The 57,671-nt window shown below is 41.7% G+C and carries 42 protein-coding genes (2 of these 42 running past the window's edge); 25 read left to right on the top strand and 17 right to left on the bottom strand.

The genetic code is table 11. The features are described 5' to 3' along the window. The 5 genes in view from uxaC to D0907_RS19695 are tightly spaced (at most 52 nt apart) and all read left to right on the top strand, a layout consistent with a single transcriptional unit that may run on beyond the window. A protein-coding gene (uxaC, locus tag D0907_RS19715) for a glucuronate isomerase (RefSeq protein ID WP_118845226.1) crosses the window boundary here: on the top strand, nucleotides 1–745 show its 3' portion. Its footprint begins 698 nt before the window's first position; 745 of the gene's 1,443 nt are visible here — the last part of the coding sequence; the start codon falls outside the window, past its left edge; its stop codon occupies nucleotides 743–745. Nucleotides 746–797: 52 nt separating this feature from the next. Then, nucleotides 798–3,332, top strand: coding sequence for a DUF4861 family protein (locus tag D0907_RS19710; RefSeq protein WP_118845224.1), 2,535 nt, complete (start codon nucleotides 798–800; stop codon nucleotides 3,330–3,332). A gap of 2 nt (nucleotides 3,333–3,334) precedes the next feature. Next, a complete protein-coding gene (locus tag D0907_RS19705) occupies nucleotides 3,335–4,531 on the top strand; it encodes a glycoside hydrolase family 88/105 protein (RefSeq protein ID WP_118845222.1) in 1,197 nt (398 codons plus the stop codon). Nucleotides 4,532–4,540: 9 nt separating this feature from the next. Beyond that, nucleotides 4,541–6,199, top strand: a complete 1,659-nt coding sequence (locus tag D0907_RS19700) for a glycoside hydrolase family 43 protein (protein ID WP_074988728.1) — start codon at nucleotides 4,541–4,543, stop codon at nucleotides 6,197–6,199. Further along, complete coding sequence (locus D0907_RS19695; protein WP_083633605.1) at nucleotides 6,196–7,143, top strand: alpha/beta hydrolase; 948 nt, start codon at nucleotides 6,196–6,198, stop codon at nucleotides 7,141–7,143. The genes D0907_RS19700 and D0907_RS19695 overlap by 4 nt, the downstream gene beginning before the upstream one ends. On the opposite strand, the gene D0907_RS19690 is transcribed toward D0907_RS19695, so the two are convergent. From D0907_RS19690 to kduD, 6 genes are all read right to left on the bottom strand, one after another. Next, on the bottom strand, nucleotides 7,120–8,136 hold the full coding sequence (locus tag D0907_RS19690; RefSeq protein WP_036972278.1) for a LacI family DNA-binding transcriptional regulator: 1,017 nt from the start codon (nucleotides 8,134–8,136) through the stop codon (nucleotides 7,120–7,122). The two genes, D0907_RS19695 and D0907_RS19690, sit on opposite strands and share 24 nt — an antisense overlap. Nucleotides 8,137–8,254: 118 nt before the next feature. Continuing rightward, nucleotides 8,255–9,556 (bottom strand): TRAP transporter large permease, encoded by a 1,302-nt coding sequence (locus tag D0907_RS19685; RefSeq protein ID WP_118845219.1) that lies wholly within the window; start codon nucleotides 9,554–9,556, stop codon nucleotides 8,255–8,257. After that, nucleotides 9,556–10,041, bottom strand: a complete 486-nt coding sequence (locus D0907_RS19680) for a TRAP transporter small permease (protein WP_036972283.1) — start codon at nucleotides 10,039–10,041, stop codon at nucleotides 9,556–9,558. The genes D0907_RS19685 and D0907_RS19680 overlap by 1 nt, the downstream gene beginning before the upstream one ends. Then, on the bottom strand, nucleotides 10,038–11,027 hold the full coding sequence (locus D0907_RS19675) for a TRAP transporter substrate-binding protein (protein WP_074988727.1): 990 nt from the start codon (nucleotides 11,025–11,027) through the stop codon (nucleotides 10,038–10,040). Before D0907_RS19675 ends, D0907_RS19680 begins: the two co-directional genes overlap by 4 nt. A gap of 36 nt (nucleotides 11,028–11,063) precedes the next feature. Next, nucleotides 11,064–11,906 (bottom strand): 5-dehydro-4-deoxy-D-glucuronate isomerase, encoded by an 843-nt coding sequence (kduI, locus tag D0907_RS19670; protein WP_036972286.1) that lies wholly within the window; start codon nucleotides 11,904–11,906, stop codon nucleotides 11,064–11,066. 15 nt (nucleotides 11,907–11,921) lie between these two features. Beyond that, nucleotides 11,922–12,686 carry a 2-dehydro-3-deoxy-D-gluconate 5-dehydrogenase KduD gene (gene kduD, locus D0907_RS19665; RefSeq protein WP_118845217.1) on the bottom strand — a complete coding sequence of 255 codons (765 nt, stop codon included), beginning with the start codon at nucleotides 12,684–12,686 and terminating at the stop codon, nucleotides 11,922–11,924. Between the two features lie 241 nt (nucleotides 12,687–12,927). On the opposite strand from kduD, the gene D0907_RS19660 reads away from it, so the two are divergent. Genes D0907_RS19660 through D0907_RS19645 form a run of 4 tightly spaced genes read left to right on the top strand, consistent with a single transcriptional unit; the run spans nucleotide 12,928 to nucleotide 17,872 of the window. Further along, nucleotides 12,928–14,385, top strand: a complete 1,458-nt coding sequence (locus tag D0907_RS19660) for a tagaturonate reductase (RefSeq protein ID WP_118845215.1) — start codon at nucleotides 12,928–12,930, stop codon at nucleotides 14,383–14,385. 2 nt (nucleotides 14,386–14,387) lie between these two features. Then, nucleotides 14,388–15,875 carry a UxaA family hydrolase gene (locus D0907_RS19655; protein WP_118845213.1) on the top strand — a complete coding sequence of 496 codons (1,488 nt, stop codon included), beginning with the start codon at nucleotides 14,388–14,390 and terminating at the stop codon, nucleotides 15,873–15,875. Next, entirely contained in the window at nucleotides 15,875–16,816 is a 942-nt protein-coding gene (locus tag D0907_RS19650; RefSeq protein ID WP_118845211.1) for a sugar kinase, read from the top strand. The genes D0907_RS19655 and D0907_RS19650 overlap by 1 nt, the downstream gene beginning before the upstream one ends. A gap of 9 nt (nucleotides 16,817–16,825) precedes the next feature. Further along, nucleotides 16,826–17,872: a pectinesterase family protein gene (locus D0907_RS19645; RefSeq protein WP_118845209.1), complete on the top strand. Its 1,047-nt coding sequence runs from the start codon at nucleotides 16,826–16,828 to the stop codon at nucleotides 17,870–17,872. Nucleotides 17,873–18,017: 145 nt separating this feature from the next. On the opposite strand, the gene D0907_RS19640 is transcribed toward D0907_RS19645, so the two are convergent. After that, entirely contained in the window at nucleotides 18,018–19,994 is a 1,977-nt protein-coding gene (locus tag D0907_RS19640) for a ligand-gated channel protein (protein ID WP_074988724.1), read from the bottom strand. Nucleotides 19,995–20,113: 119 nt separating this feature from the next. Between D0907_RS19640 and D0907_RS19635 the strand changes: the two genes are divergently transcribed. After that, nucleotides 20,114–21,022 (top strand): LysR family transcriptional regulator, encoded by a 909-nt coding sequence (locus D0907_RS19635; protein ID WP_074988723.1) that lies wholly within the window; start codon nucleotides 20,114–20,116, stop codon nucleotides 21,020–21,022. Between the two features lie 45 nt (nucleotides 21,023–21,067). On the opposite strand, the gene D0907_RS19630 is transcribed toward D0907_RS19635, so the two are convergent. Then, entirely contained in the window at nucleotides 21,068–21,685 is a 618-nt protein-coding gene (locus D0907_RS19630) for a LysE family translocator (protein WP_074988722.1), read from the bottom strand. A gap of 838 nt (nucleotides 21,686–22,523) precedes the next feature. Here D0907_RS19630 and D0907_RS19625 point away from each other — a divergent pair. Beyond that, nucleotides 22,524–24,890 carry a TonB-dependent receptor gene (locus D0907_RS19625; RefSeq protein WP_118845207.1) on the top strand — a complete coding sequence of 789 codons (2,367 nt, stop codon included), beginning with the start codon at nucleotides 22,524–22,526 and terminating at the stop codon, nucleotides 24,888–24,890. Nucleotides 24,891–25,215: 325 nt separating this feature from the next. Here the strand turns inward: D0907_RS19625 and D0907_RS19620 are convergent, their stop codons facing one another. Continuing rightward, on the bottom strand, nucleotides 25,216–27,639 hold the full coding sequence (locus D0907_RS19620) for a S9 family peptidase (protein ID WP_417698906.1): 2,424 nt from the start codon (nucleotides 27,637–27,639) through the stop codon (nucleotides 25,216–25,218). 184 nt (nucleotides 27,640–27,823) lie between these two features. On the opposite strand from D0907_RS19620, the gene D0907_RS19615 reads away from it, so the two are divergent. From D0907_RS19615 to D0907_RS19595, 5 genes are all read left to right on the top strand, one after another. Continuing rightward, complete coding sequence (locus tag D0907_RS19615; protein WP_036972298.1) at nucleotides 27,824–28,831, top strand: LacI family DNA-binding transcriptional regulator; 1,008 nt, start codon at nucleotides 27,824–27,826, stop codon at nucleotides 28,829–28,831. After that, nucleotides 28,828–30,048 carry a glycosyltransferase gene (locus tag D0907_RS19610; RefSeq protein WP_118845202.1) on the top strand — a complete coding sequence of 407 codons (1,221 nt, stop codon included), beginning with the start codon at nucleotides 28,828–28,830 and terminating at the stop codon, nucleotides 30,046–30,048. The genes D0907_RS19615 and D0907_RS19610 overlap by 4 nt, the downstream gene beginning before the upstream one ends. A 149-nt stretch (nucleotides 30,049–30,197) precedes the next feature. Next, nucleotides 30,198–31,424 (top strand): threonine/serine exporter family protein, encoded by a 1,227-nt coding sequence (locus tag D0907_RS19605; RefSeq protein WP_036972924.1) that lies wholly within the window; start codon nucleotides 30,198–30,200, stop codon nucleotides 31,422–31,424. A 624-nt stretch (nucleotides 31,425–32,048) separates the two neighbouring features. Further along, entirely contained in the window at nucleotides 32,049–34,610 is a 2,562-nt protein-coding gene (locus D0907_RS19600; RefSeq protein WP_118845200.1) for a TonB-dependent receptor, read from the top strand. Nucleotides 34,611–34,835: 225 nt separating this feature from the next. Continuing rightward, the gene (locus tag D0907_RS19595; RefSeq protein WP_244223163.1) at nucleotides 34,836–36,197 is read left to right on the top strand and encodes a TonB family protein; all 1,362 of its coding nucleotides are present in this window, start codon (nucleotides 34,836–34,838) and stop codon (nucleotides 36,195–36,197) included. Here D0907_RS19595 and D0907_RS19590 read toward each other — a convergent pair. Further along, a complete protein-coding gene (locus tag D0907_RS19590) occupies nucleotides 36,190–38,310 on the bottom strand; it encodes a winged helix-turn-helix domain-containing protein (protein ID WP_162898077.1) in 2,121 nt (706 codons plus the stop codon). The genes D0907_RS19595 and D0907_RS19590 overlap by 8 nt on opposite strands. A 154-nt stretch (nucleotides 38,311–38,464) precedes the next feature. On the opposite strand from D0907_RS19590, the gene D0907_RS19585 reads away from it, so the two are divergent. The 3 genes from D0907_RS19585 (at nucleotide 38,465) to D0907_RS19575 (ending at nucleotide 45,581) form a co-directional block, all read left to right on the top strand. Further along, complete coding sequence (locus D0907_RS19585; RefSeq protein WP_244223162.1) at nucleotides 38,465–41,086, top strand: TonB-dependent receptor; 2,622 nt, start codon at nucleotides 38,465–38,467, stop codon at nucleotides 41,084–41,086. A 73-nt stretch (nucleotides 41,087–41,159) separates the two neighbouring features. After that, nucleotides 41,160–43,208 carry an alpha/beta hydrolase family protein gene (locus D0907_RS19580; RefSeq protein ID WP_118845195.1) on the top strand — a complete coding sequence of 683 codons (2,049 nt, stop codon included), beginning with the start codon at nucleotides 41,160–41,162 and terminating at the stop codon, nucleotides 43,206–43,208. 132 nt (nucleotides 43,209–43,340) lie between these two features. Next, on the top strand, nucleotides 43,341–45,581 hold the full coding sequence (locus D0907_RS19575) for a tetratricopeptide repeat protein (protein ID WP_118845193.1): 2,241 nt from the start codon (nucleotides 43,341–43,343) through the stop codon (nucleotides 45,579–45,581). A 55-nt stretch (nucleotides 45,582–45,636) separates the two neighbouring features. Here D0907_RS19575 and D0907_RS19570 read toward each other — a convergent pair whose 3' ends face one another. Then, the gene (locus D0907_RS19570; RefSeq protein WP_036972304.1) at nucleotides 45,637–47,133 is read right to left on the bottom strand and encodes an arylsulfatase; all 1,497 of its coding nucleotides are present in this window, start codon (nucleotides 47,131–47,133) and stop codon (nucleotides 45,637–45,639) included. A gap of 501 nt (nucleotides 47,134–47,634) precedes the next feature. Here D0907_RS19570 and D0907_RS19565 point away from each other — a divergent pair. From D0907_RS19565 to D0907_RS19555, 3 genes are all read left to right on the top strand, one after another. Beyond that, nucleotides 47,635–48,429 carry a hypothetical protein gene (locus D0907_RS19565; protein WP_051501878.1) on the top strand — a complete coding sequence of 265 codons (795 nt, stop codon included), beginning with the start codon at nucleotides 47,635–47,637 and terminating at the stop codon, nucleotides 48,427–48,429. Between the two features lie 56 nt (nucleotides 48,430–48,485). Further along, a complete protein-coding gene (locus D0907_RS19560) occupies nucleotides 48,486–49,655 on the top strand; it encodes a BamA/TamA family outer membrane protein (protein WP_244223161.1) in 1,170 nt (389 codons plus the stop codon). 127 nt (nucleotides 49,656–49,782) lie between these two features. Further along, complete coding sequence (locus D0907_RS19555) at nucleotides 49,783–50,244, top strand: hypothetical protein (RefSeq protein WP_036972305.1); 462 nt, start codon at nucleotides 49,783–49,785, stop codon at nucleotides 50,242–50,244. Here D0907_RS19555 and map read toward each other — a convergent pair. Further along, nucleotides 50,241–51,032: a type I methionyl aminopeptidase gene (gene map / locus D0907_RS19550; protein WP_118845190.1), complete on the bottom strand. Its 792-nt coding sequence runs from the start codon at nucleotides 51,030–51,032 to the stop codon at nucleotides 50,241–50,243. The two genes, D0907_RS19555 and map, sit on opposite strands and share 4 nt — an antisense overlap. Next, nucleotides 51,013–51,231 (bottom strand): ParD-like family protein, encoded by a 219-nt coding sequence (locus tag D0907_RS19545; protein WP_074988714.1) that lies wholly within the window; start codon nucleotides 51,229–51,231, stop codon nucleotides 51,013–51,015. The genes map and D0907_RS19545 overlap by 20 nt, the downstream gene beginning before the upstream one ends. A 236-nt stretch (nucleotides 51,232–51,467) precedes the next feature. On the opposite strand from D0907_RS19545, the gene D0907_RS19540 reads away from it, so the two are divergent. After that, complete coding sequence (locus D0907_RS19540) at nucleotides 51,468–51,941, top strand: tetratricopeptide repeat protein (RefSeq protein WP_036972309.1); 474 nt, start codon at nucleotides 51,468–51,470, stop codon at nucleotides 51,939–51,941. Nucleotides 51,942–52,387: 446 nt separating this feature from the next. Here the strand turns inward: D0907_RS19540 and D0907_RS19535 are convergent, their stop codons facing one another. Further along, nucleotides 52,388–52,873: a GNAT family N-acetyltransferase gene (locus D0907_RS19535; protein WP_074988713.1), complete on the bottom strand. Its 486-nt coding sequence runs from the start codon at nucleotides 52,871–52,873 to the stop codon at nucleotides 52,388–52,390. A 124-nt stretch (nucleotides 52,874–52,997) separates the two neighbouring features. Continuing rightward, nucleotides 52,998–54,518, bottom strand: coding sequence for an acetaldehyde dehydrogenase ExaC (exaC, locus tag D0907_RS19530; RefSeq protein WP_074988712.1), 1,521 nt, complete (start codon nucleotides 54,516–54,518; stop codon nucleotides 52,998–53,000). A gap of 162 nt (nucleotides 54,519–54,680) precedes the next feature. On the opposite strand from exaC, the gene D0907_RS19525 reads away from it, so the two are divergent. Continuing rightward, a complete protein-coding gene (locus tag D0907_RS19525; RefSeq protein ID WP_036972314.1) occupies nucleotides 54,681–55,589 on the top strand; it encodes an AraC family transcriptional regulator in 909 nt (302 codons plus the stop codon). 1 nt (nucleotide 55,590) lies between these two features. On the opposite strand, the gene D0907_RS19520 is transcribed toward D0907_RS19525, so the two are convergent. Beyond that, nucleotides 55,591–56,253: a YoaK family protein gene (locus D0907_RS19520; RefSeq protein ID WP_036972315.1), complete on the bottom strand. Its 663-nt coding sequence runs from the start codon at nucleotides 56,251–56,253 to the stop codon at nucleotides 55,591–55,593. 128 nt (nucleotides 56,254–56,381) lie between these two features. Here D0907_RS19520 and D0907_RS19515 point away from each other — a divergent pair, with 128 nt between their 5' ends. Beyond that, complete coding sequence (locus tag D0907_RS19515) at nucleotides 56,382–57,413, top strand: LacI family DNA-binding transcriptional regulator (RefSeq protein ID WP_036972316.1); 1,032 nt, start codon at nucleotides 56,382–56,384, stop codon at nucleotides 57,411–57,413. Here D0907_RS19515 and gtfA read toward each other — a convergent pair. After that, on the bottom strand, nucleotides 57,410–57,671 hold the final stretch of the coding sequence (gene gtfA / locus D0907_RS19510; RefSeq protein ID WP_074988711.1) for a sucrose phosphorylase. It continues 1,211 nt past the right edge of the window; only the last 262 of its 1,473 coding nucleotides appear in the window; its start codon lies beyond the right edge, outside the window — the gene reads right to left on this strand; its stop codon occupies nucleotides 57,410–57,412. The two genes, D0907_RS19515 and gtfA, sit on opposite strands and share 4 nt — an antisense overlap.

The following is a 57,671-nucleotide window of genomic DNA, read 5'->3' as shown; positions in this document are numbered from 1 at the left end:
AACATGGCAAGGGTATTTAGACGCTATACGTATTCGCCGTGAGTACTTTAAAAAAGAAGGTCGCGCAACAGCCACTGACCATGGGCACCCCAGTGCAATAACTGCCGACTTGTCACTGAGTGAATGTGAAGCATTGTTCGAAAAATGCCGAACTGGTCACGCAAATGAGCAAGAACAAGAACTGTTTCGTGGACAAATGCTGACCGAGCTTGCAGGCATGAGTATCGAGGATGGTTTAGTGATGCAAATCCACCCAGGTGCACACCGCAACCATAACCAACCGATTTTCAATCAATTCGGTCGTGATAAAGGGGCAGATATCCCAAGCCAAACAGAATATGTAAACGCGCTTAAACCACTATTGAGTAAATACGGTAATCATCCAAAGTTAAAAATCATCTTATTCACTCTCGATGAAACCACCTATAGCCGCGAGCTTGCGCCACTTGCAGGCCACTACCCTAGCCTAAAACTAGGGCCTGCATGGTGGTTCCATGATAGTCCGGCTGGTATGCTGCGTTTTCGTCAACAAACCACTGAAACAGCGGGCTTCTATAATACTGTTGGTTTTAATGATGATACGCGTGCATTTTTATCTATTCCGGCCCGCCACGATGTCGCGCGTCGTGTGGATTGCCGCTATTTAGCTGAACTTGTTGCTAATCACCAAATTAGTATTGAGTCAGCACATGAACTCGCTTATCAGTTAACCTATGGTTTAGTGAAAAAAGCATACAACTTATAATAAAAACACTTAGGCCAAAGCTTTGCTTTGGCCTTTTCAGGGGAGAACAACAATGAAACATTTACCCTCACGTCACCTGATACACACATCACTGATTACTTTCGCTGCTTTGTCTGTTACCGCTTGCCAACAAGCAGAACAACCCCAGCATCACAGCATAAAAGAAGCACAGACAGGTTCTGTTGCCACTGTTGATATTGCTAATCCCAGCCCGTTTAATCGCGAAGATGAAGCTATTTATTTAAGCTACTACGACTTAGGTGTAGCACCTGATACAACGCTTGCGGTAAATATCGGCGATAATCAAGTTGCCAATCAAGCGATTGATAAAGATTTGGATGGAAAGAACGATGGTATTTTGTTCGTTACTGATCTTTCTAAAGGTGAAAATATACACGCAGAGATAATCTCAACAACACGTCTCGCACCTTCCAAAAAGCGTGTACAAGCAGATTTAGCTCATAAAGTGGGTGGTGAATGGGTACCTCATACTCGCCCACCAAAACACCAACAAAATGCTGGAATGAAAGAATATGTCGGTGGCCAGTTTAAAAATGTTCAATCCATAACCCCTCCTGAATATTACACAGACCATTCAAACTGGATCCGCTATGAAGGACCGGGGATCGAATCAGATAAGGTCGGTTATCGCATTTACCTCGATTGGCGTAATGGTTTTGATATCTTCGGAAAACTGACTCCAGAACCCGTATTGCACAACGTTGGTTTAGATGGTTATAAGTCGTATCATTCGCTGCAAGATTGGGGAATGGACTTATTAAAAGTAGGAGGATCGCTAGGTGCAGGTGGTTTTGCCTATACCAATGAGAAAGGTAAGCTTGAACATGTCAGCAAAGTAGATACTCGTTCTGCAAGCATCACTGCGAATGGCGATCTATTCGCCCAAATTCAACTTGATTACCATGGCTGGCAAAACAGCGAACAGCAACAAGACCTCAGTGCATTTATCAGTATGCAAGCGGGTTCTCCACTGGCAGAAGTCACCTTAAAACTCGACAAACCACTTGATAACATCACCGCAGGCCTTGTAAAACATCCCGATACAACCTTTTTAAAAGCCGATTTACAAAGCATGAGCAATTATGGCTATGGGTATATTGCTAGTTGGGGCAAACAAAGTCTCGACGGTAAGGCGCTAGGCATGGTGGTTTTTTTCAAAAAAGGGGATGTAAAAACAGTACGCCAAGATGATAAAAACTACTTAGTAGAATTAACGCCAAAAGGCCAGCAAGGCAGTCAGCAAGTTCACTATTATTTTGCATCTTTATGGCAAGCACAAAGCGGTATTAATACCGTAGAACAATTTGAGCATTATATTAAACAACAAGCGCAAAAGCTGACCATTAAGCCTCGAATTCAGCTCAAAACATCGTTGACAAAGAATGCAATGCAAGCGTCTATCTCCGCAGAGTCTGCACTTAAGTGGACACAAGCATTCGCAGATTCTGAACTGGCGCGTAAAACGCTAGGCTACCACTACAATGGATGGGATGTTAACCGTAAGCGCTCTCCAAAGTTTGAATATGACATTATTGGTATTCAACCGTATGCTTATTACACACTTGGTGAACTCACAGATAATGCGGAATATAAACAAGTCATTGAAAAAGTGACCGGAAGCTTTATTTCTGAAGATGGCCTTATTTCAGCCTATAAACAAAGCAATTTTAATATTGATAATATTCCGCCTGGTCGCAATTTAATTACGCTATACCAGCAAACAAATGAACAAAAGTATCTAAAAGCAATTCATGCGTTAAGAGAGCAATTACATAAACACCCTCGCACGTCGACAGGGGCTTTTTGGCATAAGAAAAAATACCAAGGCCAAGTATGGCTTGATGGTGTGTATATGGGTATGCCTTTTTTAGCTGAGTACGCAGCCTTATTTGAATCGGGTCACCAACAACAAGAAACCTTTGCCGAAGTGGTGAACGAATTTAATTTAACCCGCGAGTTTTTAAAAGATACACAAACAGGGCTTTACTATCACGGCTGGGATGAGCTTAAACAACAGGCGTGGGCTAATAAATCAACGGGGCTTTCACACGAGGTATGGGCTCGCGGAATGGGCTGGCTTGCGATGGCCGTTGTCGATGTACTTGATTATATTCCTGAACAAAATAGTCAGCAACGAAAACACTTACTTACCATGGTGGAAGAAATTGCCGACAGTCTAGAAAAAACGCAAGACCCAGCAACCGGCACTTGGTGGCAGGTAATGGATAAACCCAATGCGATAGGTAATTATAGAGAGTCATCAGCAACGGCGATGTTTACCTACTTCTATGCAAAAGCAATAAATAAGGGCTACTTAAGCACCGATTACCTTGCGACTGCATATAAGGCCTACCAGGGATTATTAAACGAATTTACCTTATTGCACCAAGATGGCACTGTGTCTATGACTAACCAATGTTACGTAGCGGGGCTTGGCTATGGCCGTGATGGGAGTTATGACTACTACATGAGTGAACCTGTTGTTGCAAACGACCCTAAAGGCAACGCGGCGTATATTTTAGCTGGCACAGAAATGGTAAAATTGCTTCGTCAGAAAAGTAAATAATCATGCTAACATTTCGCTATTTATCGATTTTATTAACCTGTATTTTAAGCGTTTTTTGGTCAGTAAACAGCATTGCAAGCAATGTTAAAAAACCCCCTATTATGTGGTCGATATGGATGGCTGAATCAGAAATGCAACGTCATCCGCATGCCTATTTGATTGACTGGCGCACTGCTGCTCGCTGGGACTATACCCATGGCTTAGAACTTATGGCATTTGCTAAGCTTTATCAAAAAACAGGCGATACACGCTATTTCAATTACATAAAAGAGTATGTTGATAGCCTCGTTATGGACGATGGCACGATTAAGACTTATCAACAGAGTAAATACAACATCGATATGCTCAATGCTGGTAAGTTATTGTTTTTCATGTATGACGAAACAGGCAACAAAAAATATCGACTCGCCATCGACACACTAGTAAAGCAATTAGAAAAGCATCCCCGCACTACAGAAGGGGGATTTTGGCATAAAAAACGCTACACCTCACAAATGTGGCTCGACGGTTTATACATGGGCGCACCATTCTACGCTGAGTACATTCGTCGTTATGGTCAAAAAGAGCAATTTAGCGATGTTATCAAGCAATTCCAACTTATTGAAAAGCATTTATACCGACCTGATACCCAACTCCCTGTTCACGGCTGGGATGAGTCAAAGAGTCAAAAATGGGCTGACCCAATCACAGGACAATCAGCAAATCACTGGTCACGTTCAATAGGTTGGTATGCCATGGCGATGGTTGATGTGTTAGCGCAATTGCCAGATGATTATCCTGAAAAAGCATGGTTATCTCGCCGCTTTAAACACTTAATCGATCGCTTATTACATTATCAAAATGACACTGGAACTTGGTATCAAGTCACAGATAAAGGCGATGAAGCCGGTAATTATCCTGAATCCTCTGGAAGCAGCATGTTTACCTACGCAATCATCAAAGGAATATTAGATAACGCCTTACCTGCCTACTACTTAGTCTACGCAGAACAAAGTTATGCTGGATTAATCGATGAATTCATCGCTGTCGACAAAAAAACAAAACGTATTTCAATCACATCAGCCTGTGAAGTCGCAGGGCTTGGCGGCAAGCCATATCGTGATGGTAGCTATGATTATTACTTAAGCGAAAATATCCGAGATAATGACCCTAAAGCAGTTGGGCCTTTTATTTTAGCGAGTCTTTTATTAGGCAGATAAGGAAATCAAGTGAAAGCGATTTATGTCTTAATAAATACCCTTTTTTTTGTCAGTGTTACTTTACCGGCTATTGAACTGATAGAGTTCCCCACTGAAAAAAATAACATGCCGCTCATTTGGCAGGCAGATTTAGAAAATGGGTATTACCAAAACCCTATCATTCATGCTGACTTTTCAGATCCTGATATCGTTGCCCTGGGTGATGATTATTACATGACGGCATCAAGTTTTAACTCTGCGCCGGGGTTGCCTATTTTACATTCAAACGACTTAGTTAACTGGCAACTCATAAATTACGCACTCCCTATTCAACAACCGCGTGAGCACTACAACACGCCACAACATGGTAATGGCGTTTGGGCACCCAATATTCGTTATCATAATGGCTTATTTTGGATTTTTTATCCTGACCCAGATTTTGGGATCTATGTTATTACAGCCAAAGACCCCGCTAAAGCATGGTCAACACCCACATTAATTCTAAAAGGGAAAGGAATTATCGACCCTACACCCTTATGGGACGATGATGGCAAAGCTTACTTGCTCCATGCGTGGGCAAAAAGCAGGGCCGGATTTAACAATGTTCTCTCAATTCGTGAAATGAGTGCTGACGCCAGTTGGGTAAGTGACGAATACCAGCATATCGTCGATGGCAATACCCTGCCCTCATATCGTACCTTAGAAGGTCCTAAGTTTTACAAGCGTAATGGCTTTTATTACATTTTTGCTCCTGCTGGCGGAGTCGATTTAGGTTGGCAGTCAGTTTTTAGAAGTAAACACATACTAGGCCCGTATGAAGACAAAATTGTAATGGCACAAGGAAACTCGCTAACCAACGGCCCACACCAAGGAAGTTGGATCAACACGCCATATGGCCAAGATTGGTTTGTTCATTTTCAATCTAAAAATGCCTACGGCCGTATCGTGCATTTACAACCGCTTCAATGGCTTAATGATTGGCCCGTGATTGGCCGAGATCCCGATAAAGATGGCATCGGCGAGCCGGTTTTAAAGTATCGAAAACCCAAAGCTAAACGGTTCTTAAGCACTCAAATACCCAACAGCGATGAATTTAATGCTGAGCAACTTGGTTTACAATGGCAATGGAACGCAAATCCACAGCCACACTGGTTTTCTTTAACTGACAGTGCTGGCTATTTAACACTATCCCAACAGCAAGAAGTAGCAGACAGTTTGTGGCTTACTCCTTCGCTGTTATTGCAAAAACTACCGGCAGAGCGCTTTTTCGTTGAAACAAAATTAGTCTTTAATCCAGAAACTTACCAGGGCGACAGCGGTCTTTTATTGTTTGGCGAAGACTATGCGTGGATCGGTATATCGCGTTCAGATGAAGGCGCACTCCACCTTGTTTATAGCCAATGCAAAGGAGCACGAAAAGGATGTACAGAACATAAAACAATCATTACAGAGGTCACCACTGAGACAATGTATTTAAGATTACTGGTGCAACCTGGCGCTCATGCGGTATTTAGTTATAAAACGTCAGAAGCCTCACAATATCGGGCCATCGGAGAGCATTTTAGTGCCAAAAAAGGCCGTTGGGTTGGTGCCAAAGTGGGCTTATTCAATGTCAATAAGTTGGTCAGTCGCAATTCTCACTCTGTACATTACGATTATATTCGCTTTTCTAAGGTAGCTGATAAATGAAACACACACTCCCCCTTATCGCTTTTCTATTAAGTGGAATATCAAACCACGTTCATAGTGCGTCTTATACTCTTGAAAACACCTATAAAAAGTTAAAACCACGCTACAGCGAGTTGCATCTACCAGATGACAGCCCAATCAGTAATTTAAACGTCGAACAACATACGTACCCAGGTAAATTGCGCTCCCAGTCAATCACTATTATTCGACCTAATAACAACACCGTATTACCACTGATTGTATTGGTGCATGGTGGTGGATGGGGCTCGGGTTCACCGGCCATTTTACAAACCCTCGCAGCAAAACTTGCCGCTAAGGGCTTTGTTGTGGCAACCCCTGCTTATACACTTTCGGATGAGGCGCAATATCCTGCATCGATTCATGATATTGCACTAGCAACACAGTGGTTAAAAAGTAACGCTTCACGCTTTCACTTAAACGCTGAAAAACTGACCCTTGCAGGCAGTTCAGCAGGCGGGCAAATAGCTGCCCTACTGGCTTATAGTCATGGCAAGTTATCAAATCAAAGTGCCTCATTGGCAGTGAATGCGCGCGTGTTAATCAACATTGATGGCCTGTCTGATTTCACTACCCCTTTGGCACTGCGCTACGAGAATGATAAAAATAAGGCGGTTACATCTGCCAGTAAGTGGTTAGGAGGTCGTTATGAAGAAGTCCCTGCAATTTGGCAACATGCATCCCCAATTAATTACATCTCAAACACAAGCCCTGCGACTTTATTTATCAACGGTGGCTTTGCGCGATTTTATGCAGGAAAAAAAGCAGTTCAAGAACAATTAACTGAGCGTGGCATTACAAACAAGGAGCATGTGTTTAAAGAGGCTCCCCATTGCTTTTGGCTATTTCACCCTTGGCAAAATAACACGGTTGAATTAATCAGTGAGTTTATTAATAAACAGTTAGCCGTTGACTCTTCCCGTTGACTCGCGTGTAACGAGGTTAGGTGTCACTGTTTTTTGTAAGGCTAACTTTTCCTGATTATTACGGGATTTATTGATCAGCTTTTGGACTGCCAAACACGCCATATTAAACACAGGGCGTCGGATAGTTGTTAATGAGGGAATAATACGTGATGCCAAAATATTATCGTCGAATCCAGCCACTGAGAGCTCATCAGGCACTCTAATATTTAAGTTGTTTGCAACCCGAAGAACCGCTGCTGCCATTTCATCGTTATTTGCAACGATTGCAGTGGGTCTTGGCAAAGTATTAAGTAATTGCTCAGCACACGCCAAACCACTGTCATAATTGTTTTTACCTTCAACTATGCGGTCTGTTGGTAGCTTAACGTTATATACCTGCAACTCAGCCAAAAAGCCTGCTAAACGTTCAATCGACGAGCGGTAATGTTGAGGGCCCGAAATAAACCCAATATCTGTATGACCTAACTCGACTAAATGTGTCGCCATATCACGCATGGCAGCACGCTCATCAGACACAACAATATTGTCTGCATCATCTAAATCAACTGACGCAAGACGAACATAAGGACAATTAATTTCTCGAAGCGCTGCTGCCAATGCTTTATTTTCAGAGACAGGAGGTAAAATAATCACGCCATCTAGTTTTGAGCGCGAAATAAAACTAAGGCAATCACTAATGAAGTCATCGCGTTTTGATGATCCAGGGTGCACAACAAGCTCATAGCCAAGCTCAGCACAAACACTCAATGCGCCACGTTGCACTTCATCAATATACAGTGCATCGGGGTTATCATAGATTAAGCCCAGTAAGTAAGAACGACTCGACGCCAAACCGCGCGCTTGCTTATCTGGCGAGAACCCTGTTTCTTTAATAATTTCTAACACCCGCTCACGGGTTGCTTTACCGACCGCCGGTGAGCAGTTTATCACTCTCGAAACAGTGCGTTTAGAGACCCCTGATAAACGAGCAATATCGTTGATTGTTACAGACATATAAAATTCCAGAGTCAACTACTTAGCGACAGTAGTGTTCAGCTTTTAATTATTAAAAGTACACAAATTCGTTACATTATAAATGACAAAAGAGGCGACATGCACCTCTTTGGTGATTTTAATCTAATAAACCGAATAAGCGTGGTAAAAATTCACTAATTGCAGGTACATACGTAACCAACATTAGTACCAGAAACATCACTAAATAGAGTGGCATCATGGGTTTTATTATTTTATGTATCGCTGTTTTTGCAACTGCACAACTTACAAATAATACACTCCCCACTGGCGGAGACACTAATCCTATCGATAAATTGAGAACAATCATGATACCAAACTGAACAGGAGACATACCAAATTGCATTGCCACCGGTAAAAATATCGGTGTGAATATCAGTACAGCTGGCGTCATATCAACGAATGCGCCCACAAGTATCAAAATTAAATTAATTAATAACAAAATAATTATTGGGTTATCACTTAATGTTAAAAAGAATTCACTGACCATTTGTGGAATATGCGTATAGGACAAAAGCCACGACATTGCCGAAGATGCCGCAATAATCAGCATCACAATGGCGGTTGTTTCGCAGGCCTTAAGTAATAACTGAGGCATTTCATTTAAACGAATTTCTTTATACACAAACACAGCAAGGACGAGAGCATAAATCACGGCAACGGCCCCGGCTTCTGTCGCCGTAAAAACACCACCAATAATGCCCCCAATCACAATAAAAACAAGTAATAAACTGGGCAATGCTGCGATTATCTTTTCGAACATGACCGAAAAAGGCAGTCGCGCTGTCACAGGGTAATTGTTCTTAATAGAATAAATTGCACACACCATCATCAGTGCTAAACCGAGTAAAATACCCGGCAAATAACCCGCAATAAATAAGGCTGCAATCGATACTCCCCCACTCGCAATAGCGTAAATAATAAGAATATTACTCGGGGGTATTAGCATACCTGTTGTTGCCGCACTTGCTGTGACTGCTGCTGCAAAGTTTTCGCTGTAACCGTGCTTTTTCATTTCTGGCACCATAAAACTACCGATAGCCGACGTAGCAGCAACAGCAGAACCCGAAATAGCACCAAACATCATGCACGACATTACATTCACAAGCGCTAAACCACCGGGTAAGAAGCCAATCATTGCCATAGCACACTCAATTAAACGCTTGGCTATGCCTCCTTGGCCCATAATTAAACCAGACAAAATAAAGAATGGGATGGCTAACAAGGCAAAGCTATCCAGACCACCCATCATCTGTTGGGAAATCGTAATACTTGCTGGCGTAAAATCCATATGTAACGTAAGCGCAATCAGTGTCGATAATGCGATACAAATAGAAATAGGGACATTAATAAACAGTAAGATGAAAAAACACACAATTAGAATTATGGCTGTCATTTCCATTATGATTCCTCCATCACATTCATTAAGCAATTAACAATATTTTCAACGCAGTTAAATACAATTAATAGGCCACTTAACGGCAATACAGCATAAACAAAGCCCATATTAATACCCAGAGCTGCCGAGCTTTGTTCAAGCTCAAAACTCAGCATCATTAACAAACTGCCTCCATACACTAAAATGCAAGATGCGGTTATCAATACCGATAATTCAATAATAAAGGTGCATTTTCTGCGTAGTGTCGGAACCATTTTTTGATAGAACAGATCAAGTCCTAAATGGGCGCGAGTTCTGTATGCGTACGATGCGCCTAAAACCCCAATCCACATTAATAAAAAACGTGCTAACTCTTCTGTGTATGAACTTGGCGAACGCAAAATAAAACGCGAAAACACCTGCCAAGTCACGACAGCCACGATGGCGATCATCGCTACTATCAAAATCCGTTCTATCAATGAGTTAAGATGTGAATTTAGCTTTGTCATTTTGCCTCCCCCATCGCTTTGATAGCCTTGATATGTTGCTCAACAGGCGTACCTGCAAATGATGCATGAAAATCGGCGACTTTATCCTGAAACGCTTTTTTGTCGGGGTAGGTAACTTCAACGCCGGCCTCAATAACCGCTTTAAGCGCTTCATCCGATGCTGATTGCCAGAGTGAACGTTGGTATTCAACAGAATCAGCCATGGCTTTAGTTAGCCATGTTTGCTGTTGTTCACTCAAGGACTCCCACACTTCTTGGCTGGCCAAAATAACATCAGGCACAAAGGTATGTTCATCTAACGAGTAGTACTTCGCAATTTCATAGTGGCGAGATAAGTAATAACTGGGTGGGTTATTTTCAGCGCCGTCAACAACCCCTTGCTGCAGAGCCGAATACAGCTCAGCCCACGCAATAGGTGCTGCAGCACCGCCAAGAGCTTGTACCGTCGCAACGGCCGTGGGGCTATTTAATACACGAATTTTCTGACCAATTAAATCGTCAGGCGTGTGAATGGGTTTTTGGGTCGTATAAAAGCTTCGGCTGCCTGCATCGTAATAACCTAACCCTTTGAGTCTTGCAGAAGATACTTTATCAAGCATGTCTTGGCCTAACTGACTGTTTAATACGCGCCAAAAATGCGCACTGTCATTAAACAGATAAGGAATACCAAACACCTTCATTTCTGGCACAAAGCCCTCAAGTGGACTCGCAGACACTTTGGTAATAGCAAGACTACCTATTTGTAGCAACTCGATAAGCTCTCGTTCTGACCCTAATTGACCACCGGGATAGATCACTATTTCCATACTTCCGTTGGAATAGTAATCTAAACGTTTTGCCATATACTCCATCGCTTGATGCACCACATGCCGGGTATCCAGCGTGTGGGCAAGCGTCAAGCGTGTGGTTTTGTTGTCATTGCTGCAGCTGGTTATAAAACCAAGCGTAAAAACCACGAAAACGCTGTAAAGAAGATTTCTATTCATTATTATTTCTTCATTGTGTGTTCTGTTAAATGTGGACTATCTCAATTGTTGCGGTTGATACTTGTCCATGTCGTCATAATCTAAGTTTTCACCAGCCATCCCCCAGATAAAGCTGTAATTCTGTGTCCCTGCACCAGAATGGATTGACCACGGTGGCGAGACCACAGCTTGCTCATTATGAATCCATAAATGCCGCGTTTCTGTTGGCTCACCCATAAAGTGGCAGACCGCTTGCTCTTGAGGTATTTCGAAATAAAAATACACTTCGTTACGACGATCATGTTGATGAGCTGGCATGGTATTCCACACACTACCGGGCTTAAGTTCAGTTAAGCCCATTTGCAATTGACACGTTTGTACCACTGTATTGATAAGCATTTGGTTGATATTACGCTCATTCGATGTCTCTAAACTTCCTAAATGAAGTACATTAGCATCTTGTTTAGTAACGTGTTTATTTGGGTAACTGTGATGCGCAGGTGCTGAATTTAAGTAAAATTTAGCTGGGTTTTTAGCATCATCACTGCGAAAAGACACTGATTTGTTACCCCGACCTAAGTAAAGTGCATCTTTATAGTCTAATGAGTAAGTTTCACCATCCGCTGTAATACTACCTTTGCCCCCAACATTGATAATGCCCAATTCGCGACCATCAAGAAAATGGGCCGCTTTTAAGTTATCTAATGTTTCAAGCGTTAATGCGTTATTTAAAGGTACTGCACTGCCAACCATAAAACGTTCATAGTGGGTATAAAGCCAATACACTTTGTCTGCTTGCATTAATTTGTCGACTAAAAACTCGTTTCTCAATTGCTCAGTGTCAAACCCCTTTACTTCATTTGGGCCTACTGCGTAACGTGATTCAATTTCTGTGTTCATTGTTTTATTTTCCTACTAACGTGCTAACCATCCGCCATCAACTGCCAAAATATGTCCATTGACATAATCACTGGCTCGTGATGATAAAAAGATTGCGGTACCAATTAAATCTTCAGCTTCTCCCCAGCGCCCTGCTGGGATACGTTTTTCTATTTCGCTATTACGCCCAGGATCATCCTGAAGCGCTTGCGTGTTATCTGTTCTAAAATACCCAGGTGCTATCGCGTTAACCTGAATGTTATATTGTGCCCATTCATTTGCTAAGGCTTTGGTAACGCCTGCAATAGCATGTTTACTTGCTGTGTAAGCGGGCACAGTCATTCCGCCACTGTATGACAGCATGGATGCAATATTGATAATTTTACCTTGACCCTTTTCGATCATTTTCGGTGCAAATGCCTGAGCAAGTAAAAAGCTGGCATCAAGGTTAACCTTTATCACCTTTTGCCATTCATCGTAGGGGTAATCGATAGCGGGACTTCTAAAAATGGTGCCACCCACATTGACCAGAATATCGATGCCATCATTAACCGACAACGCCTGTTCTGCTAATGCTGACACGCTTTTGGCATCGCTCAAATCAGCGGCAATATCCCATGTTTTCGATGCGCTTTTAGCTATTTCGCTGCAAGTTTCTTCGCAACCATGCTCACGACTACTGCTACAGATCACATCAGCCCCAGCAGCGGCTAATCCCATTGCAATTTGCTTTCCTAAGCCACGGCTCGCGCCTGTTACTAAAGCCGTTTTCCCCTTTAAATCGAATAGCTGTGTTGTCATAAAATTAACCTTTTTATCTGTTAACTCTCTGTATCAGCCTCTTCAAATAAGATGATACAAAAGTTTGAATGCCTGTTTTAACACCACTTTAATAAACAAGTTGTAAAAACATTCACAAAGTTGTTAATAGCCATTCTTCGCTACCGGTGGCAATTTGTCAAATTTTATTTGCCACCGGTGGCAAATATGTCTAAGATGTAAAAATCAACACGCCAATTAAGGTTAAAAATGGGTCAAATGTATGTACACACTAAATAGAAAAAACGTCAATAAAAACAAATACCCGACGACTATAATGCAATTCGGTGAGGGGAATTTCTTACGCGCTTTTGTGGATTGGCAAATCGACAAATTAAATGAACAAACAGGTTTAAACGCGGGTGTCGCCATTATTAGACCAATTGATTACGACACATTACCGCTACTTAATACTCAAGATGGTCTCTATACCAGTATTATTCGAGGCATTAATGAGCAAGGTGAATCGGTATCTAATGAACGCATTATTAGCTGTGTAAACGAAGAAATTCCTATTTATAAAGAATTCGATAAATATTTACAGCTCGCAGAAAGTGAAGATCTAAAGTTAATTTTTTCTAATACAACCGAAGCAGGCATCGAGTACATTAGCGAAGACTCACTCACTGATAAGCCAGCAAAAGCCTTCCCTGCGAAATTAACTCAATGGTTATTTCACCGCTTTAATCACTTTAACGGTGCAAGTGATCGCGGCATGATCATCATTCCTTGTGAACTAATTGATTATAATGGTGAAAAATTAAAAGAAATTGTGCTCAAGTACTGCCAACTATGGGATTTACCCAGCGAGTTTGTTAGCTGGCTTAACGAGCATAATCATTTTTGCTCATCGTTGGTTGACCGCATCGTGACGGGCTTCCCACGTGATGAACATCAACACTTGCAAGAACAATTTGGCTACTACGACAACTTCATGGTCACAGCTGAATATTTTCATTTATTTGTTATTCAAGGGCCGCAACATTTAGCTGACGTATTATGTTTAGAAGGCAGTGATGTCAATATTAAAATTGTTGACGATATAGCCCCTTACAAACAACGTAAAGTCGCTATTTTAAACGGTGCACATACTGCGATGGTGCCTTTGGCCTATATGGCAAATATCGACTCTGTGGGCGAAGCGCTCGCCTCACCATTAATCGAGAAATATGTAAGTAAACTGATTTTTGAGGAGATTATTCCCACACTATCTTTACCTAAAGATGAATTGCAGGTATTTGCCAATGATGTGCTTAATCGCTTCAGAAATCCGTATATTTGTCATTTACTTATGTCGATATCACTGAATAGTATGACCAAATTTAAAACGCGATTACTGCCGCAGTTAGAGCAGTATATTGTCGATAATAAAACCGTTCCAGCACTTATTGCGACAGCAATTGCGGGGCAAGTTTTGTTTTACCGCGGCGAGCGGAATGGTCAACCCATTGAGCTTTCAGATAGTCCTGAGTGGATCACTTTATTCAAATCCATTTGGCAACAGCACCAAGATGGTGCGATAACATTGAAAGAGCTTGTCAGCAGTGTGCTTGGCGCTGAGTGGCATTGGGAGAAAGATCTCAATGAACTGACTGGATTGACTGATCTAGTAACAGAACAGCTTAACAGCATGCTTACGACCTCTGTTGAAGAGACACTATCAAAACAAGTGGAATTATAATCATGGCACAGTTATTAAGACTTCATAATACTGATGATGTTGCTATTGCCCTGAGCCCAATTAGTGCGGGTGAACACATTGAGTTTGAAGACTTCTCGTTCACCGCATTAGACGACATCGAAAAAGGACATAAAATTGCGTTAAAGCCAATTTCAAAAGATGACCGTGTTATAAAATATGGCGCTCCAATTGGCTTTGCTCTTGAAGATATAAAGCAAGGTGCTTGGGTTCATACCCACAGCATTAAAACGACCCTGCATGATGAGTTAGAGTATCAATATCAGCCTGAATTTGTCAGTCAAGCTCCTGCTGAGCCCTCCCCCCCCGTGAATATATACCGAAGAGCGAATGGCGAAATTGGTATACGTAACGAAATTTGGTTGATTCCAACAGTTGGCTGCGTCAACGGTATGATCAAACAAATGAAAGATGAGTTTCTACGAAATCACCCCGATCTTGGCATTGACGGGGTTCATATATTTCCTCATCAATTTGGGTGTTCACAGTTAGGTGACGATTTAGAAACCACGAGAATTTTACTGCAAGATATGGCATTACACCCTAATGCCGGTGGTGCATTAGTTGTCGGTTTAGGATGCGAGAATAATCAGCTTGCCGCCTTTAAAGCGGGGTTAGGTGATATTGATGAGAATCGAATAAAATTTTTAATATCTCAACATTCCGATGACGAAGTAGAAGATGGTGTCGCGCTGCTAGAACAAATTTACGATGTAATTAAACATGATAAACGTGAACCCGGTCTGCTGAGTGAAGTAAAGTTTGGTCTTGAGTGTGGTGGCAGTGATGGTTTATCGGGTATCACAGCAAACCCAATGCTAGGTTATTTTTCTGATTACTTAATTGCTCAAGGTGGAACGACCGTACTGACCGAAGTACCCGAAATGTTTGGTGCAGAAACCTTACTAATGTCTCGCTGTAAAGATGAAGACACCTTTAACCAGCTTGTCAGCATGGTAAATAATTTTAAAGGTTACTATAAAGCGCATAACCAACCCATTTATGAAAACCCGTCTCCGGGTAACAAAAAAGGCGGCATAACTACATTAGAAGACAAATCGTTGGGCTGTACTCAAAAAGCAGGTACCAGCAAAGTACAGGCCGTGCTTGATTATGGTGAACGATTAAGTACTCCAGGACTCAATTTACTCAACGCCCCCGGCAATGACCCCATTGCCACCAGCGCACTTGCAGCTGCGGGCTGTCATATTGTGCTCTTTACCACCGGGCGAGGTACGCCTTACGGTGGTTTTGTGCCTACCTTAAAAATAGCCACTAATTCAGAGCTTGCGAAAAAGAAAACCCGCTGGATCGACTTCGATGCTGGTGTGCTGGTGAATGGCAAAACCATGCCTGAAGTTCATCAAGAATTTGTCGATTTGTTGGTGGATGTAGTGAATGGTAAACCGACCTGTAATGAAGTGAATGATATTCGCGAAGTAGCCATCTGGAAAAAAGGAGTAACCCTCTAATGTCAAAAAAGAAAATTGCCATTATTGGGGAATGTATGGTGGAGTTGTCAGGGGCTATTTTTGGCGAAATGCAACAAAACTTTGGTGGCGATACCATGAATACAGCCATTTACATGAAAAAATTGGCAAGCGAACGCATTGATGTCAATTACGTCACTGTGATGGGTGAGGATGCGTTAAGCCAAGCAATGATTACTCGCTGGCAAGACTACCAGGTTAACTGTGACACAGTATTAACTGACAGTAACAAGCATGCTGGTTTATACATGATCCAAACTGACGCCCTTGGCGAACGCACTTTTCAATATTGGCGCAATGATTCTGCGGCAAAATACCTCGTTCGCCATGCTAAATTTGCTGATATTGTTAGCCAGTTAAAAGCAGTCGATGCAGTTTATTTGTCGGGTATTTCACTCGCAATTTTGCCCATCGATGATTGTAATATTTTACTTAATGTATTGGCTGATCTAAAAGTTCATGGTGTTAAAATTATCTACGATAGTAACCACCGGCCAACGCTTTGGGCATCTCAATCTCATTGCCAACAGAGCAACAACCGTATGTATCAGCTTGCTGATTTAGCCTTGGTGACATTTGAAGATGAAGCCCAAATTTGGGGCTTTAACAACCTCACAGAATGTCGTGAGCACTTGCATCAACAAGGTGTAAGGCAGCTGGTCATTAAAACCGGTGAAAAGGGCTGTCAATACAGTGAAAATAGTCACAGTATTGTCAATCAGTATGATGCCAGACTGGTAGATAATGTTGTTGATACCACTGCAGCAGGTGATTCATTTAATGCGGGGTTTTTAAGTTATTGGTTGCTAGACCATGACATTGCAAGCTGTGCAGAGGCTGGAAATCTCGTTGCAGGACAGGTTATTCAACAACGAGGGGCCATCGTCCCAATAGATAACTCAATACTAAACAGCACACTTTAGGAGACAAGTATGCGTTTATTTTTATTATTGCTCGTGGTGTTATCTATTGCGCAGAGTGTTTTTGCTGCGACGCCTGCAATTGGCACCGAGCCTGTCACATTTATGCATGTAGAAAAAAATAATAAGCATGCCTATAACAGCATTCAAGCTGCAATTAATGCGAGTAGCCCCTATAAAGAGGTGGTGATCACTGTTGCAGCTGGTGAGTACAACGAAAAACTGTTTATCACCCGCAGTAACCTCAGTATTGTCGGTGAATCCGCCGCTAATACTATCATTCGTTACGCGCAGTTGAGGAATAGTTGGCGAGAACACAATGACAGTGACTGGGGAGCTGCCGTGGTTAACATCACTGGCAGTGACATAACACTCGCCAATATCTCCGTTATCAATGATTACGGAAAAATTCATAACACACTTGAACATCAGTTTGCGATCCGCGGCTTTGAAAACGCATCAAGAATCATCTTTCATCAATGTGACGTACAGGCCTATGGTGCTGATACAGTGAGTCTTTGGAACAAAAAAGAGGGTCTTTATTACCACTCTTACTGCTCTTTCACTGGGGCTACAGATATGGTTTGCCCAAGAGGTACCGCCCTCATTGAGCATTCTCAATTTTACAACTTAAAACAAACCGCGACTCTTTGGCATGATGGCGAATTGAGTAGCGAACAAAAGTTTGTTGTTGCTAATAGTGAATTTAATGGCGTAGAAGGCTTTTGGCTTGGCAGACATCATTATGATGCCCAGTTTTATTTATTAGGAAATCAGTTTTCTGATAACTTGGCAGATAAACCTATCTTTAAAAAAACCTATGCGGATAAGCAAAGAGACCAACCAAATCGTTGGGGATCCCGTTATTTCTTCGCCAATAACAAAGCCCCGTATGCTTGGTTAGATGATAACTTCCAACCGAAACAGCTCAATATAGAAGAAAACAACCTTGTTGACTGGGTTTTCAAAGGCGAATGGCAGCCCAAACAACAATTGCAGATGCTGAAACAACAGCTGGCTACTCAAAATTTTAAAACTGATGCATTTCAGTTGAAATAAGTTGCGTTAACTTTAGAGTGCATGCTTTGGGTTTCAATGTCACTGTAAGTTATATCGTTACTCACCTCTCACAGGTATGCACTCAACCTCGTTCGATAAATATGAGTGTGGCATAATTACGCCACACTCATATTACTCATCACATTTAGAAGTTAACACCCACTGACAACCAGTAGCGACGACCATCTTCTACATAACCATACTCTGCCTCTGATATTTCTTTATCGAATAGGTTATACACACCAAAGCCAAGTGTAATTCGTCGGCTTAAATCATAGTTACCCCCCATGTCTGCCAAAGTGTAGTCTGGCGCAATTAAGCTACTTTGCGATGGACCTGTCGTAGGTTGGCTTTCTTCACCGCGATAATGCACACGCAGCCACGTTCCTAGTTTATCTACCGGGCGCCAATTAAGTGAGGTTTGTAAAATGTGTTTAGGTAATTGATTAAGTGGACTGCCTTTGTATTCACCGGTTTTTTGCTCAGAATCGGTGTAGGTGTAATTAGCACTCACATCAAGCTCGCTGGTAATTTCGTAAGAAACCGACAGCTCAAACCCTTGTGTTACTGCTTCATCAACATTGATATAAGTTGTAGGCAGAGAACCAAACTGATTCGGACCATCTGTACATTGCGTTAATGGGCAAGAAATACGCGTAATTTTATCTTTAAACTCGTTGTAGAACACCGTACTTGAGAGCGATAAATCGCGACTGATATCATAATAAATCCCCATTTCGTAGTTTACGGACTTTTCAGGGATTAAGTCTGGGTTACCATAAATATTACCACCACGGCTTACCTGTCCCCACGCTGGAGTAGATTGGCGAATATTCGGTGCTCTAAAGCCTGTTGAAATCCCCCCTTTCACAGTCAGCGACTTAGTGGCATTGTATACACCATATAAACGCGGACTAAAGTGACCCGCAAAGTTACCATCATGATCATAACGAAGCCCAGTGGTCAGTTTAAATTGCTTTGATGCAGACCATTCATCTTCTGCAAACACCGACCATTGCTCGTTTTCCACATGCGTTAAATCACTGATGCTATTACTCGTATAATCATCCAGTTCTTCTTTTAAATACGCCGCACCAACGCTTGCATTATGATTGGTAAATGGCAGTGTCCAGCTTGTTTGCGCGTCGGTATTTTCGACATACATTTCACGCGAGGTGTTATCAAACTTATCGTATTTTAGATAGCTGCGCGATGAGCCAAAATCGTAGAAGCCATTATGGCTAAGCGAATAAGTTTCTTGGTCGTACTCTGTGGTTGACGACTCAGGACACCCCCGTCGGCCACAGCTTTCGCCTTGCGCTAAAGGCGCGACAGTTTTACCTAAAGTTTCATCCAGTTTTTGTTTTGCCGAGCCCACCTCAAACATAATTTCGTGGTTATCTGATGGCGTTAAAATAAACTTCGCTTTGATATTGCTTTGCTCTTTACCTCGAAAGCCAGCAACAAAGTCATCTTCATCACGCTCAGAGAACTGCCCAGAAAGCTGAACTCCTAGCAACTCTGGAATTAAGCCACCCGCGGTAAAAAAACTACCTTGATTAATGTTGCCAGATTCGCTTGATTCTTGAATGGTGCTGTCTAAACGCAGTTCGCCATACCACTTTTCGGGTGTTTTACGGGTTATAATATTGATAACCCCACCAATGGCATCAGAGCCATACAGTGATGACATAGGGCCACGAATAACTTCGATTCGGTCAATGGCTGAAATAGGGGGTGTCCATGCCCCTTCAACACCTGGGCCATCACTGTTTGGACGAGTTTCGCGAGAGGTTTGACGTTGGCCATCAATTAAAATCAAAGTGTACTGGCTTGCCATACCACGCAAACTGATATCTTTTCTATCACCACCACCGGTCACAACCACACCGGGTACGTCGGTCATGGCATCTGTTAAGTCACGGTAAAAACGCTTTTCTAGCTGCTCACGATCAATCACGCTAATACTTGCAGGTGCCTCTTTTAGCATTTGCTCATACCCAGATGCAGAAACAACAATCACTTCCATGTCTTGTTTTTTATCATCAGCGTATGCAAAATGAGATAGGCCTGCTAAGACAGCAGCGGTGAGAGGTAAAACAGAAGGAACAACCCTCGTCATAATAATACTCCGTGACTTTTTGTTTATAAATGATAATAATTAGCGTTTGCAATATTAATGAGAAGTCCCCGTTTTAACAATTTACGATTTCTTAAAACTGAATTAAGAAGGCCTGAACAATGAATTCCAAGCTAATCAAAACACTACGCGTATTTTCTCGTACTGTTGAAACAGGCAATATGAGCAGTGCTGCTGCTGAGTTATCAATGACGACATCGGCTGTAAGCCAACATATAAAACAATTAGAACAGGAAATCGGGTTAAGTTTATTTAATCGCAGCCCGCGAGAGTTGACGCTGACCGAAGCCGGTCATTTGTATTATCAAAGCTGTTTAAAGATGCTGGCACTTGCAGATCAAGCCAGCACGCAATTACAACACTTACAAAGTAAACCCAGTGGCGAATTAAAGTTAGTGGCCCCCGTCGGTTTTGGTGGAGGGCTTTTAAGTGAACCGCTCGAGCGCCTAATAAACGAGTTTGATGATTTACGTATTCAGTTAATTTTAACTGATGAGCCAATCGATATGATAAAAAGTGGCGCAGATTTAGCCATTGCAATAGGCCCATTAACAAACTCAAATCTGATTGCACGAAAGCTCGCAACCTGGCCGTTAAAGCTCTGCGCCCACAGAGATCATCCTATCGCTAAGTTTAAAAAAGTCAGTTGGGATGATTTACATCAGTTCGCCCGTATTTCACATACATACGCCGACAGCAATGCATTTAATCCACTAACGCTTGAAAGTAAACCGCTGCCCAAGGCAAAAATAAACGTCAATAACATGCAAAGTTTAATTGCGCTGGTCTGTGATGGGGTCGGTTATGGCGTGTTGCCAGAGCCTGAAGTGAGGCACTTATTAAGAAAAAAAGAACTCATCGAAATCGCCCCCGAATGGGCCATGCCAAACTACACCGTGTATGCAGTTACCCCAGCAAGAGACAGCTTAGCTGCAAAAACCAAAACAGCGATAGAAACCATAAAACACTGTTTTAATGATGTATCGAAACAGGTTGAATTTGTTGATTAAGGCCAGTATGGATAATACCAATTCGCTAAAATAAGCGCGTGGGTATTATCCAAGTGCGAGCCAAACACCTACACACATCATAAGCGCACCGGCAATACGATTTAGCCATTTTAAATTGTCGCCTTTATCTAAAAATAACCTCAAGCTTTTACCACCCGTGGCATAAATTAACATACAGATAAACTCGCTCAGCATAATAATGCTTACTAATACAGCAAGCTGCGGGGCAACGGCTAATTCTACATTTATAAAAGGGGGCAAGAGTGAAATCATAAACGCCCACCCTTTTGGGTTTGCGATGGCAGTGATATAACCTTGTGAAAACAGTTGTCCGCGCCCTATTTGCTGCTCGGTTTCATTTTCGGGCTTAAAACTGGTTTTTGCGCGCCACATATTGACTCCAAGATAAATAAGGTACGCACCGCCAACATATTTTAGTACCGCAAACAACGCAGGATAATTAAGCATAATACTGGCAACCCCCACAACAGCGGCAATTGCCACCGTTGCCACTCCAAGCACTTCACCCACCATCATCCACAATGTGCGCCTTACCCCCACACTCATACCCAGAGTCATCGCTAAAGTCATGCACATACCTGGTGTAATAGACACAAAAAAGAAGGTAGGAATAAAAACCGCAAGTACTGCTAAATCGAGCATAAACCAATCACATCATGAATACTGAAAAAATAGAAAAGCGATTTAAACACATTCAATTAAATAAGCAAACAAACACGCGATTACTCACATTTCAATGCGCTAAAGCTCATGAAAACTGGTAATGCAATATTAATATAGGGAGCTAGTTAGCCCACGATCTTCGTTACTAAAATATAAGCTACCAAAAAGCCTATACCATTAGCTTGGGCAACACATTCTATTGCAGCAAATAATCAAGCCAGATCATTATTACGTACAGCGCGACCACGAGTAGTCATTGTATCGGACTCCATTTCTTGTGATAGCGATGGCTATTGCACAAGCGCTTCATCTTCAGTCAACTAAACTCAGCTCTACTTTATAGCTTCGATAAGTACAGACACTATAACTAATTTTCCACGTGAAACTGAATTTAGTATTTTACCTAAACAGCAATGACCCCTGTGATCACTGCAAACTTGTTGCGCTGAGCTTTTACCTTCTCTGTAAAATACCTATGAGTGCTCTGTAGCTTTATCTGACGGGATAATTTAATTGAAGAAAGATTCGAATGTGCAGTTTGAGAGAACAATTAAAAAATTCATCACTCATCACCAAAAAAAGACCATTGCCTGATGAGCAATTCCGTAAGCACGACTAACGACTCACAAAAACAATATACACGTTGGTCAATCTCATTATTTAGCATGTAAAAATAAACAAAAAGACATAATTAATTCCAAAATAAAAAACAATCAGAAAAACAATTCCCCAAAAAAGGGTTAAATAGATTGAACAATACCAATATTTAAATTAACGTCGTTAATAGAATATCAACAAAAAAACACTGGGAACATCAATGAAAAACACTCTATTAACAAAACAAACTATTTTAACCACTGTGATTTTAGGTCATTTATATGCAGTTCCAGCAATAGCGATGGATACAGAAGATAAAATTGAAAAAGAGGAAAATCTAGAAGTAATAACGGTTACTTCGCGTAAAAAACTTGAAACAATCCTAGAAATACCTATGAGTATTTCAGCGGTATCTGCAGTTGAGATTGCCAATCGAAACTACCTTGATGCATCTGATATTTACCGTACTTTAGCTGGTGCTGCAGCACCTCGTGGTCAGTTAATTTTAAGAGGGTTAAGCGGAGGGAATAGCGCATCGCCAGATACAACAGCCATATTCACTGATGATATCCCGTATGAATTTACAAACCTCACAGATGTTGAGCGAGTTGAAGTATTACGCGGCCCACAAGGTACATTATACGGTTCGAATGCAATCGGTGGTACGGTTCGCGTTATCACTAAAAAACCACAATTAGATGAATTTGAGTTATTTGGTACGATTGAAGGCTCAAGTGAAAATAATGTAGATGGTTTTGACAGCAGCTTATCTCTGGGTGTTAATGTACCTCTATTAGACGATACCCTTGCATTAAGAGTGACAGGTAATATAACCAACGATGTCCGTCCTTATGTCAATCAAGCAACAGGCCAACAGAGTAAAAGTCAAAGTAGTTTTATTCGAAGTCAATTATTATGGCAACCAATTGATAATTTAGCACTTAACTTCACCTATGTGCATGATGAGTATTCTGCTAATGGCGCAACATTAGGAGATACCTCAAAGCCAGGATATTACTATGAATTATCTTATGATGAAGATGCTTCAGCTAAGTACGGTTATGATATCTCAGACACTAAAATAACATGTGATCCGACATTCAATCGCCCAGATTGTATTCAAGGTGGTGGATTTATTCATGGTGCTGATGATAAATATGCTCTCTATAATTTACTCGATGGTTGGGATAAAGAGTCTACAAATTTATATAGCTTAACTGTTGATGTTGATAATATAGCCGACGTTGCTTCATTAACTTATGCTGGTTCATACCGAAAAGTAAAATCTGATTCGCTGGATGATTGGTCTCGTTTAGATGCTTCTGATATGTTTAAAACATGGATAATAAACGATCAAGAGCTGTCCCGCGTTACCCATGAAATTAGGCTTCAGAACTTCGATTTAAATAGCAATTTAAGTTGGACTGTCGGTGCTTATTGGGATAAATCATGGCGACCTGACTCTCCAGGTCATCAATGGCAATATATTGAAAGCGGTGACAGGACAGCAGCTGCTGCACTTTACTGGTGGGGGGACGATGCCCAGCAAATCGGTTTAGATAACTTTGACGATCCTAATAAAATTTGGAATTATCATGTGTTCAGCGAGTGGGCAAAAGAGTTTGCGCTGTTTGCAGATGTAGCGTACCAAATTGAAACAGACGATTTTGGCAATATTGAGTTAAATGCGGGTATTCGCCATTTCAATTTAGAAGATTTTGAACGCACTGAAGAAATTGGTGTGTGGTCAAACGATAAAACACTGATAGGCGGTGAAGAACAAGGAAATCGCTTTAAATTTAGCGCTTCTTGGCAACCTACTGATGACTATTCAATTTATGCTCTTTACTCTGAAGGATACCGCCCAGGTGGTAACAATAGCCCACTAGCCGCAGCGTGTGTAAATGATGTTAATGCTAAGAATCGTAAAGCTCGCTTCACATCTGATTCAATCGATAACTATGAAGTTGGCTTAAAGGGCTCATTATTCGATGGTAAGTTCAACTTTAGCTCTGCTATTTATCAAATAAACTGGAGTGATATTAAGACGAGTATTTACATGGATTCTTGTGGGTTCTCTTATACCGCAAATGCAGGAAAAGCACGTTCAAGAGGGCTTGAGTTTGAGTCAAAAGCAAGCTTAACAGATACTTTAGCATTAATTGTAAATGCCTCTTATACCAACTCTGAACTTACTGAAGATAATGAAACAATCGGTGGCGTTAAAGGTCAAGAAATGACGATGGTGCCTAAATATAATGCTTATATCGCAATTGATAAGGAATTTGACATTAATAACAAGCCATTCTTTATTCGTGGTGACGTCTCAGCATATGGTAAATACAACACGCACTTTGATACCAAACCTGGAGATGAAGTGCCTGGTTATGAAGTATTTAACTTATCAGCTCGTTATGAGGTCAACGAAAACGTGAAATTAAGCGTTCACTTAAATAATGTCTTCGATAATGATGCGATTAAGTATAAAAGAGATCGAAGTCGTAGTAATAGAACAACCGCTCAAAAATACATAGATTTTTTACCCGAGCGTAGCATTGGCATACGTTTAGATTACAACTTTATGTAAATAACAATTAAAGAGTCAATGCCGCTTTCTAAGCGGCATTATTTTTTCAACACGCTATTAACCAATTTATTTTTTAGCTCAGATAAGTTCGCCAAAAATATAAAACGACCGTTATATAAATTGTATTAATTAAGTTAGCGACTTTAAAAATATCTCGTTGATAAAAATTAAAAAATTAGTGATTAATTTTTTCAACAATTAATTCTATGCAGCTCAAACTCGTTAAATCGTAATTGGTAATACTGACCACTATTAACTTCAGCTTTAGCCTCTCAAAAAAATCCCCGCTAAAAGGCGGGGATTCTTAATATACGTATTTTGCTAATTACTGAGTGACACCTTCAGCAGCAACTGGCTCTGCTTGCTTTTCATCACTTAATAAGTATTTATCTAGCCATTGCTCTTGCTCCCAAAGCACATGCAATAAGCTCTTACGGGCACGGTAGCCGTGCGCCTCATAAGGCAACATAACTAAACGAGCCTCTTTGCCAAGGCCTTTTAATGCGGCGTACATGCGCTCGCTTTGCATTGGGAACGTGCCTGAATTTGGATCTTCTTGGCCGTGTATCATCAACATAGGTTCATTGATTTTCTCAGCATGGAAAAATGGCGACATTGCTGCATACACATCTTGAGCTTGCCAAAAATCGCGTTCTTCACCTTGAAAACCAAATGGCGTTAATGTGCGATTGTAAGCACCACTGCGGGCAATACCCGTTTTAAATAAGTCGCTGTGTGCTAGTAAATTAGCCACCATAAAAGCACCATACGAGTGACCAGCAATCGCTATTTTGTCTTTATCGGCAATGCCTTTTTCAACCAATACATCAACAGCGGCTTGCGCACTCGATACGAGCTGAGTACGGAAAAGGTCATTCGGCTCTTTACCATCGACACCTACAATTGGCATTTTAGGGTCATCAAATACCGCAATCCCTTTTGCAAGGTACGGCATAGGCCCCCAATACCCAATGTAAGTAAACTCATACGGTGATTCGCGCACTTGCGATGCCACCGCTTTATCTTTGTATTCAAGCGGGTAAGCCCACATCAGTACTGGTAACGTTCCTTGGGTTTTGTCATAGCCCGGCGGCAAGTAAAGTGTGCCACTCAGTTCAACACCATCCTCTCTTTTATAACGAATAAGCTCTTTAGTTACGCCTTTAAATTCAGGGTAAGGATGCTCAAACGTAGTTAATTGAGTGAGTTTGTCGTTATCTAAATCACGAATAAAGAAATTTGGTTGCTCTGTTTTTGATTCACGTATGGTGATCAAACGCTCGCCTTCATCGTCTAACATCGCACGCACACGCTCGTAATAAGGTGCAGCTGATTGCCAAACACGGGTTGTTGAGTTTGTTTTTACATCGTAACGGTCTAAGAATGGGATATTTCCTTGCTCAGACGCCCCATTACCACGGAAATAAATATAACGACCGCCAACCACTTTGATGACACTTTCACCTAAGTCGTTTTTCTCGTAGATTGGGTAACCCGGATCTTTATAAGCATCATTGTAACTGCGCTCAGAAAAGAGCACGCGATTTTTATCGGCATTTCGAGGTTGTATAACAAATGTGCGTATTTGTCTGTCGCTAAAACGCCATTCAGATAATAAGGCAACATTGTTACTGCCCCACTCTATTGAGTCGAAGCGACGCTCAACTTTAGCAAATAGCTTAGGTTCACGTTTAAACGGAGCGCGCAGACTATAAAGGTAGTCATGGTGCGCTACATCTGTTTTCATATCGCCACCGTCTTGTGCTTCTGCCCAAATGACTTCGGCACCTTGGTCTGAACGCCACTGAAAATCTCGACGGCCAGTACGAACGCTGTCGTAACCTTGGGGAATATTGTCGGCTAGCGGCTGTTTTGCCAGCTCAGCCAAGGTGTAACCGCGCATTCCCCAAATTTGCCATGTAGCAGCAAAGCGTTGGTATGGAACTTGGTACGAAAAAGGCTCATCGATCATACCCACCAAAATATTGGTTGAATCGGGCGATACTGAAAACGACTTAATTAACCCAGCTTGACCAATTGGCTGCGCTTGGCCGCTCAATGGAATATAAGTAAGCTGACTTTGGCCAAAAAACTTAAACTGCGCTTCATCGAAAGGGCTGCTTAATAAATTTTGATAAGTGCGCGCAGGTGCTTTTTCACCTGTACTTTGTTGAATTACCGGCACGACAGCCGTGCTGTCATTGGTTAAACGGGTTTTACCTAAATTAACAGCCGCATTTGCAACGATAGCACTGCTATCGGGTAACCACATGTAAGGAGTACGCGTTAATACTGAGTTTAACGGCGTATCACTGAGTTGCCTTGCTTGTTTTGTACTGACGTTATAAACCCATAAATTGGCACTATTTTTTTGTTCAATCACAAAGGCTAAGTATTGACTATCACTTGACCAACTGGGCGAGCGAATTAAACCATTGGGTAAACCCGATACCGTAATTTCACTCCCTGTTTCAACATGCTTTAGCACCAGAGACGTAAATATAGCGCGCTCACGTGAGCGCGAAAAATTGGCAGGATTGAGTTTAATTCCGGCGAGTTTTAGTTCTTCTTTCGCAAGATCTTGCAGGGTATCAATACGTTTTCTATCAAATAATGCCAACCACTCGGCATCATTTGATAAATAACTACTGGGGGCTAATTTAGCATCGACAACCGAAGCCAAGGCAGGTGAAGGTGTTTGATACCCTTCATTGGCAAAACTTGAAGTACAAACTGACACGCCAATCATCAGCGTAAAAAGCAATTTTAATGCTTTCATGTTAGTTCCTTTTTTCGTTTTTATTTCCGACTAAGAAAATAGTTTAAGACATTTTATAAAGAGTTTCGACTCTTTTGGCAGCTAATCAGTGACTTAAATCACTAAATTACGCTAATATAAGCACACTATATTCGCTACTTTTCGCTAGACAAAAATGAAAAAATCAACGGGCAAAGTCACTATTTGGGACGTAGCCAAAGAAGCGCAAGTATCAAAATCTACCGTGTCTTTGGTTCTCACTAACAGTGATAAAGTCAGTAATAAAAGTAAAGAAAAAGTGCTGACTGCCATCGATAAGCTTGGTTATGTATATAACCGAGACGCCGCAGCACTTCGAAGTAAGCGCTCGAATCTTGTCGCACTGGTAATTAATGACCTAACCAACCCCTACTCAGCGCAACTAGCAGTAGGCTTGGAGAAGCATATTTACGATTTAGGGATGTTGCCTATGTTGGTAAATATTGCCGAATGTGTAGAAAGACAAAAGCAAGTTGTAAAAACTCTAAAAGAATACAATGTGTCTGCTTTTATTATGTGCCCGGCCCCTGGCACCGAACAAAGCTGGCAAGATGACCTGATTAATAGCGGCTTTCCTGTAATTAATATAATGCGTGAGGTTCCCTTTTCGGCAGCACCGTGCGTTTTACCCGACAACAAAAAAGGCACTCATATTGCTACCAGCCATATCCTGTCGCAAGGTATTGAAGAAATTGCTTTTTTAGGTGGTGTAGATGAAATATCAGACTACCATGAGCGACTGAGTGGTTTTTTATCGGCGCTTAAACAATTTAATATAAGCGAAGACAAACGTGTTATTCAGGCACAAACAAATCGTCAAGGTGGCCGCGAAGCCTTCAACAGTTTGATCAAAAAATCCCCGCATATCAAAGCGATTATTTGCTTTAACGATGTGATTGCTTATGGTGCCATTGAAGCAATGCGCCAACATGGATTAGAACCGGGCAAAGACATTAAAGTTGTTGGCTTTGATGATCTTGAAGACTCGCGATTAATGCTACCATCGCTCTCAACCATTGCAATAAATGCCGATGAAATTGGTAAGCGCACTTGCCAAGTTTTAAAAGAACTTCTTAATCAATCGACACCACCTGTCCGCACTTTGGTGGATGTCAATTTACAAATACGAGACTCAAGTCAATGAAAAAAGTGTTAGTGATCGGCTATGTATGGCCAGAGCCAAACTCCTCTGCCGCCGGCACCCACATGATGTCGCTATTGCGCGCCTTTCGAGCACAAAACTGGCAAGTCGAGTTTGCCAGTCCAGCGCAAAAAACAGAGCACATGATTGACCTTGCAAACGAAGGCATAACCAGCCAAGTCATTGCCCTAAACTGCGCCAGCTTTGATCAGTATGTACAAGCTTATAATCCCGATATCGTGATGTTTGATCGCTTCATGATGGAAGAGCAATTTGGTTGGCGTGTAGATAAATACTGTCCCAATGCATTAAAAATCCTCGACACAGAAGACTTGCAATGCTTAAGAAACGCTCGCCACGAGGCACATAAAGCAGGACGTGCATTCAACTTTGCAGACTTACACAGTGATATTGCCAAACGTGAAATAGCTGCTATTTTGCGCTCAGATATTAGTTTGATCATCTCGCACTATGAAATGCAATTACTAAACGATGTATTCAACGTTGATAGTGCGTTATTGCATCACTTGCCATTTTTAGTCGACTTAAAAGCGCTTCCGACCAACACAAAACCCTTTAATGAGCGCCAGCATTTTATGACGATTGGTAACTTTCGCCATGCCCCAAATTGGGATGCAGTCCTTTACTTACAACAAATCTGGCCGTTGATCCGCAAGCAATTACCTGACGCCGAATTACATATTTATGGCTCTTACCCACCGCCTAAAGCAACGGCACTTAATAACCCTAAAACAGGATTTTTAATAAAAGGCTGGGCAGATGATGCCTATAAAGTGATGGAAGATGCTCGCGTATGCTTATCACCACTGCGCTTTGGTGCCGGTATTAAAGGTAAGTTACTGGAAGCGATGATCATGCAAACGCCGAGTGTCACCACCCCAATTGGCAGTGAAGGCATGCACCTAAACGAGCCGTGGCCAGGTACAGTTTGCGAAAATGCAGAGCAATTTGCCGACGCCGCCGTAGCACTTTACAAAGATGAATCTGCGTTTATTCAAGCTCAGCAATATGGCAAACAGTTATTGCAAAAATATTATGATAAATCAAAACTTGAAGCGCAATTAATGGCTAAAATTGAACACGTCAGTGAGTCACTGATAAGCCATAGACACAACAATTTCACAGGGCAAATGCTGAAACATCACACAATGCGTTCAACACAATATATGGCGCAATGGATTGAAGCAAAAAATAAGTAAATTACCCCTAAATAACACTAGACATAGTAGCGTTTGTCGCTAAAATCGCGCTGGTAAATTTAAGCTTTATAGTCTGCTTTGCAGACTATATCTTATTGAAATTTGGTCTATCCTTAACTGAACAATTTAACCTTTGGTTCAAAACGCCTTTGAAAAACGCAACGTTTACTGAAAAACGAAAATTTATCGTTAAGCTGGGTAAAATGCTCCATAAATATGGCACACCAGCATATCGACTTGAAGCGCACTTAATGGAAGTCGCAACATATCTTGGCCTAAAATCCTCCTTCGTCATGTCGCCTACTTCAGTGACGTTTGTGATCTGGACAGATGGCCACGAAGAAGAATACACCCATGTTGCACGCGTTGATCCGGGTGATCATGACTTAGGCTCGCTTGCTGATACCGATGATCTGGTAAATAAAATGCTCAATGGCGAGTTAACCTTGCAAGAGGTTGATAAACAGCTCGACATTATTTACACCATGCCAAACCCTTACAACAAATTTACCACTGGCGTTGCGTTTGCAACATCAGGTGGTGCATTTGCAATGCTAATGGGCACCAGTTGGAATGATGTATTTTGGTCTGCACTGCTGACTTTAGTGGTGTATTTATTTGTTCTTTGGTCAACACGTTCTAAGCGCGTTGCTCATATGCTTGAACCATTAGTGGCCATTGTTTCCGCTATTTTAGCGTGTGCAGTGAGTGTGTACCTCGATGCCGAAATTAATATTCGGTTAGTTGTTCTCTCTGCCATTATTGTGTTTATACCGGGGCTTGCTTTAGCGTTAGGCTTTGCCGAACTTGCAGCGAGGCATTTGGTGTCGGGAACAGCCAGAGTCATGGATTCCTTTATGTTGCTGTTTAAACTCTATTTTGGTGCTTTTATTGGTATTGGTATCGGGTTTGCGATTTTCGGACAAGCCGATTTTGTGCAACCAGAACCATTACCCAAGTGGACCGCATGGCTGGCTATTTTCATGTTATGTAGCAGCTTAATCGTGATATTTAGAACCAAGCTTAAACATGCGCTATGGTCAATTGCATCAGGTTTTATTGCATATGGTACAAGCATTGGCTCAGCAATGTATCTTGACTACACGTTGGGTACATTTGTAGGGGCATTATCGGTTGGTATTTTTAGTAACCTGTTTAACCGTGTTGCGAATGCACCTGCTTCTATCGTCGCCATGCAAGGATTAATCGTGTTAGTCCCGGGGAGCAAGACCTACATTGGCCTAAACTCGCTGATTGAAGGTCAAGATTTTGTGTACGCCGAGCACATAGGTCAGCAAACATTCTTGATTTTTATGTCGTTAGTAGCGGGTTTAATTTTCGCCAACGTTGCGCTGCCACCGAAAAAGAGTTTGTAATTTATATAAGCCCGAGTTTACTCGGGCTTTTTGGTTACCGGCAGTCGTAAGCAAGCTTGTAAAGTAAAGAAAACACCCCTTCTAAAGAAAACCAAGTTCGCCATGGATTAAAGCTTCGCATTAAAAACGAGGTTACTGCATAACTGATACAAACAAAATACCTAGGTGCCCCGCGACAATTTAAAATTTCCTTCTTCGTGTTTATTCTCAGCTTCTTTTAATCAGTATCGAATCGTTTTTAAATTTGTCCACTTTTTCATCTGAAAGTTGTGAATGTCCGCTATTTAATTATCTAAAAAACAATAAGTAAATTTAACTCATTAAAATAACCAACAAAAATAAAAATAAAAAACACTAATAAATCAACACATTAAACAGAACAAAAGTCTAAATTTAATTGATTTTTAACATTTCACAACTTTTCACTCAAATTCAAGACTCCCCAATCAAGAAAAGCGTTTAATAACCACTCAAACTTTATGACAGCGCTGCCTTTTGGCAGAGCAAGAAAAATAAGCACGCGATACGTTGCGTTAGTTTGACACCAGTTAAGTGCTCTGTGTATGCCGCTAAGCACTTAAACCTAAATGATAAAACACAAGTTCGAATTCAAGGGGATCGACAATGTTGAACTTAAACAAGAATAAACTCAGTTTAGCGATCAGTTTGTCATTATTAAGTGCGGGCGTAGCTTCACCTGTATTTGCTAATGAAACTGGCCAAGCCACCACTGATGAAGTAGAAGTAATTCAAGTTCGCGGTATTCGTGGCAGTGTCGTCAAATCACTAAATACTAAACGCTTTGCAAACTCTATCGTCGATGCTGTGACATCAGAGGATATTGGTAAGTTTCCAGACCAAAACGTTGCAGAATCACTGCAACGTATTACTGGTGTATCGATGAGTCGTGCCTTTGGCGAAGGTGAGCGTATAAGTATTCGCGGTACATCAGAAAACCAAAACCGTACTCTTTTAAATGGCCAAGCCGTTGGCTCTGCTGATTGGTGGGTTGATTCTTCAGCAAGCCGAGGCTTTAACTACACGATGCTTCCTTCTGAAATTGTCTCTGGATTAGAAGTGTATAAATCACCTGAGGCTGATATTGATGAAGGCTCTATTGGTGGTACGGTGATTGTTCGTACCCGTAAGCCTCTTGATCTTGAAGCAAATAGAATCGCAGGTTCGATTTTAATGCAACACAGTGAAATTTCGGGTGAAACAGACCCACAATTAGCAGGCCTTTATAGTTGGAAAAATGATAACGAAACTCTCGGTGCGCTTGTTTCTGTATTTAAACAAAAACGTAACCTGCGCCGCGATGGTATTGAAGCATGGAGCTGGACGCATCGTGATATTACTCTGGAAGATGGCACTGAGATTGAAAATGTATACACACCTGGTGGTGGCGGTTCTGCCATGTTTACTCAAGAGCGTATTAGAACGGGTTTCAACTTAACTTTACAGTATCGCCCTACCGACAATATTGACATTACATTCAACGCGCTAGACTCAACAATGAAAGCCAATAATGCTAACCAAAACTTCCTTTGGTTACCTGGTTATGGCGGCTCGCACTATACTTCTTTAGATATTGTAGCGCATGATAAAGTGGGACGTTTTGCCCAAGCGGGCACACTTGGTTTATCACCAACAGGTAATAACATCCTAGATGAAACAAAAGTACGTAACTCAGAACTTAAAACGAATTCGTATGATTTAAAACTGACCCATGAAGGTGAAACGTGGAAATCGTCTTATCATGTTGGTGTGACCGAAGGCTCTGGCGGTACACAAACTGACCGAAGTGTCGGCTGGGAAGGAAATGCTGTACATAGCTACAATGCGGCGAATGTTGAAAGTATAGAAACTAGTTATGCAAAAGACCCAGCCGATGGCGATGCGTGGAACCTAGGCTTTTTACGCTATGATTCAAATGATGCGCTAGATAAAGAATATTATGCTCAAACAGATTTTGAGCGTGCTATTGATGTCGCTGTCTTCAGTAAAATTAAATTTGGTCTAAAGTACCGTGATCATAAACGTGAGAATGTGCGCTTACAATCACAAACACGCACTGATTTAAACTGGAGCTTGGCCGATTACTCAAACCCAGCACCCCGTGATTTTTTATCGGGTATTGGATCGAGTGGCACACTTCGTAACTACGCGATGACTGACTTAGCTAAAGTACGTCGTGATGGTGATGCACTTGATTGGCAATATAATTTATTATTTGATAGTAACTTTGCAATCGAAGAAAACATTTTCGCAGGCTATGTAAAAGCAGATATCGACGTTGAAGGCATGCGCGGTAATGTCGGTGTTCGTTTAGTGGAAACAAAACAGACAACAGGCGCATACGTTGGCCCTGCAGATGCAAAAACATGGCAAGAAGAAGAGACCAGCTACTTTGATATTCTTCCTAGTTTAAATCTCGCTATAGACTTAAACGACGACATGTTACTGCGTATTGGTGCAGCCCGAGTGATGACCCGCCCTGATTATGCGGCAATGACCAATGCAACCACCTACAATACCGAAACACGTGTAGGCACGGGTGGTAATTCAAATATCGACCCGTATCGTGCCACTCAGTTTGACGTAGGTTATGAATGGTATTTTGCTGATGCAGGCATTTTTTCGGCTGCACTATTCTATAAAGACTTACAATCAACACTGGGCAATAACACACAAACCGAAGTATTCAATGGTGTCGAAATTGAAATCAGCCGCCCTATTAATGGCCCATCAGGCACATTAAAAGGATTAGAACTTGGTTTACAAACGGAGATCGTTGAAGGATTTGGTGTTGCAGCTAATTACACCTTTGTCGATGGTGAGTCTAAAGACTTAGATGGCAATGACGTACTAATCCCAGGTATTTCAAAGCATACTTATAACATCAGTACCTATTATGAAACTGAGCGTTTTGGTGGTCGTCTGTCTTATAACTATCGCACAGGATACGACACAGGTCGTGCTTGGCCAGGGTATCAAGATGCCTATGGCCAAGTTGATGCGACATTCAACTTTAACATCACTGAGAACATTACCGCTGTTTTTGAAGCGACTAACTTAACTGATGAGCATACATTCAGCTACCAAGAGGAAGGTGTTAAGCAGGCACTAACGGGTGTGTATGCGGATGGACGACGCTTTTCTGCAGGTATTCGTTTTAACTTCTAGTCGACACACTTGCTAACACAGGTACACGACTATTGCCATGGAAGGCAAGCCTCATCGCCCTGAGGTGTTTTAAGCGGTGAACCTACTTTCACCGCTTTTTTTCAACTAGCAATCATGCTTAAAACAAGTACAATCAAATGCTAAACGGTTTAAAAATCTTAAAATATAAAATTCGTGTCGGCTAATACCACCCACTACAAATTATACAAAAGCGTTATTAAATCCTTGCAGGCAATAGCCTGTTTATTTGTATGCGTGTTGTATTCTACCACCAGCCATGCTGACCTCTTAAGTGCGACACTTGATTATCACAAGGGTAATTACAATGAAGCACAGCAACAGTTTTATGAGTTAGCGCAATTAGGAAATGTCGATGCAATTTATAATATTGGGGTCATGTATTTACATGGCCAAGGGCGAGAAAAAAACCGTGCAAAAGCGTATGCATGGTTTAATTTAGCCGCCGACTTTGGTCTCGTCGAAGCACGCGATACCGCCAGGCTGATTGCAGAGCAAAGTGAACAGCAACAACAAGCACTTGAAGATGCCTATGCCGCGTTATTAACGCATATAAGTTTTGAAAAATACGACAAAGAATTGCGCCCTGAGCTCACAGCTTCCCCTGTTCATACCCTAAATATAAACCGCAGTTACACCGTAGAACCACTCTACCCCGAACATGCTTACAACAATGGCCTTGAAGGCTGGGTATGGCTTGAATTTGATATCGATAAAAATGGCGCGGTGGGGGATATTACTTTAGTCGATTCTTACCCAGAAAAAACCTTTGATAAAGCACTTATAAATGCTGTTAAACGTTGGCAATACAAGGCCGACGATAATGCTTTACCCCATTATAATCGTTCTTTGCTATACCATTTTACTACTTTTAAAGGGGAGCAGTATCAGCACAGTTTCCAACGCCAAAAAAAGAGTTATCAAAACGAAATAAGTGAACTCATCGATGCCGCAGAACAAGGCAATGCAGTCGTGCAATATTACATTGCTAATTGGTTAAGTTCAGATAAATACAATGCCAGTAAACTTTTGAAATATCACTGGCAAAAAAACACCGCGAGTAGTGAGTTATTACTTACCTCTGCACGCAATGGTTACGCTAATTCTCAATATAGAATTGGGGCTAATTTACTGCGTGGGGATTATGGTCAGGTAGACAGGCAAAAAGGCCTAAATTGGATTTTGCTTGCTGCACAAAATGGCTTTGCCAATGCGCAATATCGCCTTGGTCGCGAATTATTAAACCAACGCTATGTTGATTATGCCCCGAATAAAGCGCAAAAGTGGTTAACTGCCGCGGCCAAACAAGGGCATTTTAGAGCCAAACGAGATTTAGCACAGTTATTGTTTGAGTTAAACCAACCTACTACTGCTATTCAAACCGCGCTAAACGACGCCCTTAATCATGATAATAATCATCCCCAACTCTTGCTACTACAAGCAAAGCTACAGCAACAACAGAAGCAGCTACAACTCGCCAAAGAATCTGCTCAAGCAGCTTACAAAGAAGCCCAAGACAGGAACTGGAATACCCAGTCTATTTCTGCGTTTTTAACGACACTTAATTAATCACTTGATGAACTAAAATATCGGTTTCAATCCCCTCAACCTGACTAAATACTAATTGTGTTCCATCCACTGAGCTGCTCATTGTTAATTCAACTCCGATGTCTAAACCATACACACTCAGTGGTTTTATAAATAAATTCTCTTTAGAAGCAATTAAGTAACAATATAAAGATAACTGACGACCTTCACGCAACACGTAATACATGCCTCCTTCAAAGAAGGCAGGCTTGTACAACGCCATAGACGGCAGTAATTGTGACAAAGGAATATGCTGCTCAAGTGCAGCCGATAAATAAAACCGCAATGTTTGTTCATAATCTGAATACGAGGGGTTCAATTGCCAAAGTGGTTGCTCTGCTGACAACCTGAACAGTGACACATTATTCGCAAGTAATGAGTTACTGCTCTGTTGTAAATCATAACGCCAGTCTTGCCACTCATCTTGAGCCGATTTTGCTTGATACAACACGCTTTGGCTATCGGCTGACCAGCGAACCGCATTTAATTGCTCAAAACCTGAAATAATGGGCACTAAGCGCCGTGAAAACGTGTTAATCAAGTACACTTTTTGCGTTTCATCCATAAGCAATAAAGTGTCGCCATTTGGTGAAAATTGCAGATATTTTGGCATTATATTGCTTGGAAGATGAGCCACTAGATTAGCTGATTTTCTACGTTGATGCTTAACCCACACCTCAGCGCGCGAAAACGCTGTAACACTCGGGCGCTGCATAGAAATAAACGCAACCTGCTTACCATCATGTGACAATGTCGGCATAAAATCCATTTGAGTTGACGAGGCAAGTTGTGCAACTTTATCAACCAGAATACCTTGAGGTGATTTACTTAAACTTAACTGATAAGCGTTGATTTGTGCCGCCCCTTCAGCATGGGCTATATCACCCGTAGCGGGGTTAACAGCAAGGCTGGCAATAACCCCCCTCGATTTATGTAAGGTATAGGGCTCGCCTTCTAATGAGCTGCGTTTAAGATCTTCTTCAACATACAAAATATGCTGACCTGTTTGATCATACATAACAGGATGTTGCTTATATAACTGGCGGCTAATAACACGCCGCGTTGATAAATCATGCAGGCTGACTTCAAAAAGACTGTACCAAATGCCCTGCTTTTCAAGAATAAGCATATTACCGTCATGATTAATATCAAAAGCGAGCGGCTTGAACTCGCCGACAAGTGTTGTATCGAGAACTTTAACAAGGCCGTCAGTACTGAGTGTGTACTTTATTAAGCGAGGTTGATTATCATGCCAAGTTATCCCAAACAGTGCGTTAGGCTGATACCACTTTAGACGCATAGGTGCACTGTAAGGGTTGCATTTGGTAAGCGTATATTCAGGGCTCAATCGCCATGTTTCAATCGCGTTATTAACGCCAATCATGCGTATGTCACAACGTAGAGGGTCATAACGATAATACGCTAACCATTTACCATCAGGTGACCAAACAGGGGCTTCTTCAGAATAGCCCGAGCTTTTGACACTGTGTACGGTTTTACTTTGTTGATCAAACACAGCAAGATCAAACTGGTTTTGCATTTCATCTGACTGACTAAAAGCTAAATAACGTCCGTCGGGTGAGTAACGTAAAAACGACTCAGTACCAGGCGCAGAAGTTACACGAGTACGATAATTAAACTCGACTGCTTTAGTATCAACCGCAAAAAAGTATTGTAAAAACAGGGTTGAAAATACACCAATCAGCCCTCCTGCAAGACCCCAAAACACCATTTTTTTAGAGGTACTCGGCGCTACTTGCTCCAGTAATGTCGGGGGCTCACTAACTTGAGCGATTAATTGATATCCAATACGCGGGACGGTTCGAATAATCTGTTGTGGTGTTTTTGTATCATGCAGACTTTTGCGCAGTTGAGTGACTAACTGGCTTACCGAGTTGTCACTCACAATCACCTCACCCCAAACAGCATCCATTATCTGTTCTCGCGATACAGCCTTTCCTTGGTTTTCTAATAATAAGGAAAGCAACAGTAACTGTTTTGACTCCACATCAACCCAGGTGCCCTGCACTTTTGCTTTTAAGCTTATAAAGTCAACGATGACATCGTTAAGCATTACTTTTTGTTGGGTTGACATCGACATTTGTTTAATTGTTACACGCGTTAATATATGGTTAAATAATTCAAGAGAGCGTAAAGTATAAATTGGGAACAAACAACAGCCCCAAGCGCTTGATCACATTGTTAGGCAGCGAGTCTTTGAACACATTAACCGCTTAGTTGGATTTAGCATGGCTTTTAAAACGCTCAATTTTATGACCCTATTTACCTATTCTAGTTTTATGTTATGTCTATCCGGCTCGAAGTTGGCTACTGCTCAATCAAACAATGATGCAACGAACGGATTAGAAACTATTCAAATTCGGGGCTTTCATGACAGCGCTGTCAAGTCGCTCCATGATAAACGAAATAGTCACTCAATTATAGACACAATTAGTGCGCAAGATATCGGTAAATTTCCTGATAAAAATGTCGCTGAGGCACTCCAACGTGTGACCGGAATTTCACTTTCTCGGATCCAAGGAGAAGGTGAGCGAGTCGGCGTTCGCGGGACCACACCCGAGCAAAACCGCACTTACCTCAATGGACAATCTATCGCTTCTGCCGATTGGTGGATATCGTCTCAGCCAAACCGTGGGTTTAATTACACGCTACTACCAGCAGACTTAGTTGCCTCACTTGAAGTGTATAAAACCCCACAAGCAGATCATGATGAAGGATCGCTAGGTGGCGCCGTTAATATCAAAACAATGCGACCCTTACAAACGCCTAATAAACACTTTGTGATTAATTCTCAACTGCAATATAACGACCTTTCTGGCGAGTTCGACCCGCAGTTTGCTAGTTTTTATAATTGGAAAAACAAGTCTGAACAAAGTGGTTTATTACTCACTTTTACCCGCAATGACCGATTGCTGCGCCGCGATGGATTAGAGTCATGGGGGTGGCATGAACAACACTTTCAGAAGAATGACGACCTTAGTCTAAGCCCAAGCGATAAAATGGCCGATATCAATCATATTTGGACACCAGGCGGCGGCGGTTCAGCACTCTTTCAACAACGTCGTGTATTAACAACCGCAACATTTGCCTTTGAGCATCAAATGAATTTTGATTGGAATATTCAACTCAACGGGTTGTATTCTGTACTTGATGCCAATAACAGTAACCAAAACTTTTTATGGCAACCAAGCAGCGTATTCGCCAGAGGAGGACGCGTTTATAATGCTGACATTATCGACAACACCTTAGCCTTTGCTCGTTATTCAACAGTAACCGATGAGTCCAAGCCACACAGTACCGCGATGGAAGCCATCTGGCGCGAGTCACAAATTGATACCAGTAGTATGCAGTTGATTGTTTCACAGCAAGCCGATTTATGGCAAAACACCTACCAGATTGGTTTTACACATGGTGGCGGCGGTTCAAAACAAGATTACACATCACAGTTTTCAGCCAATACAGCCTACACGGTTGATACTCGACAACGTAAAAACATCATTGCTGAATACGCAACCTCCCCACTCGATGCTCAACAATGGCAATTGACAGAAGCAAGAAACGATAGCCAAGATTCAACCGATCAAGAGCTGTATCTGCAAGGCGACTTTGAGCGTGCGATTGATCACTCAATTATTTCTTCGGTCAAGTTTGGCGTGAAATACCGTGACCATCAACGTGATTTTATTCGTCTGCGTTCTATAAATGGCTCTTATGATGCGCTGACAGAGCAACTTGGGTGGACCTTAGCTGATTTTCCCGCAACCATACCTACTGACTTTTTAGCGGGGATTGGCGATCAACACACCTTGAAAAAATACAGCTATGCAGATATTGATTCTCTCGCCAAGCAATTCAATACACTTGAATTCGAACAACAAGAAGAAAAAGCCAGTCGGTTTGATATCCAAGAAAGAACAACGGCGGGTTATGTTAAATTAAACTTATCGGGTGACTCTTATAGCGCAAACCTAGGACTTCGAGCAGTAAACACGCAGCAAGACGCTGCTGCCTATCAACGAATTGCATCGCCTATTGAACTCCCAGACAGCTATCAATGGCAAACACATCAAAAAAATTACACCGATCTATTACCCAGTGTAAATTTAAACATTAATATTAACGACGATATTGTCACCCGCTTTAGTGTTGCTAGAGTTATGTCACGCCCACAATATAATCACTTAATGCCTTCTACTAACTACAACGTAACACAAGCTCAAGGCCAAGGCGGTAACCCTAATCTAGACCCTTATAGAGCCAACCAATTTGATGCTAGCCTAGAATGGTACTTTGCAGATGCGGGGCTTTTATCAGCCGCACTATTTAATAAAGATGTTGAATCGTTTGTTGAGTTTAAAAGAAGCATTGAGGAGCATGAAAATATCGCCATGACCATTGATAGGCCCATAAATGGAAGCGGCGGCACGATTCGTGGACTTGAATTGGGTTATCAGCAAGAGCTGTTTTATGGGTTTGGTGTCATTGCTAATTACACCTTCGTAGATGGAGAGCGTAGTAAGCGCAATGCATCCAGCATTAATGCAATACCCGGTACTTCAAAACACACAATAAATTTAACTAGTTACTATGAGAATGAACTCATCAGTAGTCGCCTTGCCTATAACTACCGTACAGAATTCGCCACCGGCGTTGGCGAGACCATGATGGACAATTTTGGGCAACTCGATGGTAACTTAACTATTAAGCTGACAACACAGTTTGATATTATTTTTGATGCTATCAATCTCACCAATGAAACAACCTATACCTATGAGCGCAATCAATATGCTCCAACAGGCATATACAAAAATGGTCGTCGCTTCTATTTAGGCATTCGGTATAGTCATTAACCGCATTCGTTACTAATCCTGTTTCATATTGCTATAATCGGTGACAATAATAAAACAAGCGAAGGAAAACACTATGCTAAAGTCAGTTTTAGCCTTAGCCGTTGGTTTGTCTAGCACATTTGCTGTAGCCAACGATACTATCACGATTGATGATATCCCATTGATTCAATCTGTCGTTCAAACCAGTGTCAGCCCAGATGGCGATAATGTTGCCTTTACACGCTCGGTCCCGCGCACATTATATAAAGATAAAAATGGCCACAATTACAGTGAGCTTTTCATTGTTGACGACAAAGGCGTTGAACGTCCTTACATTACAGGTAAGGTCAATATCAAAAGCATTCAATGGTCTAACGACAGCAAAACGGTGTACTTTTTAGCTAAATTGAATGATGACGAATACACCTCACTGTACCAAATCCCTGTTGATGGTGGCCAAGCGCAAAAAGTGTTGTCGTTAAAAGGCACATCTATTTCAAGCTATAAATTAGGCCCAAATAACCAACATGTGGCTATTTTGGCATTACCAGCAAAAGACAAGTCTGAAAAAGAACTAAAAAAACTTGGTTTTATGGCTGAAGTTTATGAGTTAGGTCTGGATAATAAAGCGCTGTTTATTGTCGATTTAGCGAACTCTAACGCCCCATTAAAGCCTACAGCACTGAATGTAAATGACTACGTCAGTGATATGAATTGGTCTGCAAATGGTCAAAAACTACTTGTTAAAACCCAACCAACAGCGCTTATTGATGATAAATACACTAAATCAATGTGGCACTTGTATGATATTGCAAGCAATGAAGTCACTCTGTCTTTTAAAACAGAAGGCAAGCTAGGCGATGCTGAGCTGTCTGCCGATGGTAAATATATTGCTATTTTAGGGGCCGAAGACAAACACGACCCAGCCACAGGTCGCTTATTTATAGCCGACACTGATACAGCCGAAATCACTGAGTGGCTGCCAAACTTTATGGGGCATGTTGTTGACTTTGAATGGTCTCATAAACGCAATACACTTAATTTTATAGCCAATGTGGGCACTGAAAGCTTTATTGCGAGTATTAAAACGGGTAGCAATAAGTACAAAAAGATTATCAAAGAAGGCAAATTTATTGCCACAAACCTAAGCGTATCTGACTCAGACAAAACACTTGCTGTTCGCGCTAATACGGCGCAGCACCCGAACGAAGTCTTTATTATTCGCGGTAATAAAGCCACCCGCTTAACCGATTCAAACAGCTGGTTGAGCGATAAACGCTTTGCAAAACAAGAGACTATCTCGCTAAAAGCGCGCGACGGTGTAGACATTGAAGGGGTATTAATTTACCCGCTAGATTACCAAGAAGGAACCCGTTACCCACTCATTATGTCGGTGCATGGTGGGCCTGAAAGTCATGACAAAAATGGCTGGTTAACCAATTACTCTCGCCCAGGGCAAATGGGTGCAGCACGCGGCTATGCAGTGTTTTATCCAAACTACCGCGGTTCAACAGGTAAAGGGGTTGACTACTCTAAGCTTGGCCAAAACGACTATGCAGGTAAAGAGTTTGATGACCTTGTCGACTTTAAAAACCATTTAGTTGAAATGGGGTTAGTTGATAGCAAACGTGTGGGTATTACCGGTGGCTCTTACGGTGGTTATGCCTCTGCATGGGCTGCAACTAAGCTCACCGAGCACTTTGCTGCCAGCGTCATGTTTGTGGGTGTTTCAAATCAACTCTCTAAGTTTGGTACAACTGATATTTCGAATGAAATGAACCTTGTTCACGCGCGTTCTTACCCGTGGGATAAATGGCAGTGGTACTTAGAGCGCAGCCCAATATATTGGGCTGGTCAATCTAAAACACCGCTACTTATTATGCACGGTAAAGATGATCCTCGCGTACACCCTGCTCAATCAATGGAGCTATATCGCTACATGAAAGTACAAGGTAAAGATGTGCGTTTGGTGTATTACCCAGGCGAAGGCCACGGCAACCGAAAAGTGGCTGCTCAATACGATTACAGCTTACGATTAATGCGCTGGATGGATAACTATTTAATGAAGGGTAATAAAGACATGCCTGAATTTGAAATTGACCATGCTGCAAAATTAAAAGCACGTAAACAAGCAGCAGAATAAAGCACTTCCCTAAACGCCCTGTCCTTAAAAAGCAGGGCGTTTTTAATTTAATACTGTACTTTGATTATGCAGCTCAAACTGATATAACTCATTAATAGGTTTACTAAAAAAATAAAAAGGAATTGTTCAGTGATGCGCCTAATCTGGATTTTTATCAGTCTCGTTGCTGTGAAAGTGTTCGCAGAACCTGCGTGTATTAATTGTCATCAAAGTCAGGTCGAGGATTGGCAAACATCACACCATTTTCATGCAATGGAAAAAGCCACACCGGCCACAGTGCTTGGCAACTTTGATGATCAAACACTTGAATACCAAGATCAAAAAACACGCTTTTATACACGCGACCAACAGCTATTTATTGCTATGCCAAACCTTAACGGCACACTGACTGACTATCCCGTTTTATATACATTTGGTTACGAGCCACTGCAGCAATATATGTTTGATATGGGAGGAGGCCACATTCAGCTTTTTCCGTTTGCGTGGGATTCTCGTAGTAAGGAAAACGGCGGGCAGCGCTGGTTTGTGCTTCATCCAGAGCAAAAACAACATGATTTATTTCACTGGTCACAAAAAGGACAAAACTGGAATCACATGTGTGCCGATTGCCATTCAACTGAATTTAAAAAGCAATTCGATCTTAACACCAACCGCTTTAATTCAACCTACAGCGCTATCAACGTCAGCTGTAAAGCGTGCCATGGCGATACAACTGAACACTTAAAATGGGCAAATGGTGATAAAAAAAGAACAGATAAAGGCTTTGCTAACAATATAAATACACAAACGCCGTTGTTCACTACCCAAAAAGACGGCAGCATAAAAAGCGTGCAACCTCTCGTAAAAAGCGACCAAGTTCAAGTCTGTGCAACGTGTCATGCTCGTCGTTCGCAACTTAACGACCGAAGTGATCCCCATAGCTTTTTAAAGGATTTTCGCGGATCGCTGCTTACGCCTGAGCTCTATCATGTTGATGGCCAAGTGTGGGATGAAAATTATGTGTGGGGCTCATTCTTACAAAGTAAAATGTTTAATGCAGGCGTAACCTGTAGTAATTGCCATAACCCGCATTCAGGAAAGCTAAAACTACCCGGCAACCAAACCTGTACACAGTGTCACAGCCAAGTCGATTTCGATACACCCGAGCACCACGGTCATAAACTCGAAAGTGAAGGTAGCCAATGTGTTGATTGTCATATGCCCGCTACTACGTACATGCAAGTTGATGCCAGACGCGATCATAGTTTTCGCGTACCTCGTCCAGACCTAACTCTTAAAACCAATGCACCCAATGCCTGTAATAGCTGCCATGAAGATAAAACACCTCAGTGGGCAGTAAAGCAGATACGAAACTGGCACCCAAATTCAGCACATTTAGGCAAAGAGCACTTTTCAGAGGCGTTCCATGTCGCTGATAATGGGTTACCCAATGCATCAGCCATGCTGACAAAAATTGTGCAAGACAAATCATTTCCTGACATTATTCGCGCATCGGCACTGAGCCGTTTAGCAAGCAGCCCCGATAACAATGCCGTAGTTGCGATTGCGCGATCAGTAAAAGATCCTGAGCCGCTGAAACGCCAAGCAGCTATTGAAGCGGCAATGCCTTTTGACATCAACCAACGCTGGCGAATGCTCAATCCACTGCTTGATGACACGCACCTTCCCATAAGAGCAGAAGCAGCCCGCGCCTTAGCGCCTATGCTAATGGAGGCTTTTCCAAGTGGATTGAATGAACCAGACTCTGAGCGCCTGAATAAAGCCCTTAATGAATATAAACAAACCCAGCTGTATCAAGCTGAGCGCGGGTACGCACATACCAACTTAGGTAATCTCGCCCTTACTCTACAAAAACCAGAGGAAGCCAAAGCACATTATCTGCAAGCAATCAGCATTGAGCCAATTTTTGCACCTGCCTATGTTAACTTAGCCGACTTATATCGGAATCAAGGAAATGAGGAGGCCGCCCAGAAAACCTTGAAACAAGGCTTAGCTGTAAATAATGAAAGTGCCGATTTGCATTATGCATTGGCAATGAGCTTAATTCGCACCAAGCAAAAAGAGGCTGCGTTAGGTCACTTAAAAAATGCCGCTAATTTTGCAAAAAACAATGCCAATTACTCTTTTACTTATGCGTTGTTGTTGCAAGACTTAGGTGACATGCCACATGCCATTTCGGCCCTTGAACATGCATTCACACTCGCACCAAATAACCCAGACATCAGTTACAGTTTAGCCCAGTGGTATGCTGGTGAAGAAAACTACGCTCAAGCACTCTTCTATGCACGAAACTTAGCGCGCCTTGTACCGGGCAATCAGCAAGTTCAACAGTTTATTCAACAACTAGAAATGATGAACAGTATTGGTAAATAAACACGCCATAAAAAGGGCCTAAAAAGGCCCTATTTATTACAGACTCTGTTTGGCTTTAGTGGCCATAATTTAATGACTTCGCTTTTTCTATTGCTTCGTTTACATTCAGTGAGGCTGCTTCTTGGCGAGGCGGGAACTCAACAAACGTTTTTACATGCTCATTTAACTTGGCAATAATAGGTTGCAATAACCAACTCTTACGCATGATTTGGTGAAAACCCGTTACCCCGTCGTAATGCTCTAAAGGGTCTTTACGTAAGTTGAACAGTTTGGGCATACTGTGAGTGATCATATCATCGTAGTAAATACCGGTTGGCTTCGTTGCAAAGTGCATTTTCCAAGGGCCAAAACGAACAGCAGTTAACTGCGACTCATAGTAATAAAAGAAAAAGTTACGCGCAGATTTATCAGCCTTACCAGTCCAGTAATCAAGGTTATTTTCACCATCGATATAAACTTTATCTGATTTTTTCAGTTTCTCACGTAAGTTCTTCTCACCGAGCGCAGCGGCAATAGTCGGAAAAACATCTTCATGTGATGAAATACCGTTGAGCTTTAAGCCTTTCGGAATTTTGTTAGGCCAACGAACCAAAAATGGGACGCGAACACCCCCTTCCCAGGTTGTCATTTTTTCACCACGGAACGAGGTTGTGCCTGCATCAGGCCAACTTGATTGCTCTGGACCATTGTCACTGGTATAAATAACAATGGTGTTATCTGCAATTTTTAGCTCATCCAGTTTGTCCAGCAGTTTGCCAACATGCCCATCATGCTCCATTAAACCACTACCAAAAATATCTTCTTCCGAGCTAATATCGGTTGCTAAATGACGGCTTTCTGGTTTTAAGTGCGTATAAACATGCATGCGGCTAGTGGCATGCCAAATAAAGAATGGTTTTTTAGCTTTAACAGCGCGTTCCATAAAATTGAGCGAACGCTCTAACACTTCTTCATCAAACGTTTCCATTCGTTTACGCGTCAGTGGTCCTGTATCCGTAATTTTACCATTAGCATATGACTCAATAACCCCTCGTGGCCCAAACTGTTTTATAAACTTCGGATCTTTAGGGTAATCAGCTTGTTCTGGCTCTTCAGAAACATTTAAATGATACAAGTTACCGTAAAACTCATCAAAGCCATGCTTAGTTGGTAAGTGTTCATCCAAATCGCCTAAATGATTTTTACCATACTGAGCAGTCATGTAACCACGGTCTTTTAAGAATTCAGCCAATGTAGGATCGGCTTCTTTAATTCCTAACGGGTTACCGGGCTGGCCTACCGTTGTTAAACCTGTACGAATTGGTAACTGACCCATTAAAAATGCCGCTCGCCCTGCTGTACAACTCGGTTGCGCATAATGATCTGTGAAAAGCGCACCCTCATTAGCAATTCGGTCGATGTTTGGGGTCGGGTAAGTCATACCATGCGAATATGCACTAAGTGAAATTGGGGCAACGTCATCAACCATAATGGCCAACACGTTTGGTTTATCTGCAGCAAGGCTTACGGTGGACACCAAGCTGCAAATAGCCGCCGCGAGTAGTTTTTTCATAAATCATCCTTTTTCATTGTTAATAACATCATAGTCTCATGATGAATCAACAATCAGTATAGATGAAAAAGCCACCATTTCTAGTTTCTAAATTAGGCAAACACGATTTAAATCAACTTTTCTTTTACCCACACAGCCATTATTAATAAGTTGATTTTATTAACTTTTAAATATTTAGAAATGCCTATTCAGCAACCAAATAAGCAATCAAGTATGAAATGAAGGACACAGCACAGTGGATATCGCTGCTAGCAGCCCTTATTTGTAAATTTATAAACGGCTAAACGTGCACTTAAGGCTCTGGTGTAGGCAGTGTGGTGAGGGGATTTTTACTGGTTTTTTTACGCTCTTTACATGAATAAATTGCCCTAAATTGATCTATCCCATGCTTCGCTTGTAACCGACTAACTTTATCAGCTCGATTATTGAACTCATCGAGCAAATAGACTATAAGTACTTAAAGTACCTATTTTTTATCTCTATTTTGTGTAAGGACAACACATGAACTCACAGTACTTTTCTGTTCTTTTATGCTCATTGAGTGTGCCACTTAGCGTGGTTGCCGCTGAAGAAAAAGCAGTACAGGATATGTCGGATCCACTCGCTGTATATACGCAGGTGGGTATAGGTGCTACCAATAAAGGCCTCAACCTTAAAATTGGTCAAGCATACGACACCGGTATTGCAACTACCGCAGGAATGAATGTCATTGAAGTAAAAGGGATCTACGGAGATACATTAGGTTGGGACAGTGATAGCAAAACCACAGACTCAATCGATTCATTCCGTTTCCGTAATTTTTCTGTTGATTTAACCACCATGAGTGCCACTCAAATAGACGCAACCTATAATCTGAATGCGAATTTGGTTGCCGACGAAAGTATGGATGTATCTTACAGCTATATTAAGGCACTCAAACCTATGGGACGTTTCTCGTTTTATCCATTAGCTGGGGTTGGTGCGTCGTTGGGTGAAAATGCACGTGAGGACGATGGTTCTCGAGACAGTGGCTACTCAATTATGGGAGCGTATGGGTTAATAGGTATGTACGCGAAAGTTACTATCTCCGACAAAATCTGGCTGAACTACAACCCCTTCTGGTTAACAACCATTGGAGGAAGTGATACCTACAAAGACCATTATTATGGCCTTGATCAAAGTCATATCCTAACCCACGAATTTGCTGCAAGTTACCAAATTAATCCACGCATGAATCTGCGGTATTTTGCAAACTGGAATGAAAATGTCGATTTCATGGACGGTGACCATCGCTTGGAGTTTAACTACCAGCTATAAAAACATTGATAACCGAACGCCAAGGAAGCAAAACACAAAACTGAGGTAAAAAAGAAGTGAGAAACGTTGTACTAATAAATTTAGCGGCTGCATGGTTCGTGAGTACCCATAGTGTTGCTTCCAGCTATGATGACTACGCGATAAAGCCAGCAGAAACGCAATTAAGTAATCAGCAACAAAAAGTGGATGAACCGATTTCTTTTTTACCTATTCCAACTTTTATTACAGAGCCTGCCGTCGGGCCTGGATTAGGTGTCGTTGGGCTATTTTTTCACGATAACGAAAAGAAGAAAAAAAAGCAGAAAAAAGAAGGGTCGACCTTGCCACAAAGCATCAGCTTAGTGGGTCTTATGGGCACAAAAAATGGCACCAAAGGAGCCGCTGTTGGGCATATTACCTTTTGGGATGAAGACCGTATTCGCTACCAAGGTATTATTGGTTGGGCGAGTATAAACCTCGACTTTTACACCTTTGATGAAATAAAACTACTTACACCACTTTCTCTCAATATTGAAGGCCCTGCCCTATTTCAAAATTTAAAACTTCGGTATCAAGACAGCAACTTTTTTTATGGCTTCAAACAAATTTACCGTCAGGTGGACATTAGCTTGGCAGAGAACCCCATTGAAGATTTTTTGCTTGAGAATGGCATCATCAAAGAACACCTTTCACTCGATGTAAATACTTCAGGTATTGGCCCCTTATTAGAGTACGATAGCCGAGATAACCCGCTTAACCCTGAGCGTGGTTTTAACTATAAAGCCGAGTACTTATATTTCGATGAGGCGATTGGCAGTAAAGTCGATTACACCAGTTTAAAATTAACCGCTCTTAATTACTGGCGTTATACCGATAAGTTTAACTTTGCATTACGTATGCAATACGATTCGGTTAATAACCGAGGCGACAAACGCTTACCCGTATATATTCCACCCAGTATTGGTTTGCGCGGTGTATCGGCTACGCGTTACCAAGGACTTAATGTATTTGTCACTGAAGCAGAAGCCAGTTATAAGGTCACTCATAAAATAAAATTAAATGCATTCACGGGTATGGGTTGGGCTGCCGACAATTTTTCTGACTTATCAAAAGCAGACACCGTAAATACAGTAGGCGCGGGCTTTCGTTACTTAATTGACGAGCATTATGGTATCAGTATTGGCTTAGATGTAGCGCATGGCCCAGAACAAAATGCTATCTATATTCAGGCGGGTTCAACATGGTAGTTATACCTAATATTTAAATCTAACGTTTTAAAATTGTGTAATCACAAAGGTTGAAGTTGGATAATTAACTGCTACTATCAATAAACTAATAATAAATCAGTATATTCGTGTTTCAGGGATTGAATTTATGCGCAGCACAGCCTCGACCAAACATTTTCCGTATAAAAACTTTAAACCTCATGGATTAGTTGAGTTTTATCAACATCAGCACACGCTCTTTGCAACAGCGACTGGACCGTTTAACGAAGAAATTATCGACGCGCATTCATTTATTCAACAAGCCTACATTACTAAATTGATTGATACCTACGGAGGCTGGTATGAATTGGTTGAATTTGAAAACTCATGTATGGCAACACCGGGGGCACTTGAAAAACTGATGGTGTATTTATCAGAACTAAAACGTAAAGGTGTCGCCTCAAAAAAAACCGCGTTGGTGATTTCAGATGAACTTGAAGGCGCAAACCTGCTCCGAGAAACGTACCGCAACTTATATAAAAAAGCCGGAATGACAATGAACATATTCAAATCAAAAACGGCTGCCTTAAATTGGTTATCCGAAGAGCCAACACCCGAAGTGTCGTTCTAACTTAGGCGATTTAAAAAGTGTTGCTCTTCTTCACGTAAGGTCAACACCTCCACACCAGCAGGTGTCACCGCCAAAGTATGCTCCCACTGTGCAGAAAGTTTTTTATCGCGAGTAACAACCGTCCACCCATCTGGTTTGGTTTTTATTTTAGCCGTTCCCTGATTTATCATAGGTTCGATGGTGAATGTCATACCTTCTTTAAGCACTAATCCGGTATTTTTTTTACCATAGTGGAGCACATCGGGTCCTTCATGCATTTCTTGCCCTATGCCATGTCCACAGTATTCTTTCACCACGCTATAGCCTTGTTGGTGAGCAAAATTTGCAATGGCGTTACCAATATCACCAAGCCGCACACCTGGTTTTACCATGTTGATTGCATGCCACAGCGCCTCTTGAGTTTTATTAACCAGACGCGTTGCCAGCGGTGAAACCGCCCCAATCATGTACATTTTACTGGAGTCTGCCAAAAAGCCATTTTTTTCAAGTGTGATATCTATATTGACGATATCTCCCTCTTTTAAAACGCACTTTTCATTTGGAAAACCATGACATACCACCTCGTTAACAGAGGCATTTAGCACATAAGGATAATCGTACTGGCCTTTGCTCGACGGCCTTGCCTGCAATTCATCAACAATATAGCGCTCAACAAGGTTGTTAATTTGCATTGTGGTTACCCCCGCTTTGACATGAGGGTCTAAATACGCGAACACCTTGGCTAATAAGCGCCCCGATTCACGCATGAGCGCCAGCTCGTCCTGTGTTTTAATTACCACTTTTTTCATCGATTCCTTCCTTAACAGCAACATCCGCTAGCCGTAACTGTTCTTTAATAATGTCACTGTAGGTCATGGTTGGATTGAGCTCGGCTAACATACCTATTTTAATCCAGTACTCTGATTGCGAGTTTATTGAACGCACCATCGCCGTGCTTGCTTTACGGATTTCTTCATGCAGTTCATCACTAATTTTAACAATACCCATCACATCGCCAATATATAAAACATATACGGATCGTATATTTAAAATATGAAATTGCAAGCGTTATTTATTTCACCTTTAAATCAAACACACTCAAGTCGCTCGCCCTTTTACACAAACAGGCTATGAGTTAAAAAAATTCATCTATCAGGTTTATTTTAATCGTTTGTCGGTTTAGATGGATTACTCTAAAGTTAACACATCAGCAAACGATGCTGCGATTAACGAGGAAACTAACCATGTTTAAACCACTTTTAAAACGACTTGCCCTTAGCTCATTACTTACTTGTTCAGCTTTCGCAATCGCTGATCAGAGTGACTATAAATTAATGGTTATCAATGACTCAGATTCATCGCAAGCCATTATGCAAGGCCAGTATGATGCTGTGTTAGCAAACACAACACAATCAACTGACTTAAATCGTCAATATGAACTTGCATTTAATCGTTGTGCAGCAAGCGTGAAGTCAAAGAACTTCAGTCACGCAGAATCACTTTGCACAGAAGCAATTGAGCTTCTTAACAAAAGCGAAGTACGCGGCTATAAGCGCCGTGAACTTACATCATTCGCTTTAAGTAACCGTGGTATTGCGCGCATTATGTCGAAAAACGACACGGCTGCTCTAGCAGATTTTTATGAAGCGGTGAAAATCTCAGGTAATGATTTAGTTAATCACAACCTAAACCGCGCTAAGCAAAACTTAGCTCTTTAACCTAATTGTTGTCACAAAAGCCTAGTTTGTGTGTTCTCTGGGCTTTTTTATACCGAGTCAGTGCATACGCGGTGACTCAACCATATTGTTGTCAAAAGCTTAGCTTGTGTGTTCTCTAAGCTTTTTTATTCCGGGTGACTGCACACGTAGTCACTCAACCATATTGTTGTCAAAAGCTTAGCTTGTGTGTTCTCTAAGCTTTTTTATTCCAGGTGACTGCACACGTGGTCACCCAACCATATTGTTGTCAAAAGCTTAGCTTGTGTGTTCTCTAAGCTTTTTTATACCGAGTCAGTGCATACGCGGTGACTCAACCATATTGTTGTCAAAAGCTTAGCTTGTGTGTTCTCTAAGCTTTTTTATTGTGAGTGACTGCACACGTGGTCACTCAACCATATTGTTGTCGAAAGCCTAGCTTGTGTGTTCGCTGGGCTTTTTTATGTCAGCTATAAAATAACCTGCCAATATGCAACATCAATCCAATCATCAAATTTCCTTCCAACTTGTTGAAAATGTGCAACCTTTTTCATACTAAACTTTTCGTGTAATGCAATACTGGCAGCATTAGGTAGTGCAATACCTGCCATAACAGCATGCAGATTACGCGTCTTTAAATGTGTGAAAAGTGCAGTGTAAAGTTGTGTACCCACTCCCTGTGCCTGACACTGCGCATCTAAATAAATCGAGACTTCAACGGAGTGTTGATATGCTTTACGCGCTTTCCACGGTGTTGAATAACAATAGCCAATGATCTTGCCGTTAACCTCAGCAACCAACCATGGTAAATGAGAATCAAGACTGGCCTGTATACGTTTTGCAATTTCGCCCCCAGTAACCGGCTCAACTTCAAAGGTCACGGTGCTATTAAGAACATAAAAATTATAAATTTCAGCAATCGCTTCGCTATCATCTATTGTCGTATTTCTTATCATTATTAACTTACTCCCTGCTATTAATAATTGATTAATAGCAGAAAAAGCGCATTACAAATAGATAAAAAAACGCCACTAACTAAAGTGGCGTTTGGGTAGTTTCGACAACAATAAGAAATTGCTTTTAAAAGAAGCCCAGTGGATTTTCACTGTAACTTACTAATAGATTTTTAGTTTGTTGGTAGTGGTCAAGCGCTAACTTATGTGTTTCGCGACCAATCCCTGACTTTTTATACCCACCAAATGCCGCATGTGCCGGGTACATGTGATAACAATTTGTCCAAACACGGCCAGCTTCAATCTTGCGGCCAAAATGATAAGCCCGGTTCATATTTCGGCTCCAAACACCAGCTCCTAAACCAAATTCAGAACTATTGGCCAGCGCTAATGCTTCATCTTCATCTTTAAAAGTAGACATAGAAATCACTGGTCCAAAAATCTCCTCTTGGAATACACGCATATCATTGGTGCCTTTTAATAGCGTTGGCTGAATATAATAGCCCCCGTTAAGCTCGTCTGATAACTGCTCTACTTCACCACCGGTAAGTACTTCGGCGCCTTCCTTTTTACCAATTTCAATATAGCTTAAAATTTTATCAAACTGCGCTTGTGATGCTTGCGCCCCTACCATGGTCTCGGTATCAAGCGGGTTACCCCGTTTAATTTGTAATGTGCGCGCCAGTACACGTTCAATAAATTGCTCGTAAATATCTTCTTGGATAAACAAACGTGATGGGCATGTACACACCTCACCTTGGTTAAAGTAAGCAAGTACAGCCCCTTCAATGGCTTTACTTAAAAATGCATCATCTTTTTCCATCACATCATTAAAGAAAATGTTGGGCGATTTACCACCGAGCTCTACAGTCGAAGGAATAATGTTCTCGGCGGCGCATTTTAAAATATGTGAACCCACAGGCGTTGATCCAGTAAAAGCAATTTTCGCAATACGTGTGCTGGTTGCCAGCGCTTCACCCGCTTCTTTACCATAGCCATTCACTACATTTAATACACCTGCTGGTAATAAATCACCAATCACTTCGAGCAAAACAAGGATTGATGCGGGTGTTTGCTCGGCAGGTTTTAAAACAACACAGTTGCCCGCCGCAAGTGCTGGAGCGAGTTTCCACGCAGCCATTAATAGTGGAAAGTTCCATGGAATAATCTGCCCGACAACCCCTAAAGGCTCATGAAAATGATACGCTACTGTGGTTTCATCAATTTCACCAATTGATCCTTCTTGAGCACGCACACACCCCGCAAAATAGCGAAAGTGATCCGCCGCTAGTGGAACATCTGCAGCAAGGGTTTCGCGAATAGCTTTACCATTATCCCACGTTTCAGCCACTGCGAGCATTTCGAGGTTTTGCTCAATACGGTCCGCAATTTTTAACAAAATATTACTACGCTCTGTCACCGATGTTGTGCCCCATGCTGCTTTTGCGTCGTGGGCTTTATCAAGTGCAAGTTCTATGTCTTCTTTACTTGAACGAGGTACTTTACAAAATACCTTACCGTTTACTGGGCTAATATTGTCAAAGTATTCACCGTTAACAGGGGCGACCCACTGGCCTCCAATATAGTTCTCATATTGCGCTTTAAAACTAACTTTGGCACCTTCACTGCCTGGATTTGCATAGATCATAATGTGTTCTCTCTTCAAATTGTTGTATTTTATTTAGGCGGTAGGTTATTGTTTATTTAACCGCTAACTAGTGAAGTTAGCCTAGTTCAACAAAACACATTTGATTCCCAGTCCAGATTTTTTGACTATTTGTCCAAATTTAAGGGAAAACACGAGGTAACAATGAACACATCACTAATCAACAGTCGCTTAGATAAAAAACGCCAACGTATTGATGTGCTAATTGAAAATAAGGTAAGTTTTGCCGGTGAGCATGCCGAATTAAGCATTTACGACACCTACCTTGATGCACAAAAAGTCGCGCTGCATTCCAGCGAACTATTATTTTGCGGCATGATCAGCGGTAAAAAAATTATGCATGTTGCCGACAGTGACTACCACAAAGAGTTTTTACCACACCAGTCGTTTGTACTAGCGCCAAAGCAAGGGGTATTAATTGATTTTCCAAACGCATCTCTTAATCAGCCTACGACCTGTTTAGCTATTGAAATTAGTACCGACAAAATTAGCCAAGTGGTTGATGCATTGAATGTTGAGCAGCAAATTAGCCATGATGATTTTTTTCATTATGAGCCTAAGTTAGTCCATGCAGAGCACAACATTCAAACCCAACAACTACTCGAACGCATGATCAATTTATTTAGTGAAAATGAGCAGCACAGAGACTACTTAATCGATCTTTCACTGAATGAACTTATCACTCGACTATTACAACAACAAAGCCGTGATTTAATGATTGCGAGTTGCAAACAGGGCAAGCTTGCAACACCACTAAGCCATGTTATCCAGTATATTGAGCAACATTTAGCGCACACTATCGACATTGATGTACTGTGTAAAATTGCCTGTATGAGTCGCAGTAAATTTTATCAACAATTTAAGCTAGCCTTTGGCTCTACTCCCGCACTTTGGCAACAGCAGCTGCGATTACAAAAGGCTTATAAACGCTTAGAAAAAGGTGAGTCTATTAGTAGTGTGTGTTATCAACTTGGTTTTAATAACCTTAGTCACTTTAGCAGGCTGTTTAAACAAACCTTTGGGGCAACACCTAAAAGCATTGCCAGCCATTAAGTTACTCTGTAATACGGTGCGAATATACTCGGTAAGTCACAGCCAACAAAATACAAATCGTACTCGGCACCAGCAAAGCTAAAAAGGCAAACTGGATAAAAAACCAGGCCCCTAAACAGCCGCCGATGATAAAACCTGCGATGATCAGCAAAAACAGTTTAGCTTTTCGTTTATCTAACGGCTCCCCCCGAAAAAAGCGCCCAAACATAATACCTAAATCAGTAAAAATTCCCGTAACATGGGTCGTACGAACAATAGCTCCACTGTAAGTGGTCGCTAGTGCGTTTTGCAAACCACACGCCGCCGAAGCCAAAAAGTGCCCATAGCCAGACCCCTCTGACAACAACCATAACGCTCCCAATAATAAAAAAGCTTCAATAAATAGCGCGGTGTCGTAATGACGCCCTAACTTTAATGCCGAGCTGTTCAGTAAAAAACCAGCAATGCATGATCCGACTAAAAAAGACACAAGCACGCCGAGCACATGTACAAGACCCAATACACTGCCCTTAATCATACCTACACCAAGTAAGGTCGCCGTACCCGATAAATGCGAGACTGCCTGATGTTCAAAACTAAGCAACCCAATCGCATTGACAAACCCCGCGACTAACGCAAGGATCAATGCGCCAACTTCTACCCATTTTGGTAATTTTGAAATCAAACCTCATCACCTTCGTAAACAAAAAGTCAGTTAATCTGTATGTTACGCTTATTTTTATCGTTAAAAACACTTTTTTTCGGGTCTTTCTATGGTAATTTACTGATAAGTAAATCGATTAAGTTGCCACCATGTCAAAACCTAAAAGCTGGACCTTAAAAAGTATTGCCAATGAATTAGGGGTTTCAAATGCCACCGTATCAAATGCGTTTAATCGTCCAGATCAACTGTCGAAAGCACGCCGAGAAGAAATCTTAGCAGCGTGTAAAAAACTCGGGTATTTCGGGCCAAATAAAGCCGCGCAATCATTGCGCCGTGGCACCTTTAATATTGTTGCCTTAGTGCTACCTGATAGCGTTGAGTATATGGTGTCAGATCCAGTGGCGAGTAGTTTTATGCGCGGTGTGTCATCGGTACTCGAGAAAAATGGCATTAACTTGCTGTTATTTTCTGGCAACAGCGACAACCTTAACAGCGTCGTTGACTTTGTTGACGGCTTTATTTGTTATGGTAGACCCCGAAATAAACAGCTAGTCGAACAGTTAAAAAAAGTACCAAAACATGTCGTTACTGTAGACTTTGACATTGGCCGTGAAGCATCGGTCAATGTGAATAATCAACAAGCAAGTTTTGATATTGCCATGCATGCCCTCGAAAATAGTGATGATCGGGTGGCAATTTTAGGGCTCAGACTCCTTAATGATAATGTGTTGTGCCGAGTATATGAACATCACGAGTTTGAAGCAGGGCAATCTATCGCGCACCAACGTTTGCGGGGTTATCACCAAGCGATTAACGAAGCGGGCGTCACACTTAGCGATGATAGAACGTGGAATATTCCTGAAAGCAGTGAACGCTTCGCCAGTATTGCAGCTAAAGAGGCATTAAGCAGCACTCCCCGACCTAATGTCTTGTTATGCATGAGTGATTTAATTGCTTTAGCAGCCATGCGTGAGGCTATCAAAATGGGGCTTTCTATTCCAAACGATGTCAGAATTGTCGGGTTTGATGGTATCGATGAAGGCCAGCGATTTGTGCCAAAACTCACAACAGTACATCAAAATAGCGAAGAAAAAGGCCGCTTAGCAGCGACCTTATTTTTATCAAAAGAACAGCAAGTAGCGCAGATTGACTACCAGCTGCAAATAGGCCAAAGCGGTTAAGCGATAAAGTCAGCCAGAGAAATTAAAACTTGCTCATTATCATGCTGATCAATAATGAGGACTTCTCGGCTGGCGAAATTCACTTTAAGTTCAATTGAACTTTCATCTTTATGCCAGTTTAAACAGCAACTAGTGCCTTCGCCTTTAACATTAAACTCACCATTAAATGCAGGATGTTCGTTACGCAGCTTAATCAGTTTGATCAGTCCGTTAACAACCGGTTTAGCGAGTGCTTTATCAATATCAGCCGCGCTCAGA

This window comes from Pseudoalteromonas lipolytica (assembly GCF_003515105.1).
GTDB classification, from domain to species: Bacteria; Pseudomonadota; Gammaproteobacteria; order Enterobacterales; family Alteromonadaceae; genus Pseudoalteromonas; species Pseudoalteromonas lipolytica.
The sequence above is the reverse complement of the archived record's forward strand: the minus strand, read 5'-3'. Positions and strand labels throughout refer to the sequence as shown.

Bases quoted from the DNA above. Each gene is read 5' to 3' on its own strand.
- D0907_RS19710 (WP_118845224.1), top strand. From the start codon at position 798: ATGAAACATTTACCCTCACGTCACCTGATACACACATCACTGATTACT.
- D0907_RS19705 (WP_118845222.1), top strand. From the start codon at position 3,335: ATGCTAACATTTCGCTATTTATCGATTTTATTAACCTGTATTTTAAGC.
- D0907_RS19695 (WP_083633605.1), top strand. From the start codon at position 6,196: ATGAAACACACACTCCCCCTTATCGCTTTTCTATTAAGTGGAATATCA.
- D0907_RS19690 (WP_036972278.1), bottom strand. From the start codon at position 8,136: ATGTCTGTAACAATCAACGATATTGCTCGTTTATCAGGGGTCTCTAAA.
- D0907_RS19685 (WP_118845219.1), bottom strand. From the start codon at position 9,556: ATGGAAATGACAGCCATAATTCTAATTGTGTGTTTTTTCATCTTACTG.
- D0907_RS19680 (WP_036972283.1), bottom strand. From the start codon at position 10,041: ATGACAAAGCTAAATTCACATCTTAACTCATTGATAGAACGGATTTTG.
- D0907_RS19675 (WP_074988727.1), bottom strand. From the start codon at position 11,027: ATGAATAGAAATCTTCTTTACAGCGTTTTCGTGGTTTTTACGCTTGGT.
- kduI (WP_036972286.1), bottom strand. From the start codon at position 11,906: ATGAACACAGAAATTGAATCACGTTACGCAGTAGGCCCAAATGAAGTA.
- kduD (WP_118845217.1), bottom strand. From the start codon at position 12,686: ATGACAACACAGCTATTCGATTTAAAGGGGAAAACGGCTTTAGTAACA.
- D0907_RS19660 (WP_118845215.1), top strand. From the start codon at position 12,928: ATGTACACACTAAATAGAAAAAACGTCAATAAAAACAAATACCCGACG.
- D0907_RS19655 (WP_118845213.1), top strand. From the start codon at position 14,388: ATGGCACAGTTATTAAGACTTCATAATACTGATGATGTTGCTATTGCC.
- D0907_RS19650 (WP_118845211.1), top strand. From the start codon at position 15,875: ATGTCAAAAAAGAAAATTGCCATTATTGGGGAATGTATGGTGGAGTTG.
- D0907_RS19645 (WP_118845209.1), top strand. From the start codon at position 16,826: ATGCGTTTATTTTTATTATTGCTCGTGGTGTTATCTATTGCGCAGAGT.
- D0907_RS19640 (WP_074988724.1), bottom strand. From the start codon at position 19,994: ATGACGAGGGTTGTTCCTTCTGTTTTACCTCTCACCGCTGCTGTCTTA.
- D0907_RS19635 (WP_074988723.1), top strand. From the start codon at position 20,114: ATGAATTCCAAGCTAATCAAAACACTACGCGTATTTTCTCGTACTGTT.
- D0907_RS19630 (WP_074988722.1), bottom strand. From the start codon at position 21,685: ATGCTCGATTTAGCAGTACTTGCGGTTTTTATTCCTACCTTCTTTTTT.
- D0907_RS19625 (WP_118845207.1), top strand. From the start codon at position 22,524: ATGAAAAACACTCTATTAACAAAACAAACTATTTTAACCACTGTGATT.
- D0907_RS19620 (WP_417698906.1), bottom strand. From the start codon at position 27,639: ATGATTGGCGTGTCAGTTTGTACTTCAAGTTTTGCCAATGAAGGGTAT.
- D0907_RS19615 (WP_036972298.1), top strand. From the start codon at position 27,824: ATGAAAAAATCAACGGGCAAAGTCACTATTTGGGACGTAGCCAAAGAA.
- D0907_RS19610 (WP_118845202.1), top strand. From the start codon at position 28,828: ATGAAAAAAGTGTTAGTGATCGGCTATGTATGGCCAGAGCCAAACTCC.
- D0907_RS19600 (WP_118845200.1), top strand. From the start codon at position 32,049: ATGTTGAACTTAAACAAGAATAAACTCAGTTTAGCGATCAGTTTGTCA.
- D0907_RS19590 (WP_162898077.1), bottom strand. From the start codon at position 38,310: ATGTCAACCCAACAAAAAGTAATGCTTAACGATGTCATCGTTGACTTT.
- D0907_RS19585 (WP_244223162.1), top strand. From the start codon at position 38,465: ATGGCTTTTAAAACGCTCAATTTTATGACCCTATTTACCTATTCTAGT.
- D0907_RS19580 (WP_118845195.1), top strand. From the start codon at position 41,160: ATGCTAAAGTCAGTTTTAGCCTTAGCCGTTGGTTTGTCTAGCACATTT.
- D0907_RS19575 (WP_118845193.1), top strand. From the start codon at position 43,341: ATGCGCCTAATCTGGATTTTTATCAGTCTCGTTGCTGTGAAAGTGTTC.
- D0907_RS19570 (WP_036972304.1), bottom strand. From the start codon at position 47,133: ATGAAAAAACTACTCGCGGCGGCTATTTGCAGCTTGGTGTCCACCGTA.
- D0907_RS19565 (WP_051501878.1), top strand. From the start codon at position 47,635: ATGAACTCACAGTACTTTTCTGTTCTTTTATGCTCATTGAGTGTGCCA.
- D0907_RS19555 (WP_036972305.1), top strand. From the start codon at position 49,783: ATGCGCAGCACAGCCTCGACCAAACATTTTCCGTATAAAAACTTTAAA.
- map (WP_118845190.1), bottom strand. From the start codon at position 51,032: ATGAAAAAAGTGGTAATTAAAACACAGGACGAGCTGGCGCTCATGCGT.
- D0907_RS19545 (WP_074988714.1), bottom strand. From the start codon at position 51,231: ATGGGTATTGTTAAAATTAGTGATGAACTGCATGAAGAAATCCGTAAA.
- D0907_RS19540 (WP_036972309.1), top strand. From the start codon at position 51,468: ATGTTTAAACCACTTTTAAAACGACTTGCCCTTAGCTCATTACTTACT.
- D0907_RS19535 (WP_074988713.1), bottom strand. From the start codon at position 52,873: ATGATAAGAAATACGACAATAGATGATAGCGAAGCGATTGCTGAAATT.
- exaC (WP_074988712.1), bottom strand. From the start codon at position 54,518: ATGATCTATGCAAATCCAGGCAGTGAAGGTGCCAAAGTTAGTTTTAAA.
- D0907_RS19525 (WP_036972314.1), top strand. From the start codon at position 54,681: ATGAACACATCACTAATCAACAGTCGCTTAGATAAAAAACGCCAACGT.
- D0907_RS19515 (WP_036972316.1), top strand. From the start codon at position 56,382: ATGTCAAAACCTAAAAGCTGGACCTTAAAAAGTATTGCCAATGAATTA.